A 56,716-nucleotide genomic window follows, 5' to 3' on the forward strand; every position below is an offset into this window, starting at 1 on the left:
GGTGCTCTCCGACCGCATCGTCGTGCGCATCACCTCGAAGCCGGGCGAGACCTTCGTCGACCGGATGATCGCGCTCGTCGAGGGCGCCGCCCGGCAGAAGACACCGAACGAGATCGCGCTGAACATCCTGCTCGCAAGCCTGTCGATCGTCTTCGTCGTCGTCGTGCTCACGCTCAACCCGATCGCCTCGTACGCGGCGCTGCCCGCCTCGATCCCGGTGCTCGTCGCCCTGCTCGTCTGCCTCATCCCGACGACGATCGGCGCGCTGCTCTCGGCGATCGGCATCGCGGGGATGGACCGGCTCGTGCAGCGCAACGTGCTCGCCATGTCGGGCCGAGCGGTCGAGGCCGCCGGCGACGTCACCACGCTGCTGCTCGACAAGACCGGCACCATCACCTACGGCAACCGCCGCGCGAGCGCCTTCGTGCCGCTGCCCGGCGTCGAGGAGACCGAGCTCGTCCGCGCGGCGGCGCTCGCCTCGCTCGCCGACCCGACGCCCGAGGGCGCCTCGATCGTCGAGCTCGCGGCGGAGCGCGGCATCGCCTTCCCCGCCTCGGGCGAGGCGCAGCCGGCCGGCGAGGTCGTGCCGTTCACGGCGCAGACGCGGATGTCGGGGCTCGACCTCGCCGACGGGCGGATCGTGCGGAAGGGCGCGGGATCCGCGGTGCTCGCGTGGGTCGAGGCATCCGGGCGCCAGCCCTCCTCCCTGCTCGCCGAGCTCGAGGAGCGGGTGGAGGCGATCTCGGCCTCGGGCGGCACCCCGCTCGTCGTCGCGGAGCGCGCGCCGGACGGCGCGACCCGCGTGCTCGGCGTCGTGCATCTGAAGGACGTCGTGAAGGACGGCCTCGCCGAGCGCTTCGCGGAGCTGCGCTCCATGGGCATCCGCACCGTCATGATCACGGGCGACAACCCGCTCACCGCGGCCGCGATCGCGAAGGAGGCGGGCGTCGACGATTTCCTCGCGGAGGCGACGCCCGAGGACAAGCTCGCCCTCATCCGCCGCGAGCAGGAGGGCGGCAACCTCGTCGCGATGACCGGCGACGGCACGAACGACGCGCCCGCGCTCGCGCAGGCCGACGTCGGCGTCGCGATGAACACGGGCACCTCCGCGGCGAAGGAGGCCGGCAACATGGTCGACCTCGACTCCGACCCGACGAAGCTCATCGACATCGTGCGGATCGGCAAGCAGCTGCTCATCACGCGCGGGGCGCTCACGACCTTCTCGATCGCGAACGACCTGGCGAAGTACTTCGCGATCATCCCGGCGATGTTCGCGGGCGTGTTCCCGGGGCTCGCGGTGCTGAACATCATGCAGCTGCACTCGCCGGCCTCGGCGGTGCTCTCGGCGATCATCTTCAACGCGATCGTGATCGTCTTCCTCATCCCGCTCGCGCTCCGCGGCGTGAAGTACCGGGCGGGCGGGGCGAGCGCCGTGCTCAGCCGCAACCTGCTCGTGTACGGCCTCGGCGGCATCATCGCGCCGTTCATCGGCATCAAGCTGATCGACCTCGTCGTCAGCCTCATCCCCGGGTTCTGACCCCGCCCGGAACGAAAGGACCGTCCCATGAGCACCACCCGCTCCACTCTCCGCACCCACTGGGTCGCGCTCCGCGCGATGCTCGTGCTGACCCTCGTGCTCGGCGTCGGCTACACCGCCGTCGTCACGGGCATCGGCCAGTTCGCCCTGCCGGCGCAGGCGAACGGCTCGCTCGTGCGCGACGCCGACGGCGCGGTCGTCGGCTCGGCCCTCATCGGGCAGTCGTTCGCGGATGCCGAGGGCGCGGCGCTGCCCGAGTGGTTCCAGCCGCGCCCCTCGGCCGCGGGCGACGGCTACGACGGCGGCGCCTCGAGCGGCAGCAACTTCGGCCCCGAGAACGCGGACCTCGTCGCCGCGATCACCGAGCGGCAGGCGGCGATCGCCGAGGCCGACGGTGCGGCGCCGGGCGAGATCCCGGTCGACGCGGTGACGGCGTCGGGATCCGGCCTCGATCCGCACATCAGCCCCGCCTACGCCAGGCTGCAGGTGGGCCGGGTCGCCGAGGCGCGCGGGCTGCCCGAGACCGAGGTCGCCGCGCTCGTCGAACGCTTCGTGCAGGGCCGCGACGCCGGCTACCTCGGCGACCCGACGGTGAACGTGCTGCGGCTGAACCTCGCGCTCGCCGAGCTGTGAGCCGGATCGCGCCCGCGCCTCTCCCGAGTTGCCCGACTTTCATGAAAGTCGGGCAACTCGGGAATGAGCGGATGGGAGGATGACGACATGAAACGGGGTCGGCTGCGGGTACTGCTCGGCGCCGCGCCCGGCGTCGGCAAGACGTACACGATGCTCGAGGAGGGCAAGCGGCTCCTCGGCGAAGGCCGCGACGTCGTCGTCGGCTTCGTCGAGACCCACGGCCGGCGGGCGACCGCCGCCATGACGGCGGGGCTCGAGCTCGTGCCCCGCCGGGTGAGCACCCACCGCGGGATGTCGCTGGAGGAGCTCGACCTCGACGCGCTCCTCGCCCGCCGGCCCGAGGTCGCGCTCGTCGACGAACTCGCCCACACGAACGCCCCCGGCTCCCGGCACGAGAAGCGCTGGCAGGACGTCGAGGAGCTCCTCGACGCCGGCATCGACGTCATCTCGACGGTGAACACGCAGCACATCGAGTCGCTCGGCGACGTCGTGCTGCAGATCACCGGGGTGCCGCAGCGGGAGACGATCCCCGACCGCGTGCTGCGGGCGGCCGATCAGATCGAGGTCGTCGACCTGGCGCCGCAGGCGCTCCGCGACCGGCTCTCGGGCGGGCTCGTCTACCCGGCCGAGCGGATCGACGCCGCCCTCTCGAACTACTTCCGGCTCGGCAACCTCACCGCCCTCCGCGAGCTCGCCCTGCTCTGGCTCGCCGACGAGGTGGACTCGGCGCTCAAGGCGTACCGCGCGGAGCACGGCATCAGCCACAAGTGGGAGGCGCGCGAGCGCGTGGTCGTGGCGCTCACGGGCGGCCCGGAGGGCGAGACGCTGCTCCGCCGCGGGGCACGGATCGCGTCGCGCTCCTCCGGCGGCGAGCTGATCGCCGTGCACGTGACCAGGCCGGACGGCATGCGGGCGAGGCATCCGGGCGCCCTCGACGCCCAGCGCACGCTGGTCGAACAGCTCGGCGGCACCTTCCACCAGGTCGTCGGCGAGGACGTGCCCCGCGCGCTCGTCGAGTTCGCCCGCTCGGTCGACGCGACGCAGCTCGTCATCGGGGTGAGCCGCCGCTCGCGGCTGGCCGCCGCGTTCTCGGGGCCGGGCATCGGCGCGACCGTGATCCGCGAGTCCGGCGACATCGACGTGCACATCGTGACGCACGCGGCGGCCGGCGCGGCCCTCTCGCTGCCGCGGATCGGCGGGGCGCTCAGCCGCAAGCGGCTCCTCATCGGCTTCGCGGTCGCGCTCGTCGCGGGACCGCTGCTCAGCTGGGTGCTGTTGCAGTTCCACACGGAGACCTCGATCACGAGCGACGTGCTCGCGTACCAGCTGCTCGTGATCGTCGTCGCGCTCATCGGCGGCATCTGGCCGGGGCTCTTCGCTGCGGTGCTCTCGGGGATCACGCTGAACTTCCTCTTCGTGGCGCCGGTGCACACGCTGACGATCGCCGATCCACGGCAGTTCCTCGCGCTCGTGTTCTACGTCGCGAACGCCCTGCTCGTGAGCTACGTCGTCGACCAGGCGGCACGCCGCACCCGCGAGGCGAAGCGGGCGGCGGCCGAGTCGCAGCTGCTCGCGACGATGGCCGGCAGCGTGCTGCGCGGCGAGGACGCGCTGCAGGCGATGGTCACCCGCACGCGCGAGGCGTTCGGGCTCGCGGGGGTCCGCCTGCTCCTCGACGGGGAGCCGCGGGTCGCCGACGGCGAGCCGACCCGAGACGACCGGGTCTCGCTCGTGCCGATCGGCGAGCGCGGCACGCTCGAACTGCACGGACCGGACCTGGATGCCTCGGAGCGCCGCCTGCTGCAGGTGATCGCGACCCAGCTGGACGCCGCGATCGAGCACGGCGCGCTCGCCTCGGCGGCGGAGGAGGCCTCGGAACTGGCCGAGACCGACAAGGTGCGCTCGGCGCTGCTCGCCGCGGTGGGCCACGATCTGCGCCGGCCGCTGACCTCGGCGTCGGCGGCGATCAGCGCGCTGCGCTCCCCCGAGCTGCGACTGCCCGCGGGCGAGCGCGCGGAGCTGCTCGACACGGCGGCGGAGAGCCTCGACTCCCTCGCCGAGCTGGTGACGAACCTGCTCGACGTGAGCCGGGTGCAGGCGGGGGCGCTCGCGGTGCGGCTCGCGCCGGTCGAGACGGCGGACGTGGTGTTCCCCGCGCTCGACGAGCTCGGCCTCGGCCCGGGCGAGGTCGAGCTGGATCTCGCCGATGGCGTGCCGCCGCTGCTCGCCGACCCCGGGCTGCTGCAGCGGGTGGTGGTGAACCTGCTCGCGAACGCGGTGCGGCATTCGCCGTCCGGGGAGCGGGTGCGGATCGCGGCGTCGGGGTTCCGCGGGCGGGTGCAGCTGCGCGTCGTGGACCGCGGCCCCGGCATCCCGGTGGAGCGCCGCGACGGCGTGTTCACGCCGTTCCAACGGCTGGGCGACACCGACAATGAGACGGGCCTCGGCCTGGGCCTCGCCCTCTCGAAGGGCTTCGTCGAGGGGATGGACGGCACCCTCGAAGTGGAGGACACCCCGGGCGGCGGGCTCACGATGGTGGTGACGCTGCCGGCGGCGGATGCCGGGGCTGCGGCGGATGCTGCGCCGACGACGTCGGCGGACGAGGAAGGGCCGGTGCGATGAGGATCCTCCTCGCGGACGACGACGAGCAGCTGCAGCGCGCGCTCCGCATCACGCTCGCGGCGCGCGGCTACGAGGTGCTGCACGCCCGCGACGGCGCGGAGGCGATCGAGCAGGCGGCCTCGGGCCATCCGGACCTCATCCTGCTCGACCTCGGCATGCCGCGCGTCGACGGCCTCGACGTGATCCGCGCGGTGCGGGCCTGGTCGAGCGTGCCGATCCTCGTGCTGTCGGGGCGCACGGACTCGGGCGAGAAGGTCGAGGCGCTCGACGCGGGCGCCGACGACTACGTGACGAAGCCGTTCGCGATGGACGAGCTGCTCGCGCGGATCCGCGCCCGTTCCCGCCGCCCGGCGGGCGAGGACGACGCCGGCGCGGTGCACCGCATCGGCGAGCTCGAGGTGGACCTCGCGGCGAAGACGATCCGCTGCGCGGACGGGGCGGGCGGCTCGGCCGGCTCGGTGCGGCTGACCCCGACGGAGTGGCATCTGCTGGAGCTCTTCCTGAAGCATCCGGGCAAGCTGCTGACCCGCGAGATGCTGCTGTCCGAGGTCTGGGGACCGTACCACGCGAACGACGCCGGATACCTGCGGCTCTACGTCGCCCAGCTGCGCCGCAAGCTCGAACCGGTGCCGGCGGAACCCCGCCACTTTCTGAACGAGCCCGGCATGGGCTACCGCTTCGAGCCGTAGCGCCGGCGACGGCCCGCGCGCGGCCTACGCTTGACGGGTGGACTGCGGCTACTTCGACGCCGGGCGCTGCACCTCGTGCGCCCTCATGGGGCAGCCGTACCCGGAGCAGCTCGCCGCGAAGCAGGCGCACGCCGAGCAGCTGCTCGCGCCGTTCGGCGTCGGCGCGTGGCATCCGCCCGTCGCCTCCGGCGAGCGCGACTACCGCAACAAGGCGAAGATGGTCGTCGGCGGCACGGTCGACGCGCCCACGATCGGCATCCTTGACGCCGACGGGCACGGCGTCGACCTGCAGGCCTGCGGCATCTGCTCGCCCGGCCATCGGGCGGCGTTCCCGGTGCTGGCGAGGTTCATCACGCTCGCGCGCATCGCACCCTACGACCTCGCCGCCCGGCGCGGCGAGCTGAAGCACCTCATCGTCACCGAGTCGCCCGACGGGGAGCTCATGGTGCGCTTCGTGCTGCGCTCGACCGAGCCGGTCGCCCGCATCCGCAAGCACCTGCCCGCGCTCCTCGCCGAACTGCCGCAGGCCCGCGTCGTGACCGTCAACCTGCTGCCCGAGCACAAAGCAGTGCTCGAGGGCGACGCCGAACTCGTGCTCACCGATCAGGAGACGCTGCCGATGCGGCTCAACGACGTCACGATGCACCTGCGGCCGCAGAGCTTCTTCCAGACGAACACGGCGATCGCGGCGGCGCTCTACGCGGAGGCGCGGGACTGGATCCGTGAGCTCGCCCCCGACTCGGCCTGGGACCTCTACTCGGGCGTCGGCGGCTTCGCGCTGCACCTCGCCGGCGGCGGCCCCGGCGGCGACGGCTCAGGGGGTACCGGCCCCGAGATCACCGGCATCGAGACGAGCGTCGAGGCCGTCGCCTCGGCGGAGCTCAGCCGCACGGATGCCGCGCTCCACCGGCTGCGCTTCGCCGCCGGCGACGCCACCGAGTTCGCGCTCGCGGCGTCGTCCGCGCCCGACCTCGTGGTGGTGAACCCGCCGCGGCGCGGCATCGGCGCCGAGCTCGCCGGCTGGCTCGAGCAGAGCGCGGGCATCTCGCACGTGCTCTACTCGAGCTGCAACGCGGCATCGCTCGCGAAGGACCTGCGGGCGATGCCGTCGTACCGGCCCGTGCGGGCGCGGGTGTTCGACATGTTCCCGCAGACGAGTCACTTCGAGGTGATGGTGCTGCTCGAGCGGCGCTGAGGCCGGCTCAGATCACCTCCCAGCCCTCGTCGCGGACCGCCGCCGGCGTGCCGGCGCGGTAGCGCAGCACGCGCTCGTCGAAGTCGAGCGACAGCGTCGCCTTCGTCTCGCAGCTGAACTCGGGGTGCTCCTCGTCGCGGTAGAAGATGCACACCGGGCCGCCGTCGGGGAGCCCCTCGACGAGCTGCGCGGCGCGCTCGACCGGATCGAGCGCGCGGAACGCCGTCGCCCGCTCGTCGAGCATCGCGAGCCGCGCGTGCGTGTCGCTCATATCGGGGTTGCGTTCCCCGCGCGCGAGCCCGGCGTCGAGGAAGTGGTTCGTGTGCCGCATCGTCTCGCCGGGCGCCCCCTCGATCACGGCCACGCCGACCGGCGTCACCTCGAGGAACGCGGCCCGCGGCCGCTCGCCGTCGTAGCTCACCACCGTGAGGGTGGTGGAGGCGCCGAAGCGGGTGCCGCGGACGAGCTCGATCGCCTCGTCGAGCGACGCGGCCTCGTCGTGGATGCGCCGGGCGACGAGGTGCAACGGGATGCCGGGCACCGAACCATCCGCCCGGTGGTTCAGCATGTTCATGTGGCTGCCGACGCCCGCGTCGTTGATGCCGATCTTGCCGAGGATGCCGAGCTCGGTGAAACCGTGCACCCGCCGCCCGGCGTCGGTGACGTACGACCAGGCGAGCGACTCCGTCGCGAGGTGCGTGTACCAGTCCCAGATCTGCAGCGTGCGGGGTGCCTGCCCGTCGGCCGGCAGGAACACCCCGGTCGAGCACTCCCCCTGCCCGCTCGGCTCGGCGAGCGCGATGATCTCGGTGCGGCCGCTCATGAGCGCGGCCTCCCAGGCCTCCAGGCCGGCGCCGGCGGCGAGGCCGGCGAGCTCGCTCGCGAGGCTCGGCGACCAGTCGGCGACGTCGTCGAGGATGCGGCGGGCGGCGTCGCGGCCCGCGCCCTCGTCGATCCCCTTCGCGCGGAACAGCCGCCAGTAGCCGTCGAGCGATTCGGCGATCTGGGCGGCGAAGCGCTCGCCGATCTCGGCCCCGCGGATCGCGGGGTCGCGGGTCTCGGATTCGTGTCGTCGGATGATCATGCGGCGGCGCTCAGCACGGCGTCCCAGGCGAGCTCCGACGCGACCGCGCCGAGTGCGCTCGGCGCGAGCTGGTGCACGCCGAGCTCGGCGCTCGTCTCGGTGGGGAAGTCGAGCTCGTCGGTGGTGACGGCGAACAGCACGTCGCCGTCCTGGCTGGTGTGGAAGGGCTGGATGGCCCGGTGCATCGAGCTGTGCACCTGCTTCGCGAACTGGTCGAGCTGGCGGTCGTCGAGCCGCACGTTCGTGAACACCGCGGTGATCGTCGTGTTGCCGAGCTCGGTCGCCGGCATCGCCGCGCCCGCGAACGCCGCGGCGTAGTCCTCGGCGGGGTGGCGCCGTTCGCCCGTCTCCGGGTCGTAGTTGCCGCGCACCACGCGCTGCTCGCGGTCGACGATCGCCCCGACGGCGTTCACCACGGTGACGACGAGGAGCTTGATGCCCGAGATCTCGCGGTAGGCCGCGCCCTGCCCGGCGAACTCCGCGCGGGACCAGTCGATCTTGCCCACGGTGGCGGCGACGCCCGCGCCCACGCGGCCGACGGGCACCGTGCCGGCGACGGCGTTCGCCAACGCCGCCTTGCCGAGGGCGGCGTCGGGGATGACGGCGTTGTTGCGCGCCGAGAAGTCGTAGATGATCGCGCCGTTCACGAGCGAGAGCCGCGGGAAGGACACGTCGTTCCCGCGCTCGGCGAGCAGCGCCTCGGCGACGCCCGTCGCCGCGCCGAAGCCGTAGACCGAGCCGCCGGCGAAGCAGATCGCCTCGACCACCTGGTAGCCGCCGCTCATGCCCTTCGAGCCGCCGCGGAAGTCGGTCGCGACGCGGGCGTGGTCGGGCAGCCGCATGACGGTCACCCCGGTGGGCCCTTCGGCGTACTCCGCCGTGCCGACCGTGAGGTCGGCGAAGCCGTGGTCCACCAGTTCGCGCGGGGTCCCGGGCACGGGGCTCGGTGCGAGCTGCGGGTTGCCGTCGAGTCCGCGGAAGCGCGGCAGTTCGGCCGGCCGGCGGGGTGGGTACGTCATTGTGTTCCTCTCGAGAAATCCCTACGATGACTCGTGCCGGAACGATCCGGCACGGTCCGACGGTAGTGCCCCTCGCCGAGCGCGGTCAAGAGCGATGCTCAGATTCTCGACCCGACGCGACTCGGCGCTTCGGAGTGCGCTCCCGGGCGGTCCGGAGAGGAGCAACGACGTCCAGATGACCCCCGAACTCGTCTTCCACGGCGGCCGCGTCTTCACGGGAGCCGGCCCCGACGCATCCCCTGCGAGCGCCCCGCCCGCGACCGCCGTCGCCGTGCGTGAGGGACGCATCGTCGCGGTCGGCGACGACGGCCTGCTCGCGCTCGCCGGCCCCGGCACCCGCACCGTCGACCTCGCCGGACGCCTCCTGGTGCCCGGCTTCCAGGACGCGCACGCGCACCCCGTCTTCGGCGCCCTCGAGCTCTCCAGCTGCCACCTCGGCGGACTCACGACCGTCGACGAGTACCTCGCCGCGGTCGCGGCGTACGCGGCGAGCCATCCCCACGATGCGACGCTGCAGGGCGCCGGCTGGGTGCAGACCGCCTTCCCCGACGGCCCGCCGACCGCCGCGCTGCTCGACCGCGTCGTGCCCGACCGCCCGCTCCTGCTCTGGGGCAACGACGGCCACCGCGCCTGGGTGAACTCGGCCGCGCTCGCGGCCGCCGGCATCGATGCGAGCACGCCCGACCCGGCCGACGGACGGATCGAGCGGGATGCCTCGGGCCGGCCGACCGGCTTCCTCCTCGAGGGCGCCGTGGCCCCCGTGCTCGCGATCCTGCCCGACGCCACCCCCGAGCAGCTCGACGCCGCCGTGCTGCGCGCCCAGCAGCACCTGCACGCCCTCGGCATCACGGCCTGGCAGGACGCCATCCTCTCCCGCGCCGAGGACGGCGAGGACCCCGCCGAGGCGTACCTCCGCGCCGACCGCGCCGGGCGGCTCACCGCCAGGGTGGCGGGGGCGCTCTGGTGGGACCGCGCCCGCGGGCTCGAGCAGATCCCCGAACTCGTCGAGCGCCGCGAGCGCTTCCGCGGCCGCCGCTTCAGCACGCCGGCGGTGAAGATCATGCAGGACGGCATCATCGAGTCCGGCACGGCGGCGCTGCTCGCCCCGTATCGTGCCGTGCACGCCGAGTCCGGGCTGTCCTTCGTCGACCCCGGACTGCTCCGCGAGATCGCGGTCCGCCTCGAGGCCGAGGGCTTCCAGCTGCACTTCCACGGCATCGGCGACCGCGCCGTGCGCGAGAGCCTCGACGCGGTCGCCGCGGCGCGGGCGGCCCGGCGCGGCCCGGATCCCCGCCACCACCTCGCCCACGTGCAGCTCGTCGACCCGGCCGACGTGGCCCGCTTCGCCGAGCTCGGCGTCACCGCGAACATCCAGCCCTATTGGGCCTGCAACGACCCGCTCATGGTCGAGCACACCGTGCCGGTGCTCGGCGAGGAGCGCGCCGGGCAGCAGTACCCCTTCGGCTCGCTGCACGCGGCCGGGGCGCGGCTCGCGGCGGGCAGCGACTGGCCGGTCTCCACGCCGGATCCGATCGCCGGCATCCACGTCGCCGTGAACCGCGCGCTGCCGTCGGGGCATCCCGGCTCCGGCGCGGAGCCGTTCCTGCCGGGCCAGGCCCTCGACGTCGTGACCGCCCTCGAGGCGTACACGGCCGGCTCCGCCTACGTGAACGGCTTCGACGACACCGGCCGCATCGCGCCCGGCTTCGCCGCCGACCTCGCCGTGCTCGACCGGGACCTGCTCGCGATCCCCGCGGAGTCGATCGGCGCGGCGCGCGTCGACCAGACCTTCGTCGACGGCGTGCCGGTGTTCGAACGCTGACGCCTCAGCCCGCCGCGCGTCGCTCGCAGAGCCGCCGCACCGCCTCGGTTGGCACCTCCGCGGCGAGCGCGGCGTAGCGTTCGGCGGCCTCCTCGCGGCGACCGGTGCGCCGGGCGAGGTCGGCGAGCGCGAGCCGGGCGTCGAGCGCGGCGTAGGGCGCAGAGCCCGCGGCGAGCACCCGCAGCTCCCGCTCGACGGCGCGGAGCGCCGCGGTGCGCTCCCCCGAGGGCGGGCTGAACAGCGCCAGCTGCTGCTCGGCGACGAGGCGGGCGACCGTCACTGAGGGCGCACCCCACACCCGTTCGAGTGCGCGATAGAACGCGACCACCCGCGTCCAATCGGTCTCGGCGAAGCTCGGCGCCGCGGTGTGCAGCCCGGCGATGGCGGCCTCGAGCACGAAGCGCGCGTCGCCCCGGTCGGCGGCGGCCGCGGCGTCCGAGAGGCCGGCCTCGATGAGCCGAGCGTCCCAGCGCCCCCGGTCGGCCTCGTCGAGCGGCACCGCCGCGCCCTCGGCATCCACCCGTCCCGGGCGACGCGCCAGGCCGAGCCGAACGACCGCGCGCAGCCCGCGCACCTCGGCGTCGTCCGGGAACTCGGCGACGAGCGCGTCGGCGATCGAAAGCGCCTGCCGGCCGAGGTCGTCGAGCGGCGTGCCCGGGTCGAGCACGTCGCGGTGGGCGACGGTGAACATGCCGGCGACGCTCGCGAGCACGACGGGCAGGCGGGCGCGGCGCTCCGGTCCCTCCGGCACGCGGAAGCTCCCCCGGGCCTCGGCGAGGGCCCGCTTCGCGCGGGTCAGCCGGGCCGCGGCGGCCGAGGGCTGCACGCCGAGGTGCGCCGCGATGCGCGGCACGTCGAGCCCGCAGACGACGCGGAGGGCGAGCACGAGCCTCGCCTGCTCGGTGAGCGCGGGGTCGCAGGCGACGAAGAGCAGGGCGAGCCGGTCGTCGAGCGCGTCGCCGGGCAGGGCGCCGGTGGATGCCTCAGGCTCCGCCCACTCCGCCGCGCGCGGGCGGGCCGAGAGCTCGGCGGCCTCGCGCTCGGCGTGCCGCTGTTCGGTGGCGAGCCGCCGGCGGTCGTCGAGGAAGGCCCGCTTGCCGACGGCCGTGCACCAGGCGGCGAGCGAGCCGATGGACCGTCCGCCGCCGGCTTCGGCGACGGCCCGCGCCATCGCCTCGGCGGCGTACTCCTGGGCGTCGTCGAGGCTGCCGGTGTACGCGGCGAGCGCCCGGACGACGCGCGGCCAGGCGTCGGCGAAGTCCTCGCCGAGGCCGGCGGCGGAGGCGGTCACGAGGTGGGGAAGACCTTGCGCCACTCGATGTGGCCGCCGGTCGGCACGAGCGCGGCGATGCGCCGAGCGAGCGCCTCGTCGTCGGTCTCGACGAGGTAGAAGCCGGAGACGACCTCGCTCGTGTCCGGGTACGGCCCGTCGGAGTACACCGCGTCGGCCTCGAGGCGGTCGCCGGACCCGGGCGTCACGCGGCCGCCGTACTTCGCGTTCTGCAGGGCGGAGCCGCCGACGAGCCGGGCGCCGAGTCGGGCGACGGCCTCCTGGAACGCCTTGTGCGCGGGGAAGTTCGCCTCCGGGTCGCCGCCCGGTACGCCCGTGCCCGAGAGATAGGCGTCGGAGTCCCAGTCGGGCTCGTGGATGAGGTAGACGTACGTGTCGGTCATGGTGTCTCCCAGCTGTCAGCCCGCTCGCGGGCCGTGACGACGATCGTCACACCATGGTGACGAACTCGGGGCCCGGAAATCGACACCCGGAACGAAACTCGCCCTGTTCAGGCCTTTCCGCAGTTTCGTCGGCTATACTGGTGGGTCATGCAAAGGAGGTGACATGCGAAGGATCGGAACCATCCCCGCGACCATCATCGTCGCGACCTGGGTGTTCATCATCGGATTCACGTTCGGCTACCTCGGCCGTCTCGACTCGGGCACGGCGCCCGCGACGGACGGTGCCGCGCTCGCCGGACTCCTCTCCGGCGCTGCCGCCGTCGCCATCGCCGGCGCGATGCTCATCGCGTTCCGGCTCGTGCGCACCGCCGCTCGCGCGGCCCGGTCGCGCGACGCGAAGCACGCGGGCTAGCCCCGAGACCCGGGATCGTCCCGGGAGACCCGGACGCGGGGTCGGCCATCGCTGGCTGGCCCCGCGTTCCACGTTTCCGCGGGGCGCTGCGCGGCATCCGCGACCCACTCAGGCGCTCGCGAGCCCCGCGGTGAGCCGTTCGAGCTCGGCGATGCGCGACGCCCGGTCGCGCGGCACGCCCGGGACGCCGGGCCGCTGCTGCTCTGGCCGAGGGCCGGTCGGCGGCCGATAGCCGACGCCGCGCTCGTCGAGCCAGGCGAGGTACGCGGGCAGCCGGGTGGCGAAGTCCGCCGGATCGAGCGGATAGCCCGTCCAGGCGACCTCGGCGAACGCCCCGAGCCGCGGGAACACCGCGTAATCGAGCCGCTCCGGCCCGTCGAGGTGCTCAGCCCAGACGTTCGCCTGCACGCCGATCACCCGTTCGGCGAACCAGGCGGGTTCGGCGTCCGGCACCGGGTCGAAGCCCGCCACGTCCTCCAGGGCGAGCACGGTGCCGACCGGGATCGGTTCGGCCGGGTCGTCCGATTGACGGTAGTCGAAGTAGGTCCAGAGGTCGGGGCAGAGCACGACGTCGTGGCCGAGGCGCGCGCCGAGCCGGGCGCCGACCGGGCCGCGCCACGACGCGACGATCGCATCGGGTGCCGGGTCGCGGCCCTCGAGCATCTCGTCCCAGCCGACGGCGCGGCGACCGCGGGCGCGGAGCCCGTCGGCGACACGGCCGAGGAACCAGGCCTGCAGTTCCTCCTCGTCGGCGATGCCCCGCTCGGCCATGAGCTGCTGCGTGCGCGGGTCGGCGCGCCAGCGGTCCTTGCGCACCTCGTCGCCGCCGATGCCGACGATCTCGTCGTCGAAGACCTCGCAGAGCTCGTCGAAGACGGCGCCGATGAAGGCGAGGGTCTCGTCCTCGACGTTCAGCACCTCGTCGCTGATGCCGAAGCGCGTCCACGGCTCGCGCACGCGCCGCGCCACCTCCTCGGCGCCGCCGACGCCGAACTCGGGGTACGCGGCGAGGATCGCGCTCGCGTGCCCGGGGACGTCGAGCTCCGGCACGACGCGGATGTCCCGCTCCGCCGCGTAGGCGACGAGCTCGCGCAGCTCGGACTGCCGGTACCAGCCCTCGTGCGGCACCCCGTCGAGCGTCGATGCCGGGCCGTGGCCGAGCTGCGTCTCGGAGCGGCGCCCGCCGAGCTCGGTGAGCCGCGGGTACGCCCGCACCTCGAAGCGCCAGCCCTGGTCGTCTGAGAGGTGCAGTTGCAGCACCGTGATCCGGTGCGCGGCGAGGAGGTCGACGAAGCGGAAGAGCTCCGGCAGCGGCCGGAACCTCCGGGCGACGTCGAGCATGACGCCGCGCCAGGCGAAGCGCGGCTCGCCCGTGAAACGCAGCCCGGTGGCGGGCGGCACGACGGCGCTCATGCGCCGGCGGCGAGCTCGCGCGCGCGGGCGAGCGCGGCGTCGGTCGCGCGGGCGAAGATCTCCTCGAGCCCGGCGGACTCGAGCACGGCGACGGCCCGTTCGGTGGTGCCCTTCGGGCTCGTCACGCGGCGGCGGAGCTCGGCGGGCTCCTCCCCCGACGCGGCGAGCAGTTCGCTCGCGCCGCGGAAGGTGCCCTGCACCATCGTCGCCGCCTGCTCGGCCGTGAAGCCCTTCGCGACGGCGGCGGCGGTGAGCTGCTCGATGAGGTAGAACACGTACGCCGGGCCCGAGCCCGAGATCGTGGAGAGCGCGTCGAGCTGCGCCTCGGGCACGACGAGCACCTCGCCGACGGTCTCGAACAGGCGCACGACGAGGGCGAGCTCCGCGTCGCTCGAGCGCGTTCCCGCGGAGACGCCGGTCACGGCGCGGCCGACGACGGCGGGCGTGTTCGGCATGGTGCGGACGACGGCGACGTGCTCGGGCAGGATCGACTCGAACGTCGCGACGGTGACCCCGGCAGCCACGGAGACGACGACGGTGCCCGGCTCGAGCGCATCGGCGATCTCGCGCAGCAGCTCCGGCACCATCGCGGGCTTCACGGCGACGACGACGAGGCCGGCCCCGGCGACCGCGTGGCGGTTCGCCTCGGCATCCTGCTCCGTCGCGAAGGCGGTGACGCCGGGCAGCTCGGCGAGCTCGGCGGCCTTCGCGGCGCTCCGGTTGGTGGCGCGGATGCCGTCGACGGCGACGCCTGGCTGCAGGAGGCCGTGCAGCACGGCGCGCGCCATGGATCCGGCGCCGAGGAACGCGATGACGGGAAGGGATGGCGCGTCGGCAGTCATGCGCCCATCCTAGGAGCGGCCCGGCGAGCCGCATCGCTTGACGATGCGCGCACGGCGGTTGACCGATCGTGCGCAGTGACGCTGGAATGCATGACTGGCATCCCGTAGCCTCGCTAGCGTCGCCCTCAGTCCCATCGCGCACGAGCGCGAGCGAGCGCGACGGCGAAGGAGTCCCACCGTGACCGAAGTCCGATCCCCAGAAACCTCCGGCCCCGGAGCGCCGCAGCGACTGCGGCCGGGCCGGCTCGGCATCTTCGCGGTCGTGTCTCTGGTGGTATCCGCGGCAGCACCGCTGACCGTTGCGGCGAGCTCGGGCCCCACGAACTTCCGGCTCGGCGGCCTGGGCGGCCCGCTCGCCATGCTGATCTGCGCCGCGGTGCTGATCTGCTTCGCGATGGGCTTCACCGCCATGAGCAAGCACGTCACGAACGCCGCCGCGTTCTACGCGTACGTCGGACGCGGGCTCGGCCGACCCGCCGGGCTCGGCATCGCCGCGGTCACGACCTTCGCCTACGTCGTGCTCACCGCGAGCTTCTTCGGCTTCATCGGTATCTTCACGAGCATCGGCGTGCGCACCGTCTTCGGCGTCGAGGTGCACTGGACGATCGGCGCCCTGCTCGGCTGGGTGCTCGTCGCCTTCCTCGGCCGACGCAGCGCCGAGGCGGGTGCGCGCCTGCTCGCCGTGCTCCTCACCGCCGAGGTCGCGATCCTCGTCATCCTCTCCGTCGCGGTGCTCGTCACCGGCGGCCCCGAGCCGATGTCGGCGGAGTCGTACAACCCGGCGCACCTGTTCGTCCCCGGCGCCGCGGCGCTGTTCGTGCTCGGCTTCGGCGCCTTCGTGGGCTTCGAGGGCACGGCGATCTACGCCGAGGAGGCGAAGCGGCCCGAGCGCACCGTGCCGCTCGCCACGTACATCGCCGTCGGCTTCCTCGGGATCTTCTACTCCTTCGCGTTCTGGCTGTACACGGTCGCGTTCGGCACCGAGGGGGTCCTCGAGGCGGCCGCGCAGGACGATTTCCAGGACATGATCTTCGCCGCCTCGGACAGCTACCTCGGGCACTGGGCGGCCGTCGTGCTGTCGGTGCTCGTCGTGACGAGCTTCGTCGCCTGCGTCATGGCGTTCCACAACGCCTCGGCGCGCTACCTGTTCTCGCTGGGCCGCGACGGCGCGCTGCCCGCGGTGCTCGGCCGGGTGCATCCGAAACACGGCTCGCCGGCGAACGCGAGCCTCGCGGTCTCTGGGATCGCGATGGTGCCGATCGTCCTCTGCGCGGTGACGGGGGCCGACCCGTTCCTGGTGTTCGCGATGGTCGTGTACGCGACGGGCGTCGCGGCGATCATCTTCGCGCAGGCGGTGGCGGGGTTCGCCGTCGTCGCCTACTTCGTGCGGGATCGTCGCGGCCACCACCCGTGGCGCGTGATCGTCGCGCCCCTCGTCGGCGCGATCGGCCTCGCGATCGCCTGGGTCGTCGTGGTGCTGAACTTCTCGATCATCAGCGGCCTGGAGGGCGTCCTGGTCAATGTGGCGCTGATCCTGCCGACGCCGCTGTTGTTCCTCGGCGGCGTGCTGCTCGCGAGGCACTGGCGACGCACCAAGCCGGAGCGCTTCGAGCGGCTCGCCCAGAACCTCGGCACGTCGACCACGCACCTCCAGCAGATCGACTGACGCTCGACCCATCGGGCGCAATCGGCAGAGCCCATCACGCTGGCGGCATCGACCACTCCTAGAATCGATCCATGAGCGCATCGGGCGGAACCAAAGCCATCATCGCGGCCTTCCTCGCCAATCTCGGCATCGCGATCACGAAGCTCATCGCGTGGGCGTTCTCGGGCTCGAGCTCGATGCTCGCGGAGGCGGTGCACTCCTTCGCCGACTCGGGCAACCAGCTGCTGCTGATCTTCGGCGGCCGCAAGGCGCGGCGCGCGGCCGACAAGGAGCACCCCTTCGGCTACGGCCGAGAGCGCTACGTCTACGCCTTCGTCGTCGCGATCATCCTGTTCTCGGTCGGCGGCCTGTTCTCGATCTACGAGGGCATCGAGAAGATCCAGCACCCGCACCCGCTCGAGGTGCCGTGGCTGCCGATCCTGGTGCTCGTGATCGCGATCGTGCTCGAGTCGTTCTCGCTGCGCACCGCGATCAAGGAGTCGAACCCGCTGCGCGGCCGGCAGAGCTGGGTGCAGTTCGTGCGCCGGGCGAAGGCGCCGGAGCTGCCGGTGGTGCTGCTGGAGGATGTCGCGGCGCTGCTCGGCCTCGTCTTCGCCCTCTTCGGCGTGGGGCTGACGATCCTCACGGGCAACCCGCTGTTCGACGCGATCGGCACGCTCATGATCGGCACGCTGCTCATCATCGTGGCGATCGTGCTCGGCATCGAGACGAAGAGCCTCCTGGTCGGCGAGGGCGCGAACGACGCCGACGTCGAGAAGATCGAGCGGGCGATCACGGCGGGCCCGGAGATCGAGCGGATCATCCACATGAAGACCCTGTACCTCGGTCCGGACGAGCTGCTCGTCGCGGCGAAGCTCGGCTTCGCCGCCGATCAGCGGCTGCTCGAGGTCGCGGCCGCGACGAACGTCATCGAGCAGCGCATCCGCCAGGCCGTTCCGGCGGCCCGGGTGATCTACATCGAGCCGGACGTCTACGTCGATCCCCACCACACGGCGCCGCCGACGGACGCGATCGTCATCAAGGGCCTGGAGTGAGCCGGCGCCGCTGAGCGGGCCGCATCCGCTGGACGCGCGAGCGCCCCGAGGCAGTGCCTCGGGGCGCTCTCCTGTTCGCGGCGGGCGCGACTCAGAAGTGCGTGCCGCCGTCGATGCGCACCTCGGTGCCGGTGATGAATCGGCCGTCGTCGCTCGCGAGCATCGCGACGACGCTCGCGACGGTCTCGGGGCCGGCGAAGCCCTGACCGAGGGCGGGCTGCAGCTTCATGAACAGCATCATGTCGGCGTCCTCGGGGAGGCCGGGGCCCTGGCTCTGCTTGCTCTGGCCGGAGCCGTCGGTCATGCCGGAGGAGATCGAGCCGGGCTGCACGGCGGTGAAGCGGATGCCCTGCTTCGCGTACTCGGCCGCGAGCGCGTGCGTCATCGACTGCACACCGCCCTTGCTGGCCGCGTAGGCCGCCATGTAGGGGTGCGCGAACACCGCACTGGTCGAGCTGAAGTTGACGACGGCGGCGCCCTCGCCCTGGAGCAGCGCGGGGATCGCCTCGCGGATGACGAGGAAGGTGCCGACGAGGTTCACCCGGACGACCTGCTCGAAGGCGTCGAGGCTCGTCTCGTGCGTGTGCGAGGAGCGCAGGATGCCGGCGGCGTTCACGAGCGCGTCGAGCCCGCCGAGCCACTCCACGGCGGCGGCGACGCCGGCACGGACGGATGCCTCCTCGGCGATGTTCATGGTGACGGTGTGCAGGCGCTCGGCGGCGTCGCCCGCCTTGGCGACGGTGTCGGCGAGCCCGGCGTCGCTGACGTCGGCGGCGACGACGCGGCCGCCCTCGGCGAGCATGCGCAGCACGGTGGCTTGTCCGATGCCGGATCCGCCGCCGGTGACGAGTGCGCGGCGACCTTCGTAGCGGTTCATGGTGTTCGACCTTTCGAGTCCCAGGAGTTTGACTACACGTTACGCCTATTTGGCACAACGTGTCATCATGTCAAACGTCGCCACGGCGCGGAGTATTTCCCGTACGCTGCCAGACGTGGAACGCACCCCGACCCTGACCGAGCGCCGGAAGGCGGCCACCCAGCTCGAGATCGCCAAGGCCGCCGCGGTGCGCTTCGCCGAGCACGGGGCCGACCAGGTCACGGCCGAATCGATCGCGGCCGCCGCCGGGGTGTCGCTGCGCACCTTCTACCGCTACTTCCGCACGAAGGAGGACGCCGTCGGCCCGCTCCTCGCGGTCGGCGCGTTCACCTGGCAGGCGGCGCTCGCGGCATCCGCGCCCGGCGACCCGACCGCGGTCTTCCCCGAGCTCATCGCCCGCGTGCTGACCCCGGTCGACGACGCCGAGCGCGAGGCGCTGCGCTGGACCCACGGCCTGCTCCGCACCGCAGCCGACGACCCCGCGCTGCAGACCGTCTGGCACCGCGTGAACCACGACTCCGAGACGCGCCTGCGCGCGATCATCGCCGAACTCGCCGGCGAGGGAGCCGATCCCTTCGAGGTGCGGCTGCTCGCCGCCGCAGCGACCGACGCGATCCGGCTCGGACTCGAGCAGTGGGCCGCGGGAGACGAGGACCCGGACGGCTCGGCCGGGGTGCCCGCCGCGCTCGCCGGGCGGGCCTTCGCTCAGCTGTCGAGCGGCATCTCGCTCGGCGCCTGACCCGGGCGGCCGTCGGCCGGACGGTGCTCGGCACCGCCGAAGAAGCCGAGCAGCTGCGCCGCCGCGGCCTCCGCCTCCACACCGCCGTACACCTCGACGCGATGGTTCAGCCGGCGGTCGCGGAGCACGTCGTACAGCGAGCCGGCGGCGCCGGCCTTCTCGTCCCACGCACCGAACACGACGGTCGGCACCCGCGCCGCGAGGATCGCCCCAGCGCACATCACGCAGGGCTCCAGCGTGACGATGAGCGTGCAGCCCTCGAGCCGCCACTCGCCGCGCGCCGCGGCCGCGTCGCGGAGCGCGAGCACCTCGGCGTGCGCCGTCGGGTCGCCGCTGAGCTCGCGCTCGTTGCGCCGCTCGGCGATCACCCGCCCGTCGGGGTCGAGCACGAGGGCCCCCACCGGCACATCGCCGGAGTTCAGCGCCTCCTCGGCGACGGCGAGTGCGCGACGCATCCACTCCCGGTGCTCCGCCCGCTCCATCCGCGCCCTCCGCTCGATCGGCTCTCGGCTGCCACGCTACCGCGCCGTAGAATCGGGGCCATGCGAGTCCACGTGGCGGATCACCCGCTCATCACCCACAAGCTGACGGTGCTCCGCGACCGCGAGACCCCCTCGCCGGTGTTCCGCTCCCTCGTCGAAGAGCTCATGACGCTCCTCGCGTACGAGGGCACCCGTGGCGTCCGCGTCACCGAGGTCGAGATCGAGACGCCCGTCGCCGTGACGACCGGTGTGCGCATCGCCGAGCCGAAGCCGCTCATCGTGCCGATCCTGCGTGCCGGCCTCGGCATGCTCGAGGGCATGGTCAAGCTGCTGCCGAGCGCCGAGGTGGGCTTCCTCGGCATGGCGCGCGACGAGGAGACGCTGCAGCCGACGACGTACGCCGAGCGCCTGCCCGACGACCTCAGCAACCGGCAGTGCTTCGTGCTCGACCCGATGCTCGCGACGGGCGGCTCGCTCATCGCGGCGATCGAGTTCCTGCTCGCGCGCGGCGCGACCGACGTGACGGCGATCTGCATCCTCGCCGCCCCCGAGGGCCTGAAGGCCGTCGAGGAGGCGCTGCACGGGCGCGAGGTCACCGTGGTGCTCGGCGCCGTCGACGAGCGCCTCAACGAGCACGGCTTCATCGTTCCGGGCCTCGGCGACGCCGGCGACCGACTCTACGGCACCGTCTGAGTCATCCCTCCCCTGTTTCGACGACGGGCGCCTCGATCGAGGCGCCCGTCGTGCTATATGCGAAGGATCTTCGAGCGACGCCGCGCCGACTCGGGACCTCGGTGCAGAAGATTCTTCTCTAGGTCGCTTTCCCGTTGATTCTTCGATCTCGGGCGGTCGCGGGCGAGAGGGTTGCGCGACGCCCGGATGCCGATGCACCGCGTGCGACGTCACACCCCGTCATCCCGCGGTCACGAATTGACACATGCTCGTGGCTCCGATTGACTCTCCCCATGACCGACACCGCACGCACCCTGACCACCCGCGAGGTGAACAGGACTGCCGACATGATGATGTCGGCGCGTGCAGGCATGTGTTGTCGAATGTGCCGCTGACCCGCGACCTCTTCGCCGAGTCCCGCCGCCGATCCGCATCCAGATCGCCCGGACTCCTCTGAGCCGCCGCCCAGGCGCTCGCCCGGCCCTCTTCGGCCAGTTCGCAGACCCCGACGACGGGGTCGATCGCTGCACCCGCAACGCAAGGAATCCGTCATGTCGCTCGCACTCGCTTCCGCTCCCACCGCTCGCACCGCCCCCAGCATCTCGGCCGCCCCGGTCCGCGCCATCGCCGACGGCGCCCCCATCGCCCGCCTCGCCGCGCCGGCCGCCGAGCTCGCCTCCCCCGCTCCCCGCGTCCGCGCCGTGCCCGAGGGCACCGAGGCCCGCGGCTTCGTGCTCTACGTCGGCATCGACGAGAACAAGGCCACCGAGGACGGCACGACGCTGCACCGCATCGTCGAGGCCCTGCGCCGGCTGACGGCCGAGGTCGCCCCCTCCGCCGAGACCTACGCGGCCGTCGCCCTCGCTCCCGAGGGCGCCGGCGGCCGCGACGTCGACGTCGTGCGCCTCGCCCTCCAGGACCCGGCCGCGCTCGCGAAGCAGCGCGAGGCCCAGGGCGACGTGCGCGACGACAGCGACCGCCACCCGAACGGCGTCATCATCGACATCTCCCGCAAGCGGGTGCTGCTCGACGGCGAGCCCGCCGGCCTCACGTACAAGGAGTTCGAGCTCCTGCAGTACCTCGTGCTCCGCGAGGGCCGCACGATCGACCGGCACGAGCTCATCGACAGCCTCTGGAACGCCGACGACGAGGCCCCGAGCGAGCGCACCATCGACGTGCACGTGCGCCGCCTGCGCTCGAAGCTCGCGCACTACCAGGACATCGTGCGCACCGTGCGCGGCCTCGGCTACCGCTTCGACCGGCACGCCGACGTCTCGATCCGCCAGGCCTCCACGCCGAGCCCCGACGTCTTCTGAGATCGGGTACTGGACGTCCTCCCGCTCGGCGGGAGGACGTTCGCCTTCCCGGAGGATGATTCGCGCCGAGGCATCCTCCCGCAGAGCGGATCTCCTCCGCGCCACCTGTGCGCCGCCGCAGAGATTTCCGGGCGGGTCTGGCGCCCGTTACCTTTCTGTTATATATTCGATCTCGCACCGCTCGTTTGCTGTGGCGGGCGGTGTGGAATGTGATTGCAGGACACTCTTGGTGCAAGGGCGAGGGCCGGTCGTCAGCCTCTACGACCGGCCCTCAACCGTGTCCGGGCCCCCTATTCTGGGTAGCGCGCTTGCGCGCTGACGAAGGGAGCACCACGTGGTCGATCGGCAGCTCACCGTCGCGGCCTGGGAATCGCTGTTCCGCGCCCAGGTGACCGTCATGCGGGCCCTGCAGCGGGACTTCCCGTCCTCGGTCATCTCGATGAACGAGTACGACGTGCTGTTCAACATCTCCCGCGCGCCCGGCCGGCGACTGCGCCTGAAGGAGCTCAACCGCTCGGTGCTGATCACGCAGCCGAGCGTCAGCCGGCTCGTCGACCGGCTCGCCGCCCGCGGCCTGCTGGTGAAGAGCGAGGATCCGGACGACGGCCGCGGCACCATCGTCTCCATCACCGCGGAGGGCTTCGACCTGTTCCGCCGCGTCGCGGTCGAGCACATGCAGTCGATCACCGAGCACATGGGCGCCTCGCTCGACGAGGAGGAGCTGCGCACGCTGATCCGGCTCACCACCCGCTTGCGCCAGGGCGCCGCCGAAGCGGGCGCGCCGGTCATCAAGCCCGACGACGAGGACTGACGCAGCGGCCGACGGGCGAATGCCGGGCGAGCCACGGGAACCCGGGCGAATGTGACGGCCGACCCGCGGCGCGCCGGGAACCCGCCGGTCCACGATCGCCGCGAATGACGGTGGGGCGGGAACCCTACCTCCCGCCCCACCGCGGCCTCCGGGGAGGCCCTCCCCGCCGAGCGACCCGAACTGAGCTCGACGAGCAACCTCCCGAGCGGGGCGCGCGAAGGCGCACCGCGGCCACCACGGATGGCGGGCATGTCGGGTTCGGGTTCCCGACTCGGGTTTGGGTGAATCGTATCCCCGCCGCGTGCCGTGTGCCGCCCCCGGAACGGGTGACATGCGGTGGTGCGATTCAGGGCGCGGACCGCGTTCCGCGGTGGCTCGGACAGGCGCCGCCGGGGCAGTTCGTCGGCGCGTGCCTGCTGAGGCGCGCCTGCAGCGCGCAGCCGACGCAGATGCCGAACGCGGTCTCGAGGAACAGCAGCGAGAGGCAGAGTCCGCAGAGCGCGAGCGTCACCCACAGCGGGGCCTCCAGGAGCCCGGTCGCGAGGCACGCGGTGAGGCCGAGGCCGTAGCCGAGCCACCAGGCGAATCGCTTCTGGCGGGCGCCGACCCACTCCGGCCGCTGACGTCGCACGATGAGCCCGCCGAGCACGAGCGAGGGCGCCCACCGCTCGCCGAGCAGCACGCGGAGCATCATGTCGACGACGAAGACCGCGCCGAACGGCTTCAGGACCTCGGCGGAGCCCTGATGGACGGCCGTGACGTAGAGCACGCGGCCCGGCAGGAGCAGGAGGCCCGCTCCTGCGCGGGCGGCCCGCTCGTTGATCACGGAGCGGTCAGCGGCCGAAGAGCCGGGCCAGGAATCCGCCGCGGCTCGCCTTCGCGGCGTCGATCTGGGCCTGCGTGTGGGTGCCGGCGCACCACTGCCCCGCGGGGACGCTCGCCTTGACCGCGCCGACGTGCTGTCCGCACCCCGCCCAGGTCGTCTTCTGGCAGGTTCGGCAGGTCACAGCTCGGCACATGGGTACTCCGTTCGAAGGGGATCGAGGTCGCCGGCCCGGGACGGTCCCGTTCGACGGGAGCGCCGGGTTCCGACGGGTCCAGGATACCCAGGGGGTATCTGAATCCCCCCTGAACGCCGCGCTGAATGCCGAGCTGGCGAGCCCTACGCGGTCGGCTCGACGGGGTCCACCGCGTCGGCGTACTCCCGATGCCGCTCGAGGTAGGCCCGGATGAACGGGCACTCGGGCACGATCCGCTCGCCGCGCGCGACCGTGTCGTCGAGGGCGAAGCGGGCGAGCCTGCTGCCGATGCCCTTCCCCTCGAACTCGGGCTTCACGATCGTGTGCGTGAAGGTCGTCCGGCCTGCAACGCGCCGGTACATCGCGAAGCCGGCGACCTCCCCGCCGGGCCGGATCTCGTACCGCGACCGCTCGGCGACCTCCGCCAGCTCGATCTCCTCGCTCATGCGCTCCTCCGCTCCCTCGGCCGCGCAGGGCTGCGCGGCGCCGTCACCAGGTGCAACGTCGGGCTCCGGCAGGGATTCCCGACGCCGGACGGGATGGCTCAGACGAGCGCCGCGTGGTCCGGAGGGTCGTCGGCCGAGGCATCCGCGCTGTGCACTCCGAGACGGCGGAGGCGGTCCGAGCCGACCCCGCGCGGGCCGCGCAGCCTGGCTTCGTCGTCGCGGCCGGCGGGCCGGCCGAGCACGGCCGACGCCGCCGGCACGAGGCGACGGCGCGGCACCGCGTGCGCGTGGGCGGCGACCGCGGCCGTCGCGAGCCCGAGCTCGTGGGACTCCGCCGCGGGGTGGGCGTGCGTCGTGGCGACGAGGGCGATGAGCCAGGCGAAGACGAGGGTGAACGCGACGATCTCGAACACCGTCAGGTTGAACAGGCCGAGCACCTGATACGCGAACATGGCCGCGACCTCGATGCCGAGGAAGACGAAGGACAGCACGACGAGGGTGCGCGGCATCCGCCGGGCGAACGCCCGGACGCATCCGGCGAGCCCGGCGAAGCCGGCCGCCGCGGCGCAGGCGAAGACGTTGTGCAGCAGCGTGTCGGTGTCGATCGGCACGAGGCCGACGCCCGCGAGGCTCACGCCGATCACGGCGATGAGGACCCGGGCGGCGCCGAGCCCGCCCCGGCGGGCGGCGAAGCGCGCCTCGCCGAGGGCCCGCGTGAGCGCCGGGCCGAGCACGGCCATGCCGAGCCCCGCGATCACGATGCCGACGTTGAAGCTCGCGGCGGCGAGGTCGTCGCTCGTGCCGAGCGTGCTGAAGTTCAAGGTCCACCACTCGCCCGTCGGCGTGATCGACATGGCGCCGAGGCTGCCGGCGGCGAGCAGCATGGAGACGAGGTTGAAGGTGCGGTACGCCTCGTGGCCGATCGCCTGGTGGTGGAGCCTGGCGGTGCCCGCGCCGAGCACCGTGCCGAGGAGCACGCCGGCGACCTCGTGCCCGCCCGGCATCCACGCGAACGCCGGCGCCGCGAAGTGCACCGCGAGCAGGGCGATGCCGGCCCAGACCATGCCGTTCGCGATGGCCCTGGCCCGGTCGTCGAAGCCCGGGAGCCCGAAGCGCATGACGGCGGCGAGCCGCTCCTCCGAGGCGGAGACGACGAGGAGCAGCATCGCGACGGCGACCGCCCCGAGCGCCGCGAGCGGCATGACCGCGGCGTCGGCGGCGCCCCAGCCCCCGAGGGCGTGCGACTGGGCGTCGAAGCCGAGCCCGCGTCCCTCGACGCTGAGCAGTCGGGCGAAGACGATGCCGAAGGCGAGCGCGATGCCCACCACGAAGATGCGTCGGAGGGCGCGGGACGAACGCAGGGCGATGGCGGCCAGCGGATCGGATGCCGCTTCCGCGACCCGCACGGTCTCCGTGCGCACCTCGGGGAGCGAGGCGCTCGAACGCTCGCCGTTCAGCCGGACGTGATCTTCACGACCGGCGCAATCCGGGGCCGCCATGCGACGCCGCAGGGAGTGTACCCGGAGTGTTGGTGCCGGGGTGGCCCCGACAAACGCACCCCTCATATCCGGACTCTCGTTCACGGGAATCAGACAAAACGAGCCTATCGGCGCCCCCACGCCCGAATCGTCGAGAATCCACCCAAAACGGGGGGCAAAGTCCGAGATTCCGGGGCAGAACGGCCACCGAGCGGCGAGAATCCCGCCCCTTCGCCTCGACGAACGGACGGGGACCGGAGCGGCGGGTGGGACTCGAAACGACGAGCCCCACGGCCGGCGCGCGCACCGGAAGAACTGCCCGCGAAGTCTACCGCATCGTGATGATTCCTCGCGGACGCGGGCGCGGGTCGGCTCGTTCGCGTGATCGCGCTCCCGCCCGGCGGCTGGACGGATCAACGGCGGAGCATTGCGCGGAGGTTTTCTCGGGTTTAGTCTGCGGACTCGGGGGGGGTCCATCATGACGCGTGCGCAGGTTCCAGACACGAACGGCCTCGGCATCCGGAGGGGAAGCGGGCGGCACTCGCGCTGGCTCGCCGCGATCGTCGCGATCGCGGCGTTGCTCGTCGGGGGCGGCGGCGCGTTGACCGCGGCGAACTCGGCGAGCGGCGCGCCGGGCAGCCCCGGCATCCCCCAAGCCGCTCCCACCGCGGTCTTCGCGGAGGACTTCCAGAACCAGGTCGCGACGAACGGCATCCGCCTGCCGCAGTACACCGGGGGCGCCGCCGCCAACACCTCGACGTACGTCGCGAGCCCCGCCTGGCTTCCCGCCGGCGACCAGTGCAACGGCTGGATCCTGCGCTCCTCGACGCCGCGCAACGCGGTCGTCACGGGTGTCGACTCCGGCTGCGACGCCACCGCATGGGCGCGGCTGCAGGGCATGGCGACGGCGATCGGGCTCTTCCGGGGCGAGACGCTGCCGGTCGCGCAGCAGAACCAGATCCTCTCCGCCTACACCAACGGCGGGTCGAACCCCGGTCCGGGGGTGCAGTTCCAGACCGCGAAACCGATCACCACGAGCATCACGGCCGGGCATTTCTACCAGATCAGCGCCATCTACGGCGCCGTGAACTGCGTCTCCGAGGGACCGGGCCTCGGCCGCCAGGACCCGAGCCTCACCTTCAACCTCATCCAGAACCAGACCGGCTCCGGTCCGGCTCCGGGTACCGGGACGGGGACCATCACGACGCTCGCGAGCGGGCTGAACCCGTGCACGGATCCCGCCGCGCGCATCATCACGACCGCCGGGCAGAACTACCACGTCGCGAAGCTGAACTCGCAGGGCTTCCGCGCGCCGGCCGGGGTGTCGACGATCGGCATCCAGCTGTACAACGCCGCCGGCGGCTTCCGCGGCAACGACTCCGGCTTCGACGACCCGCAGATCGTCGACGCGACCCCGCAGCTCGACAAGGTGTTCTCGCCCACGACCGCCGTCGCCGGCAGCACGACGACGCTCACATTCACGATCACGAACACCGACGAGCTCGCCGCGAAGAACGGCTGGTCGTTCACCGACACGCTGCCCGCCGGACTCGCCTTCGCCGGCGAGCCCGGGACCGACTGCCCGGCCGGTGTCGCGACGCTCGACGGAAACGCCATCACGGGGTCGGGCAACCTCGACGCCGGCACCGCCTCGTGCACCTTCACGGTGCTCGTGACCAGCGCCGTCGCCGGAACGTACACGAACGGCCCGGACAACATCGGACCGCTCGACGGGCTGCTCGAGCCGGGCGACTCCACCGTCGCGTTCACCGTCCCCGAGACGCCCGCGATCTCGCTCGTGAAGTCCTCCGACCTCGCCGACCCGTCGGAGTTCGTCGTCGACCGCACCGTCACGTACACCTTCCAGGTGACGAACTCCGGCAATGTCCCGCTGACCGACGTCTCCGTGGCCGAGACCGCGTTCGACGGCAGCGGCACGCCGTCCGCGATCTCCTGCCCGCAGTCGACCCTGGCCGTCGGCGCAGGGATGAGCTGCACCGCCACCTACGTGCTGACGCAGGCGGACATCGATCAGGGCAGCGTCACGAACACCGCGCGCGCGACCGGCACGCCGCCGAGCGGGCCGCCCGTCACCGCCGACTCGACCGCCGTGGTCTCGGGCGACGAGACGCCCTCGATCGCCATCGTAAAGGCCGCGGACGCCTCGGGGGTTCAGCAGCCCACCGCGGTCGGCGACCCGATCGCGTACACGGTCACCGTCACGAACACGGGCAATGTCACCCTCGTCGACGTCGAGGTGGTCGACACGCTCCTCGGCGACGGGCTGAGCTACACCTGGCCGGGCGACGACGGCGTGCTCGCGCCCGGGCAGTTCGTGACCGTGACCGGGAGCCACGCGGTCACGCAGGCCGACATCGAGGCAGGGGTGGTCACGAACACGGCGACGGCATCCGGGCAGTCCGAGACCGGAACGCCCGTCGACGCCGGGCCCGCGACCACGACGACGCCGCTCACACAGTCACCGGGCCTCCTGCTCGGCAAGGAGGCGACGCCCGACTTCAGCTCACCGCCGAGCGTCGGCGATCTCATCGCCTACGACTTCACAATCGAGAACACCGGCAACCTGCGGCTCGAGAACGTCTCGGTCACCGACCGGCTGAGCGGGATCACGGCGATCTCGTACACCTGGCCCGGCGACCCCGGCGTGCTCGAGCCCGGCGACATCGCGACGGGCACCGCGAGCTACGCGATCACCCAGGCCGACATCGACGCCGGCGGGGTGATCAACCGGGCCGTCGCGAACGGCACGACCGCGAGCGGGGCGAACACGCCGTCCAACGAAGTCGAGACGGAGACCCCGATCGATCGCAGCGACGCGATCGCCCTGACGAAGACGGCGGATGCCTCGGGCCTCAGCTCCCCCGCGGAGCCGGGCGATCCGATCGTCTACCACTTCGTGGTCACGAACACCGGCAACACGACCCTCACCGGGGTGAGCATCGCCGAGCAGCTGCCCGGGGTGAGCGCACTGCGCTACACCTGGCCGGGCGTCGACGGCGTGCTCCGGCCCGGGCAGTTCGCGGTCGCGAGCGCGAGCTACCCCATCCTGCAGGCCGACATCGACGCCGGCGAGGTCACGAACGAGGCGACGGCGAGCGGGACCGGCCCCGACGAGTCGGAAGTCGAGTCGCCGCCCGCGACGACCACGACCCCGCTCGACGAGGCCGCGCGGATCACCCTGGTGAAGTCGGCGAGCCCGAGCGATGCGGCGAGCTTCGTCGTCGGGCAGGTCATCACGTACTCCTTCGTGGTGACCAACATCGGCAACCTGACCGTCACCGACCTCGCGATCACGGAGGACGCGTTCTCGGGCAGCGGCCCGGAGAACCCGATCACCTGCCCGAGCGCCCCGTTGCCGCCCGGCCAGCAGGCGACGTGCACGACGACGTACACGCTGACCCAGGCCGACGTCGACGCCGGCCAGCTCGCGAATACGGCACATGCAACGGGTGAGGCCGGCGGCGAACCCGTCGAGTCGAACCCCTCCTCGACGGTGATCCCGGCGCTGCAGAGCCCGGCCCTCTCCCTCGTGAAGTCGGCCGACGTCGAGCGCGTGACGGCGGCGGGCCAGGTGATCTCGTACACGTTCCGGGTGACCAACATCGGCAACGTCACCCTGCGGACGATCGAGGTCGTCGAGACCGACTTCTCCGGGGCCGGCACGGCGCCCCTCGTCACCTGCCCGAGCGGAGCGGCCGAGCTGCTGCCCGGCGCGTTCGTCGACTGCGAGGCGAGCTATACGACGGTCGCCGCCGACCTCACCGGGGCCGCGATCGAGAACACGGCCATCGCAACGGGCACGGCACCCGACGAGTCGCCGGTCGAGTCGCCGCCCTCGTCCGCGTCCGTCGAGACCGTGACGCCCACGCCCACGCCGGTGCCGCCGAAGCCGGGACCGCCGCTCGCGGGCACCGGCTGGGAGCCGCCCGTCGGGGCGATCATGATCGCGCTGCTGCTGACGGCGGCGGGCGCCGCGGCGCTGCTCCTCGCTCGGCGCCAGCCCACCGGCCGGCACCGCTGACGACTCGGGGGATGGGGCCGGGCGGCGGGGACCCCCGGCCCCGACTCCCCCGTCAGACCGTGGCGGGCTCGGCGTGCAGCGCCTGCACCATGGGGGCGAGCTCCGGGCGCTCGCCGGCCTCGGCGAGCACGCGCTCGAGCGCGGCGTCGTGGACGGGTCGCGCGGTCTCGTAGAGCGCCCGACCGGCCGCGGTCAACTCGCTGTAGATGCCACGGCGGTCGTCGGCGCAGAGCACGCGGGTCAGGAGCCCGCGGTCTTCGAGCCGCGTGACGAGCCGCGTGGTGGCGCTGGGGCTCAGCGCCGCGGCGCGGGCGAGCTGCTGCATGCGCATGTGCCAGCCGTCCTGGCGGTCGAGGGCGTCGAGCACCGTGTACTCCACGACCGAGAGCCCGGCCGACTCCCCCAGCGCGCGTTCGAGCTCGAGCTCGATCATCGCGTGCAGCGCGACGAGGGTGCGCCAGCCCGTGGCCCGGATCTCGACGGCGTCGTCGGCGATGCCCATGTGCGGCCTCCTCCTCGGTCGTTGCTTGCGCAATCTATTTGCGTGTGCAACTATTAACCCCGCTGCCGAAATATGCAGCGTCTGCAACTACCTCACTGTATCAGGAGAATCGTCCATGCCACTCGGCCTGCTCGCGCTCGCCATCGGTGCCTTCGGCATCGGCCTCACCGAGTTCGTCATCATGGGCCTGCTGCCCGAGGTGGCCGGCGACTTCGGCGTCACCGAAGCGGCGGCGGGATGGCTCATCTCGGGCTACGCCCTCGGCGTCGTCGTCGGCGCGCTCGCCCTCACCGCCGCGACCGTGCGGCTCCCGCGCAAGGCGGTGCTGCTCGGACTCGTCGTGCTCTTCATCGCCGGCAACGCGCTCACCGCCCTCGCCCCCGACTACTCGGTCGCGATGATCGGCCGGATCGTCGCCGCCCTCTGCCACGGCGCGTTCTTCGGCATCGGCTCGGTCGTCGCCGCGAGCCTCGTCGCCCCCGAGCGCAAGGCCGCCGCCATCGCGATCATGTTCACCGGCCTCACGGCGTCGAACGTGCTCGGCGTGCCGTTCGGCACCTTCCTCGGCCAGCAGTACGGCTGGCGCGCGACGTTCTGGGTGATCGCCGCCATCGGCGTGGTGGCGCTCGTCGGGCTCGCCCTGCTCGTGCCGCCGCTCGGGCATCTCGAGCAGCCGAAGCTGCGCAGCGAGCTGGCCGCGTTCCGCTCCGGGCAGGTCTGGCTCTCGCTGCTCGTCACGATGCTCGCGTTCGGCGGCATGTTCGGCGCGTTCACGTACATCGCGTACACCCTCACCGAGGTGAGCGGCTTCGCGGCCGGTGCGGTGCCGTGGCTCCTGGTGCTCTTCGGCGCCGGACTCTTCGTCGGCAACTGGATCGGCGGGAAGGCCGCCGACCGCTCCATCGACGGCACGCTGCTCGTGTTCGTCTCGGCGCTCGTGGTCGTGCTCATCGGCTTCGCCCTCGTCGCGGCGAACGGTCCCGCCACCGTCGTGGCGCTGTTCCTGATGGGCGGTCTCGGCTTCGGCACCGTGCCCGGCCTGCAGTCGCGCATCATGGGCTACGCCTCGAGCGCCCCGACGCTCGCGTCCGGCGCGAACATCGCCGCGTTCAACGCCGGCAACGCCCTCGGCGCCTGGGCGGGCGGTCTCGGCATCGCCGCCGGGCTCGGCTACACCTCGCCGATCTGGATCGGCGCGGCGCTCAGCGCGCTCGCCCTCCTCGTGCTCGTCGGCGCGGCGCTCGCGGCGCGCTCCCGCTCGCGCTCAGCCGCACCAGTCGGAGAAGCCCCCGTTCTGCACGAGCACCGGGTCGCCTGAGGCGAGGTCGACGACCGTCGTCAGCCGGTCGACGGGCGAGGGGGCGTTCGGGTAGCCGTCGTACGGGGCATCCGCTGCGACGGTCTCGATCGCGACGAGCCGGCCGTTCGGGGAGAGGCAGGAACCGGCGAGGCGGCTGCCGGGCCCGCTCGCCCAGCGCACCTCCGTGCCCGCGCCGTCGACGAGGGCGAGCAGCGACTCGGTGCCGCCGTCGCCCGCGAGCAGCACGTCCATCAGGTACGCGCCGTCGGCGTCGAGCTGCTGCACCCGCCCCGGGTAGGCCTGCTCGGGTAGTCCGGCCGGCGGCAGCTCGTTCGCCGTCGCCTCGCCGGTGGTGAGGTCGATGAGGGCGCCGCCGTCGGGGTCGGCGACGACGAGCACGGCGGTGCCGGGCAGGATGCCGCGCAGCTCCGCGTGCGCCCCGAGCGCCATCGGCGGCGAGAGGCCGAGGGCGTCGACGACGAAGAGCCCGCCGTCGAGATCCTGCAGCACGAGCGAGGTCGTGCCGGGCACGAAGCGCCAGTCCGCGACCGCGAAGGGCTCGCCGTCGGGGCGCAGCACCGGCTCGAGCGCGGCCTGCGCACCCGAGACGTCGAGGGTGAACAGGGCGTGCCGGTAGCGGGGCTCGCCGCCGCCGAGGTTCGTCCGCCCGTCGAAGCCCAGGGCGACGAGCGGATGCGTCGTGGAAGCCGCGATGCGGCGGACGACCCCCGGCTCGGGCAGCCCGACGAGCTGGGTCGTCTCGCCGACGCCGGCGACACGCAGGGTGTTCGTGCCGTCCTCCTCGATCGCCGCGGCGACGACGACCTCCCCGGCCGCCGCGAAGGACTGCAGCCGGGGCGCTTCGAGCACGTCGCTCGGCGCCGGCTCGGACGCAGTCGCCCGACGCACGACGTCCGGGCGCCCCTCCGGGCTCCGGCGGACGAGGGTGAACACGGGCTCGTCGGCGCTCGTGAACCGGTACGCGACGTCGGCGGCCGCCGGCTGCGCGGCACCGACGACGTCGTCGATCGCGACGTGGAACTCCGTCCCGGCCGGCAGCGGGCGGGCGAAGGTCACCACGAGGCGGTCGCCGTCGTGCTCGAGCGAGGCGGGCTCGTGCGGGCTGATCCGCAGCTCGCCCACCCGCGCGACGGGCTGATTCAGCTGCAGCACCAGGCGGGACTCGGCCAGGCGGGTGACGCGCTGCACATCGACCGCGGCGTCGACGAGCTTCGGGCCCTGCAGGAACCCGGCAGCACCGAGCGAGACCGCGGCGAGCGCGAGCACGCCGAGGGTCGCGGCGAGTCCGCGCCGGAAGCGGCGGGCACTGGAATCGGTCGCGGCGTCGTTCGCGGCGTCAGTAGACATACGGCTGCTCCGGCTGTTCGACGGGCTCGAGCTCCTCGGGCAGCAGCACGAGGCCGGTGCCGCTCGCGGGGTCCGGTCCGAAGGCCCCGCTCACCCGCACCCAGTCGTCGACCGCAAAGCGCTCGCGCCAGTCGGGCAGGTGCACCGGCACGCCGATCGGCTGCGCGTCGACCGCGCAGCAGGTGATCGTGAACCTCGCGAGGTAGAAGGCGTCGTCGGGGTCGCCTGGGGCGGGCGTGACGAAGCCGACGAGTTCGGGTCGCTGGCCGGCGAAGGCGGCGGGGTCGTCGTTCTGCCGGACGAGCAGCGCCCAGTCCTTGAGCGTGAACGTCGCCGGGTCGGCGCCGCGGAGGCTCGGGGCCTCGCCCGCGAGGTCCGCCGTCGTGCGGTCGATGTCGCGCTGCACGGCGGTGCGCGAGGTGAGCGCCGCCGGGGGCACCACGAGCAGCGTCACGACGGCCGTGGCGACGAGGAGCACCGTGCCCCACGCGGCGAGCGGGGCGAGCCGGCGGCGCTGCGGTGGCGTCTCCGGCCCCGTCTCGTGGTCGGCATCCGCCTCGTCCGCGTCCTCTGCCTCCCCGGCGCGCGGTGCGAGCGCCAGCGCGACGATCGCGGCCGCCCCGCCGAGCACCGCCATCACCGCGGTGAAGCCGAAGTAGCGCGGGTGGATGTAGAGTCCGAGGCCGCCGCCGAGCGCGAGCCAGACCGTCGCGACCACCCCGACGAGGGTGAGGGCGACGCCCTTCCACCGGGCCACGAGCCTAGGCAAGCAGGTTCACCCCCAGGCCCAGCGCGGCCGAGGCGAGCGCGACGATGGCGGTCAGCTGCACGAGCGTGCGCGCCGTGAAGGTGGTGCGCATGAGCGCGAGCATCTTCACGTCGATCATCGGTCCGAACACGAGGAACGCGACGATCGCGCCGGGCATGAACGTCGAGCCGAAGGAGAGCACGAAGAAGGCGTCGACGTTCGAGCAGATCGCGACGACGAAGGCGAGCAGCATGAGGGCGAAGACGCTGAGCACCGGGTTCTGGCCGAGCGCGACGAGCAGCTCGCGGGAGACGACGACCTGGATCAGCCCGGCGACCGCGGAGCCGACGAAGAGGGCGGGCAGCATCGCGGAGGTCTCGTCGGCGAACATCCGGGCGGCGCGCCGCGGCTTCGACCCGGCTGCGGCGTGGTCGTGCGCGCAGGCGGCCTGGAACGCGGGCGTGAGCAACGACATCGGGCGGGGATGCCGGCTGAACACCCAGCCGACGAGGTTCGCGATGACGAAGCCACCGAGGATGCGGGACACGAGGATGCCGTCGTCCCAGCCGAACGCCTGGTACGTCGTGATGATCGTGACGGGGTTCAGGATCGGCGCGGCGAGGAGGAACGTCATCGCCTCCGCGACGGTCAGGCCGCGGAGCACGAGTCCGCGCGCGAGCGGCACGTTGCCGCACTCGCAGACGGGCAGCAGCACGCCGAGCAGCGAGACCACCGCCCGTCGCAGCAGGGGGCTGCGGGGCAGGCGGCGGGTGAGGAGATCGGCCGGGAGCCAGAGCTGCACGGCGATCGAAAGCAGGATGCCGAGGAAGACGAACGGCAGGCTCTCGATGACGACGCTCGCCGAGAGCGTGATGAAGTCCTGCACGCCGTCGTCGAGCCCGGCGGAGAGCTCGGGCGGCGCGAGCCAGCGCACGGCGAGGAGGCCCGCGAGGCCGGCGATGCCGAGGGCAAGCGGCAGCGGAGCGATCCGGCCCCCGGTGCGTCGCCCGGGCGCGAGGGGCGCCGGGCGCAGCGGGGCGAGGGGACTCGGGGGCATCCCGTCGAGGGTAACCGAGAATCGGAATCGTTCTCAATAGCTCGAGCCGGTGCGCGCCGCTCGCGCGACCCGGCGGCGCCCGCGGCTCAGAGGCCGGCGAGCGCCTCGTCGATCACGGCGACGGCGTAGCGGAGCATCCGGTCGTCCGTGCGCAGCGTCGGCAGGAAGCGGATGACGTTGTCGTAGCTGCCGGCCGTGAGCAGCAGCACCCCCTGCTGCGCCGCGTGCGCCGCGACCCGCTGCGCGGCCCCGGCGAGCGGGGTCTTCGTGCCGGGCTCGACGAGCTCGAAGGCGAGCATCGCGCCGTGCCCGCGCACCTCGCCGACGACCGCGTGCCGCCGGGCCAGCTCCGCGAGCAGGCCTCCGAGCGTGGCGCCGATGCGCTCGGCCTCGGCGAGCAGCCCGTCGCGCTCGATCTGCTCGAACACAGCGAGCGCCGCGGCGACGGCGACGGGGTTGCCGCCGAAGGTGCCGCCGAGGCCGCCGGGCAGCGCGGAATCCATGATCTCGGCGCGGCCGGTGACGCCCGCGAGCGGCAGCCCGCCCGCGATGCCCTTGGCCGTGAGCACGAGGTCGGGCACGAGCCCGAAGTGCTCGCTCGCGAACCAGCGGCCGGTGCGGGCGAGGCCCGACTGGATCTCGTCGGCCACGAACACGACGCCGTTGGCGCTCGCCCAGCGCTGCAGCGCGGGCAAGTAGCCCTCGGCCGGCACGATGAAGCCGCCCTCGCCCTGGATCGGCTCGGCGATGACGGCGGCGAGCTCGCCCACGCCGATGCGCCGCTCCAGGTAGGCGATCGTGCGGGCCGCCGCCTCGGCGCCGTCGAGGCCGTCCCGGTACGGGTACGAGTTCGGCACCCGGTGCACGTCGCCCGCGAACGGGCCGAAGCCGGTGCCGTAGGGGGCGGCCTTGTGGTTCATCGCCATCGTCAGCATGGTGCGGCCGTGGAACGCGTGGTCGAGCACGGCGACCGCGCGCCGCCCCGTGTGCTTGCGGGCGATCTTCACGGCGTTCTCGACCGCCTCGGCGCCCGAATTCACGAACAGGGTCTTCTTCGCGTGATCACCGGGGGTGCGCTCGGCGAGCTTCGCGGCCAGCTCGGCGTAGCCGCGGTACGGGGTGACCGTGTAGAGCGTGTGCGTGAGCTTCGCGAGCTGGGCGCTCGCGGCCGCGACGACGGCCGGGTCGGCGTGGCCGACGGTCGTGACGCCGATGCCCGAGCCGAGATCGACGAAGCGGTTGCCGTCGACATCGGTGAGGATCGCGCCGGAGCCGGACTCGATGTACACGGGCAGGGCCCACGACACGCCCTGCGGCACGTGCTCGAGGCGCTCGGCGTGCAGCCGGCGGCTCTCGGGGCCGGGCACCTCGGTGCGCAGCAGTTCGGCGCGGGTGAGCTCGGGGGCGTGGGCGGACTCGTGAGCGGCGGCGGGAGCGGTGAGCGTCATGATCGGTCCTCTCGGTTCAGTTGGGGCGGCGCGCGGCGAGGCCGAGCCTCGTCGCGGCATCCGCGAGGTCTTCAGCGAACGCCGGAGCGGATGCCTCGGCGAGCACCGCGGTGGTCACGCGCACGGCGTTTCGGTGGCGTCGGTCCTCGCTCGCGAACGGCTCGCCGGACCGGAGCTGCCAGCCGCGCTCCCCCATGGCGGCGACGAGGCGCTCGCTCGGGCGGTCGAACTCGATCCAGACGTTGAGCCCGTCGGGGCGGCCGGCGACGGGGATGCCGCGCTCCGCGAGCGCCGCGACGAGGGCGGCCGCCCGCGCGGCGTACACGTCGCGCGCCCGTGCGAGCTCCGCTTCGGCGCGCTCCCCGGAGAGCAGTTCGAGGGTGAGCCGCTGGAGCAGGTGGCTCACCCAGTTGGTGCCCGAGTTCAACCGGGTCTCGAGCCGGGCGGCGGTGTCGGGGTCGGCCGCGACGAAGGCGAGCCGGAGGTCGGGCCCGAGGAACTTCGACACCGAGCGCACGAGCGCCCAGCGGTTCGTCGTGGCCGGCGTCGCCCGACGGTAGGGCTCGGCGGAGATCGCGGAGAAGTGGTCGTCCTCGATAACGAGGACGTGCGGGTGGCGTTCGAGCACGGCGCGCAGCTCGGCGGCGCGGCGGGCGCTGAGGCTCGCGCCGGTCGGGTTGTGCGCCCGTGGCGTCAGGATGACGGCGCGCGCCCCCTCGTCGATGGCGGCGGCGAGCGCCTCGGGGGTCATGCCGTGCTCGTCGACGGCGACCGGATGCGTGCGGTAACCGTTCAGCCGCAGCGTGCCGATGCTCGACAGGAAGCAGGGGTCCTCGACCGCGACGCCGTCGCCGCGGCTGAGGTGCGCCGTGAGCAGCCGTTCGACGGCGTCGACGGCGCCGTGGGCGAGCACGATGCGGAACTCGCGCTCGAGCTCGGCGCCGAGGCTGCGCCTGGCCCAGTCGCCGAGCTCGGCGTCAACGCCGGGCGTGCCGTAGAGGGTGGGGACGTAGCCGAGGCGGGCGAGCACGGACTGCGCGTCGGGGAGCAGCGCGGGGTCGGGGTTGCCGGAGGCGAGGTTCAGCACCCGGGCGGGCGAGGCGGCCCCCTCGCGGGCGAGCACCGGGACTCCCGCGATCGCGGTGCCCGCGCGCCCGCGGGCTTCGGCCGCCCCGGTGGAGACGAGCAGCCGGTACGCGGCGGCGACGGTGTTGCGGTTCACGCCGAGCTCCTGGGCGAGCTCGCGGATCGGCGGCAGCGTCTCGCCCGCGGTGAGCTCGCCGGCCGCGACGAGGTCGCGCACCCGTCCGACGATGTCGGCGGCGGTCGACCCGGTGATGCGGCGGTCGTTTGCGATGCTCATGCGTCGATACTAGCTTTTGTCCTAGGACATTTCGAGAGGTGGCTGGAACATGGCCGAGGAATCGTGGCCGTCCCCGACGACGACGGCCGAGTTCGCCGAGCGGATCGACGCGGTGCACCGACGCATCCGCGCCGCCGAGCTCGCAGCCGGCCGCACGCCCGGCTCGGTGCGACTGCTGCCCGTGAGCAAGACCGTGCCCGCCGAGCGGGTGCGGCTCGCGATCGCCGCGGGCGCGAGCCTCCTCGGCGAGAACAAGGTCCAGGAGGCGCGGCAGAAGGCGCAGGAGCTCGCCGGGCTGCCGGTCGGCTGGGCCGTCATCGGGCACCTGCAGACCAACAAGGCGAAGTACGTGGCGGAGTTCGCGAGCGAGTTCCAGGCACTCGACAGCGTGCGCGTCGCGGAGGCGCTCGACCGCCGGCTGCAGGCGGCGGGGCGCTCCCTCGACGTGTTCGTGCAGGTGAACACCTCCGCGGAGCCGCAGAAGTCCGGCCTCGCGCCCGACGAGCTCGGAGCGTTCCTGCAGCAGCTGCCCGCGTTCGGATCGCTGCGCGTGCGCGGCCTGATGACGCTCGCGGTGTTCAGCGCCGACGCCGAGCGGGTGCGCGGCTGCTTCCGGCTGCTCCGCGAGACGCGTGACCGGCTGCGCGACGACGCCCCGGACGGCGTCTCGCTCGACGAGCTCTCGATGGGCATGTCGGGCGACTACGAGCTCGCGATCGCCGAGGGGGCGACCACGGTGCGCGTCGGCCAGGCGATCTTCGGCGAACGGCCGCTGCCCGACTCGTACTACTGGCCGGAGGGCTGAGCGCTCCTGGGCGGTGGCCGCGCTACTGGCCGGAAGGGTCCGCGCCGGCCGCGCCCGCCCCGCTGCCCGCGGCCGCGGCATCCGGATGCGGCATCCGATCGAGCCACTCGGTGACGACCGCCGCGCCCGCGGAGGCGAGCTCGGCCCCGAGGCGCGCCGCGTCCGCGCGGATGCCCCGGACGTCGGCGCCGACCGCGCGCAGTTCGTGCGTGTGGCCGATGAGCCACTCGTCGATGCGGGCGGGATCCGCCTCGAGGTGGAACTGGAGGGCGAGCGCGCTGCCGCCGAGCGCGAACGCCTGGTTCGGGAAGCCCGGGGTCGCGGCAAGCGACGGGACCCCGGCCGGGAGGTCGAAGGCGTCGCCGTGCCAGTGCAGCACGGGGACCCCCGCGAGGTGCCCGAGCGGCGAGGCGAACCCGGCCGCGCTCAGCTGGAGCGGCGCGTAGCCGATCTCGTGCGCGCCCGTCGCGCGCACTTCGGCCCCGGCCGCGACGGCGAGCAGCTGCGCGCCGAGGCAGATCCCGAGCGTCGGCGCACCGCGCCCGAGCCGCTCGGCGATGGCGGCGATCTCCGCGCGGAGCACCGGGTGCTCGTCGGCCTCGTACACGCCGATCGGACCGCCGAGGACGACGACGAGGTCGGCGTCGGCGACCGCACGGGCGTCGAACTCCCCCGAGCCGACGTCGGCGTACTCGACGGCGTAGCCGCGCTCACGGAGCACCGGCTCGAGGAGGCCGAGGTCTTCGAAGCGGACGTGCCGGATCGCGAGGGCGGTCGGGGGTCGCTCATCGCCGGGTCCGGCGTCGTCGTGTGCGCGCACGGCGCCAGCCTAGGGGAATATGTCCTAGGACAAAAGCGGATGGGATGGGAACTCGCGGCTTCTGGATGGCGCGACGCCGAACCGGGCCCCGACGCGCAAGGAATGGGAGCGCAGGCAGACGAGGGACGTGACGCAGGAGACATGACGCAGCACACAGCGAAGACCCGGGTTCGATGGTGGATGGCGATCGCCGGAGTCTGCGCGGTGCTCGCCGTCGGCGCGGGCGTGATGACCGCGGGCGTGGGCATGCCGCGCCTCCCGCCGAGCATCCGCGTCGACGCTCCGGACGTGCTCCGCGTCAGCGACGCGTCCGGGGCCACGGCGGAGCTCCGCCTGATCAACGGCGTGTCGCCGACCGTGGACCCCCGGGTGTCCGACCTCGACCGGATCGACGAGGAGTCCTACACCGCGGCGGAGGTCCCCGTGGATGCCGACATCGGCTTCCTCATGCCGGGCGAGGAGCCGCCGGCATCGCGACAGGTGCGCGGCCAGGGCGTCGACGAATCCGGGGAGCTCGGCGACATGTACGACCCCCTCGCCTCGTACGTGCTCATCGACGACGGCGAGGGGACGGTGCTCCCCGAGGAGACCGACCTGGACGGCGACCGCACGGCGGCGAAGGGCTCCGCCGGCCTCGTCGTCGAGGTCGACGACCCCGCGGTCTCGCGGCTCTTCCCCGGGTACAACCGGACCGTCCGCGAGGAGTCGGGCGCCGAGGCGGAAGCGCCCGCCTGGGACGTGCAGTTCGACCTCGCCGCCGCGCACGAGCAGGGCCGCACGAACCTGCCGCTGCCGCTCGGGTGGTACGCCTCGCCGTTCGCGAAGGGGCTCGACGCCGCCGCGCCGTGGCTGCTCGGCGGCTTCATCCTGGCGACGCTCCTCGCTCTGGCGCTGGCCAGGTGGGAATCGGTGAGCGGCCGGCGCAGCGCCGAGGCGGGCGCCGCGGAGACCGACTAAGCGGGGCCGCGGGACGACCGTGGTCGCGTGCGCGTGGATAACTCAGGGAAACGGAGAGACTTCCAGCACGAAGCGTTGACGCCCCGAGGGCGTCAACGGCGAAGCGCCGGTCCTGCGCCCGACTACGCTCTGGCGGGCCCCGTCGACTCGCGCACCACGAGCTCGGGCTGGAAGAGGTACTCGGTCCTGGACGCTCGGATGCCGTTCATCTCCCCGACGAACGCATCAGCGATGGCCACCCCCATCGCGGTGACCGGCTGTCGGACCGTCGTGAGCGGCGGCCAGGCGTGTCGCGCAATCACCGAGTCATCGAAGCCGACGACGGACAAATCGCGAGGAATCTCGAGGCCTTGCCTGCGGGCCTCCGCCAGTACCCCGACCGCGATGAGGTCGTTCGCGCAGACCACTGCCGTGCAGCCGGCCGCGATCAACGCTCGCCCAGCGCTGATTCCGCCATCGTCGGTGTAGAGCGACGGCTCGATGACGCCGCGCGCTCCATCACCAGCGTGCTTCTTCATCGCACTGTGGAATCCTTCGGACTTCCGCTGCGCGGCCACGTAGGACTCTTGTCCGACCGCGAGTCCGATCCTCCTGTGCCCCATGGCAGTGAGATGCCGCACGGCGAGCTCCATCGCACTGTGCTCATCAATAGAGAAGAACGGCGCATCGACCCCGGTGCGGTAGCCGTTCACGAACGCCAACGGCAAGCCGAGCCCCAACAGCTGAATGTACCGCTCCATCGGGAATCCTGAGTCGGAGTGTCGGCCGGAGAAGAAGACGATCCCCGCCGCACCGGCCTCGATGAACATGTCGATGTACTCGTCCTCGTCGAGTCCGCCTTCGCTCTGGGAGCCGATCAGCGGGGTGAAGCCTCGACGTGCGAAGTTGGGCCCGAGGGCTTGGGCGAATGCGGGAAAGACCGGGTTGATCAGCTCGGGGAGGAGCAGACCCACCGGACGACCGGTGCGTCGTCGCAGACGCGCCGGCCGTTCGTAACCCAGTAGGTCCAGAGCGGTCAGAACTGCCTGACGCTTGTGTTGAGCGACTCCCGGCTTGTCATTGAGAACGCGGCTGACCGTGGCTTCGCTGACCCCCGCGTGCGCTGCAATATCCGCGAGAGTCGCACCCATGCGGGTAAGGCTAGCATCGGCGAACTCCACCCCGGCTACTTCACGGATCCAGCGGTGAGACCACTCACGATGTACTTCTGGAGCACGAAGAAGAGGACGACCACGGGCAGCGCCGCGAGCACTGCACCGGCCGCGAAGACGGGCCAGTTCGCAGAGGTCTCCTGAGCGATGAACTGGTAGAGGCCGACGGCGAGGGTCTTCTTCTCCGGCGCGGTCAGGAGCACGCTCGCGATGACGAACTCGTTGATCGTCGCGATGAACGAGAGCAGGCCGACCACGGCCAGAACGGGAGCCGAGAGCCGGAGGATGATCGTGAAGAAGATCCGGCTGTGCCCGGCACCGTCGAGCTTCGCCGCTTCGTCGATTGACACGGGGACGGTGTTGAAGAACCCGTACATGAGATACGTATTCACGCCGAGGGCGCCGCCCAGGTAGACCATGATCAGCCCGATATGGGTGTTCAGCCCGAGCGCCGGGAAGATGTCGCCGATGCCCTTCATCAGCAGGAAGATCGCGACCACCGCGAGCAGTTGCGGGAACATCTGCACGAGGAGGATCGTGATCAGCCCGAGCCGGCGTCCGGAGAACCGCATTCGCGAGAAGGCGTAGGCGGCGAGCCCGCCGAGGAGGACCGTGCCGGCTGCCGTCACCAACCCGATGAGCAGGGTGTTCATGAACCATGCTGCGAACGGTTGAGCCGGGTTGCTGAAGAGATTGATGTAGTTCTCCAGGCTGAACTTCGTGAAGAGACCGGTCGAGCCGGCCAGGCTTCCGTTCGGGTTCAGAGATGCGGAGACGATGTACAGGATCGGGAACACCGCGATGACCGAGGTCAGGATGACCACGATGTACTTCGCGGCGAGCGCCCGGGCGGTCCTGCGGCGCTGGGAGGGCCCCTTCGGAACACGCCCGCTCCTCTCCCCGCGGGGGTTCACTTCAGGCGTATGCGACGTGGCCGGGTACGTGTCGATGGACATCAGTTGAGCTCCTCGAGCGTTTTGGTGCGGCGGAAGCTGATCACCGAGATGACCGCGACCAGAACGAAGATGATGATCGAGAACGCGCTCGCGAGGCCGAAATCGCGTCCCCCGGTCTCGCCGAATGCGACCTTGTAGACCAGGGTGATGAGAATGTCGGTCGCGCCGACGTTCATGTCGGTGGTGATGTCCTGCGGGCCGCCTCTCGTGAGCATGTAGATCAGATTGAAGTTGTTGAAGTTGAACGCGAAGGACGCGATCAGCAGCGGCGCCATCGAGACCATGAGCAAGGGGAGCTTGATGCGCCGGAATACCGCCCATGGGCCGGCCCCGTCGACTTTGGCGGCTTCGACAAGCTCTTCCGGGATGGACTGGAGCGCCCCGGTGGCGACCAAGAACATATACGGATAGCCGAGCCAGAGGCTCACCATGAGAATGCTGAACTTCGCCAGGATCGGATCGGTCAACCAGGGGATCTGCGCCCCGCCGAAGAGCACTTGGTTGATGAAGCCGAACTGCGGGTTGAGCATCCCGCTCCAGATGAGCGCGGAGAGGAAGACGGGGAATGCATACGGCAGGATGACGAGGACACGGAACGTCCTGCGGAATCGCAGCCGCCAATCGTTCAGGATGAGCGCGAGGAACACACCGACTGCGAAGGTCGCTGCGACGGTGAATCCAGCGAAGACGAAGGTCCAAAGGACCACTGCGATCAGTGGTCCTCGAATGGACTCTTCGGTGAACGCTCGAACGAAGTTCTCGAAGCCCACATCGATCTTCCAGCCGGGCATGAGCTGGTTTCCGTCGGCCGCGACGAAGGCGCCGTCCCCGGTGTCCTCGTAGATCTTGCCGGTGGCGGTATCGATGAACGCGTCGGCGGTTTCGTCGTACTGCATCTTCGCCGAGTAGACGAACGCTTGGGATCCGTCAGGAGTCCGCAGAGCCCCGTCGTTCGGGTCGTCGGTGAGTGGCACGCTCATCGCAGCCAGTTGCTCTTGCTCAGCGAGCACACCGGCGAAGTCCAGCGTGGTGTAGCCCTCGACGGCGACGGCACGGCCGCCTTCGAAATCAGCTTCCGCTGGTTGAAGCGGCCGATCCTCTCCACCGATGAGCGCCTCACCGTCGGGGTCGGTCACCAGGAAGGAGAGTTGCCCGAACTGTTCGACGACGACCATCGGATAAGCGGGTGAATCGGGGACCCGAGTGAGCGATTTGTTGATGAGCGCCTCGACGGCGGCTTCCTTCGAGCCGATGTGCCCGTCACCGTAGTTCGTGAAGGCGACGTACCCGCTGTAGATGATGGCGTACATCTGGAAGACCAACAGGAACACAGTTCCCGGGATCAGGTACTTGGCGGGGAGGCTCCCCCTTCGGATGTAGATCCAGTTGATCAGGGCTGCGGCCACCAGCGCGACAGCCGCGAGCACCCAGTCCTCGTTCAACGCGAGGATGAATGCCGCGTAGATGACCACCGCGTCGAGCACGCCGAGGCTGATGATCTTGATCAGCACCACCCAGGTGGACGGTGCGCCGGCAACGGCGCGAGTGGTGGGGCGTTGACGTTTCCGGCTTCTGTCGGTGCTGGAAGGCGATTGCAGTTCGGTGGTGGTCACACGTGCTCCTGAATGCGGTTGGACGGCTGGAAGGGCCGAGGCGGTTGGGGCTCCGCCTCGGCCCGGTCTGTTATCCGCCGACGACTTCGCGGAGCCGTTCGGTCATCGCCTGCCATGCTTCCGTCGGGTCTCCGGCCGTTCCGTTCAGCAGCGCAGACTGAGTGGCGCCGAGGTTGTCCCAGACCGCCCCCATCTCAGGGATCGAGGGCATCGGCACGCCCGTCCGGCCGACCTCGCCGAACGCGCCCACATCGGGGTTCTCGGCGGAGGCGATCTCGAACGCGGAGTTCAGCGCCGGCGGGCGGCCGCCGGCTTCGTAGAGCGCGAGCTGCGCCTCTTCGCTGCCAAGGTAGTTCACGACGAACTCGTTGGCCGCGATGGCATTCTTACTCTGCGAGCTGACGAAGAAGCCCTGCACGCCCACGAAGGGAGTCGGCGCGTCCGGGCCCGCCTGCGGGATGGCCTCGATGGCGTAGTCGATGCCGCCTTCCTGGAACGCCGGGAGGTTCCACGGACCGGAGAGCATGAATGGCGACTTGCCAGCGGCGAACTCGTCACGTGCGATGTCACCGGTGATGCTGGTGTTGATGATTCCGGCCGCGCCCCACTCGACGAGCTTGGCCGCGAACGCGTTCCCACCCTCGCTACCCACCAACAGCTCGGAGGTGTCGTACCCGTTGTCCGCGTCGAAGGCGAAGAGCGGGGCACCGTAGGAGGTCTGGAGGGGGTACAGGTGGTACGGGTCCGAGTCCACCGGGTCTGAGGGCACGAGCACCGGATACTGGGCGGCGCCGCTCGCGACGACGGCTTGCCCGGCAGCGATCAGCTCGTCCCAGGTGGCCGGGGTGGACGAGGCGAGCGCCGTGTTCCGCAGAAGCGCGATGTTCTCCAGGGAGACTGGCAGCCCGTAGGTGACCTCGTCGTAGGTCATGGCACCGATGGCGACGTCGGAGAAGTCCCCAGCGGTGTCGCCGAGCTCGAGCGGAGCCACGACCCCGTTCTGGACGAGCTGGCCAAGCCAGTCGTTGCCGCCGACCATGACGTCCGGACCTTCCCCTGCCGGCACCTGCTGGATGAAGTCGTTGCGCATCACATCGCCGTACTCCTTCTGCACGAGCTCGACCTTGATGCCCTTGTCGTCCTCGAACTTCGCAGCGATGTCCTGCATCTCTTCGACACGGTTCGCGTCGACCCAGACGGTGAGCGTGGCCGACGTCGATGACTGCCCGCCTCCCCCGCCCGCCGAGCATCCCGTCAAGGCCAGAGCCAGAATCGCGCTGCCCGCGAAGATCGCGGTCGCGGCTGATCGATTCACCTTCATTGGTGCTGCCTTTCTGCGTGATTGTCAGGGCCCGCACTCGCGAGCACCTCCACGGAGAAGGGGAGCAGCGTCGTTGCGGGTGAGAGCAGATTGCCAGACTCTTGCGAAACTTGCAAGCCCTTTCATATCTTGCGGTTGGAGTTCATCCAGCTCGCCCCGAAGTCCACGAGTTCCCTGAGGCTCATCGCCTCGCAGCTTGCCCGCCCCACCGTCGCGGATCGTGTCGCTCCCATCGACCGGAAGGCGTCACCGATCACCTCGAAGTCCTCCGACTCGGCCAGCGTTTCCTCCCAGGCGACCCAGCGCCGTTCGCCGCCCACGAGCATGGGCGCGCCGTTGGGAACCCTGGGGAGCCGTGCCCGCGAGCGCCACTCCGCGAGATGGAGCGCGGTCGCCTTGTCGAATCCGACGCCGAGGAGCAGGACGACAGCGTCGAGATCGTAGAGTCGCGCAAGAGGCGACGCGTCGTCGAACGGTGAATCGAGATTCTGCTCGGCGGTGACGCCCGCCGCCTCCGGCCCGAGCGCCGCGAACGAGCGGTGAGGATGCCTGCTTCGCCGGGCGCCAGGCAGGGTTCGGAACAGCTCCGCAACTGCGCCCATCGACCGCGTCGGAGTTCGCACCACGTCGAAGACCGGGAGATTTTCCCGAGTGCGGGCGTACCCCTCAAACGCCATCGCACCAGGTGCCAAGTACTCAGGATCGCAAAGCTGCCAGCTCTGCGATGGCATCACGAGCGTGCCGGTTGGGCCGATCGCTGCTTGAAGGGCATCGATGACCGCTTGCTCGCCGCCGATGACATCCCCGAACGCGGACAGCGACGCGTGGACGAGCAGCACCGAGCCGTCACCGATACCGAGCGAGCGAACCGTCGCCTCGATATCCCGTTCGCTGACGGATCGGCCGGCGTTCTGCGTGGTGGCTGAATCGTGTTTCATGAACTGCATGATCTCTCGTGGATGGCGATTCACGCAACGCCACCGCTCGCACTCAATTGCCCGAGAGAAGGCCGTATCTCGCCGCGTACAAGACCGCTCCGACGCGGTCACGAACACCCAGCTTTCGCAAGACAGCCCCGACGTGCGTCTTCACGGTGGACTCGGACAGCCAAAGCCGTGCTCCGATTTCAGCGTTCGTGAGCCCCTCCAAGAGACACTTCAGGACCTCTTGCTCACGTCGGGTCAGCAGATTGCATTCCTCGGCGGTCTCGGGCGCTTGAGCCAGGCGACGATACCGCCGTACGAGTTCACTGGTCACCCAGTGGGGAAGGGCCACTCCCCCGCCCGATGCATCCCGGACCGCGGAGTGCAGCTCGCCTGCGCTCGCATCCTTCATCAGATAGCCGGCCGCGCCGGCTTCGAGCGCGTCGAACGCTGCCTCGTCGCAGTCGAAACTCGCCACCGCGATCACGCTCGGCGAGGGCTCCCTCTCGACGATGCCTCGGATCGCGGCGATGCCCTCGAGGTATGACCCGTCCAGATCGACGAGGACGACGTCGGGGCGATGGCGTCGCGAGAGTTCGATTGCCTGTGATCGGTTCTGAGCGAGCGCTACGACCTCGAAGCCCGGCTGGCTTTCGAGCATGAGCGCGAAGCCGAGCCGCATCAGTTCCTGACCGTCGGAGATGAGTACCCGGATGCTCATCCCGCCACCGCACGGTGTGGGTATGCCGCGCAGACCCAGTCCGCATCCATTTGCCTACCTCCCGCAGTCGGCGCTGCGTTCGCTTTCGAGCTTGCAGCAGCGCCGCTGCCGCAGGCGAACTCCTACAGAAGTACCGATTCCCAGCCCACCCCTTGGCGAGTCCGATGAGATGAGCCACGATGTGCGAGTGAAACTCATTGCAGAAAGTGATAGTAGCGTCAATCTGTCGCGTCCTTCGAAGCCAGCCTTGGGGTCTGGAGCGGCGTGGATTTGGGTGGCGCTGTCATCGCTCGCCATTGTGGGATATGCCGTCACTCCGTACGTCACCGTCTCCCTTGCAGATCTTGCCGCCGATCACGTGGGTCTCGCGGAGGACTATCTCAACCAACCCCTCCCAGTGGCCGTCGCGTTCTACGCGCACGTGATATCGGGCGGGATCGTCCTCCTGCTCTCGCCGGTGCAATTCATCGGCGCGCTTCGGGCACGCACTCCTCGACTGCACCGGTGGATCGGCAGGCTCATCCTCCTCAGCGTCGCTGTGGCTGGGGTCTCCGCGCTCGTGATCGCACCGTTCAGCCCGGCGGGGCTATCCGGTCTGTTTGGGTTCGGAATGATGGCAGCACTCTGGCTCGGAACGGCTGCGGCAGCGTACCGAGCGATCCGCCGACGGGATGTTCCGAGCCACCGAGCCTGGATGATTCGGAACTTCGCGCTGACGTATTCCGCCGTCACGCTTCGCGTCTGGATGGGTCTCCTGATCTTCGCCCAAGTACCGTTCGGCGGGTTCGAGTTCGACAGCGCGTTCAGCAACGCCTACTCGGTCGTCCCGTTCCTCGGCTGGATTCCGAACCTGGTCGTCGCGGAGCTGATCATTCGTCGACGGGGGTTGCCGGCGCTTCGGCTTGTCTCGGATACGACACGCATCCGGGCGGTGCAGCCCTGATGCTCGGGAGCATTCAAGAAGTCGTCACGAATTGCGAGGATCCGAGCAAGCTCGCCGAGTTCTGGGGCAGCCTGCTCGACGCAACGTGGGCAGTCGACGGGTCGGAGTGGGCCATCGTGGCAGAGGCGCCGGTCTTCCTCGCATTTCGGCGTGCTCCGAATGAGCGACGGTACCCGCGAAGCAACTTGCACCTCGATGTCGTCGTCGACGACCTCGAAGGCATGGTGCAACGTGCCGTCGAACTCGGCGGATCGGTTCTCCGGGAGCCTGTTTCAGAGGGGGACGGCGGCTTCGCTGTGCTCGCGGACCCTGAGGGCAATCGCTTCTGTCTTGTCGTCGACTGTGGGAACCGCTGGAGTGATCGGCAGCGCAGCGTTCTCTCCCGTGGGGCCAGGCCGTCCGGATCGCTGTCAGCTCGGAGCGTTTCCGCTGCTCCTGAGCAGTGATTGGACGCGTTCAGCCGTCATGGTCGGGAACTCCTTCCACCCGTGTTCCAACACAACGCGCGCGAGCAGCGCGATATCTCGTGCCGATTGCTCGATCGGCTGAGCGAGTGCGTGGTCGAGCTGCGTAGCTATGTGCGGGTACGCGGCGTCGAAACGTCGGGAAGGGTCCAGCGGATCCGAGCGCGCTGCGCCCGCCGGGAGGACGCGTGCACGTATCGCCCGGAGCAGATGGTCGACCGCCCAGCCTCGCACGAAACGCCCGGCGGCGATGCGTTCGCCCCGACAGGCTCGACCGTATCCGATGAGGAGTTTGATGTAGGCAAGGGCGACTTCGTTCGCCGGGTCAATAGCAGGGAGCGCAGCGAGACGGTCCTGCCCCGCGTCGACGAAGTCCCGCATCCGCGGATCTCCGAACATCAGCTTCGCCTCATCCAGTGGTGCGGCTGCGAGCTCCTTGGTCGTTCCAACGGCGAACTCGAGGACATGGCCGTCGTCGTAGAGCACCGAGAAGCCGAGCTCACCTTCGCGGGCGACGCACAGCACACGTTGCGGATCGGGGAGCCAATCGAGGTTCGCACGGGCCGACTCGACGTGCTCCTCTTCCACGAGCGCGAGGAAGTCGTGGTCGGACCATCGGTCTCGACGGTGTCCCGCAGCGGCCGACCCGAGGAAGACGAGTCCGTGTGCACCAGGTACGCCTGCGAAGCCGCCCGAGAGGCGGTCGCTGAACGCGTCGAACTCAGCGAGGTCACGCATTGGCGTTGACCCGCTCGGGAGCGGACGCGCGTGCCGTGACCAGCGAGCGAACCGCCCAGACCCCGAAGGCCGGCCCGTCCGCCTCCCAGAGCAGCCGCGCACCTTCCCGTCGAAATGCGATGCTCCCGAACGTCAGCGTAGGAGCATCCTCGAGCGCTTCAGCGACGTTGAGCGGCAGCGCGAGTTCGCTGGGCGATCGGAATGCCATCACGAGTTCGGCGCCCTCATCGCTTTCCCGCAGGAAGGCCAGGCACTCGCTGTCGGCAGAGAGCCAGCGCAGGCCGCCGGTCTGCAGGGCGACCGACTCTCGCCGAAGGCGACCGAGCTCGCTGTATGCAGCGAGCAGTCGGGGGTGCTCTTCCCACGGCAGGGGCGTCCGCGATCCCTCCCCATTGCGTCCACGGAGTCCGAACTCGTCACCCGCGAAGACGACCGGGGTACCCGGCAGCGTGTACGAGAGTCCAGCAGCGACCAGTTGGCGCTCGTCGTCAGCCTCTTCCGCAAACCGAGCAGTGTCGTGGGTGTCGATGGCGTTCATCGCGAGGAGCTTCACCGACCAGGGATATGGCGCGGTGAATCGTCGGTAGCTCTCGACGACATCCGCGGCAGAGTATGCGGGAGCGGATTCGTAGGGGATGCCGAAGTCGCGCCGATTGATCGCCGGGCGTCGAAGCCAGTTCCAGACTGGACGAGTGAAGGACGGGTAGCTCATGGGCGCATGCCACCCTTCGCCGTCGAAGTCGACTGTGGCGTCGTTGGTCGACTCTGCGAAGAGCACTCGACCAGGGGCGACTTGGTCCATCGTCGCTCGCACCGTCCGCTGAATCGTCCGATTGAAGTCATCTGTTCCGAGTCGGCCGCTCATGTTGGCTACATCGACTCTCCAACCGTCGAGGTTGAATGGCGGGAGGAGCCACTTCGCAACCACGCAATCGCCCCCCTCGATGAACCGCCGGCGCAGTTCTCGCGAGTCCCAGTTGAGCTTGGGAAGGCTGGGCAGGTCGTACCAACCGACATAGTCGGTGTGGTCGGTGTCGTTCCAGTAATAGAAACCCGATTCGACGGCGCTGGGTTTGCCGAACGCAGCTCGGAACCACTCGTGCCCGTCGCCGGTGTGGTTCGTCGTGAGGTCGCCGATCACCCGCATCCCGCGCGCGTGCGCCGCTTCGACCAGGCGGACGAGCGCTTCGTCGCCACCGAGCAGCGGGTCGACCCGGTCGAAACTGGAAGCGTCGTACCGATGGTTCGATTGCGCTGGAAAGAACGGCGTCAAGTAGAGGAGGGTCACCCCGAGTCGCTCCAGGTGGTCCAGCCGCTCCGTGATGCCGTCGAGATCTCCGCCGAAGAACTGGCGCGAGGTCGAGGGACCCTCCGCGACCGGCGCGTCCTGCCACTCCGCTGGCTCGGCCCAGTCCGGAATGTCACGGGACGCGCCTGAACTCCTCGCGAAGCGGTCCGGGAAGATCTGGTACATCACCTGCTGGTGTGCCCACGACGGCGGCGGCGGAAACGAGGTCGTTCGGAAGTCGCTGCTGTCTCGCGGCTCAAGCGACTCCAGACCGTCCGCGGACAACCAGCGCGTGCTCCCGTCCTCGAGGTTGATGAGGAATCTGTACTTGGTGATCGGGTTCGGGAGCGCGAAGTTGCCTTCCCACCATTCGGCCGCGGTGTCCCAGTCGGGGGAAGCCGCACCGGGCAGGAGCGGGAAGAAGCACGGTTCCGCGTCACAGACCACACGAACGAACACTGAGCGCGGAGCACCGAATCCATGAGGAACTCGCACGCGAACGAACTGTGTCGCGCCCACACCCCGCCCAAGGGTCGACATATAGAGAGACGAACCATCGTGATGCGGTCGGTCGTAGTAGCAATTCATGAGATGACGCTGGCTCCCCTGCATAGACGAGTGATGTTGCGGCGACCTTAGCAAACCCATTTCATGGTTTGAAAGATTTTGCAATCGGTGTGTCCTGTGGGATCCTGCGTGATGTTCGTCGACTGCACCAAGGGAGCTGCCAATGGCCATCCGCCGCAAGAATCACTTCGAGCTCGCTCGTGACGCTCGAGACGAGTGGTGGCGGACGGCCGTGATCTACCAGATCTACCCCCGCAGTTTCGCGGACGCGAACGGCGACGGCATGGGCGATCTGGCGGGCATCACCGCCCGGCTCGGCGCGCTCGCCGAGCTCGGCGTCGACGCCATCTGGCTCTCGCCGTTCTACACCTCCCCGCAGCACGACGCCGGCTACGACGTCGCCGACTACCGCGACGTCGACCCGCTGTTCGGCACCCTCGCCGACTTCGACACGATGCTCGCCGAGGCGCACGCCCGAGGCATCCGCGTCATCGTCGACCTCGTGCCGAACCACTCCTCGAACGAGCACGCCTGGTTCCAAGCCGCCCTGGCCGCCGGCCCCGGCAGCACCGAACGCGCCCGGTACCTGTTCCGCGACGGCCGCGGCGAGGCCGGCGAGCTGCCGCCGAACAACTGGGACTCCGTCTTCGGCGGCCCGGCGTGGACCCGGGTGACCGAGGCCGACGGGCAGCCGGGCCAGTGGTACCTGCACCTCTTCGACTCCTCGCAGCCCGACTTCGACTGGACGAACGACGAGGTCCGCGAGGAGTTCCGCGACATCCTCCGGTTCTGGCTCGACCGCGGCGTCGACGGCTTCCGCGTCGACCTCGCCCACGGCCTCATCAAGGCCGAGGGCCTGCCCGACTGGACCCCGCCCGCCGAGGGCGGCAGCATGGGCGGCGCCGGCGGCCTCGCCGACGACGCGCCCGACGCCGAACGCCCCGTGCCGAGCGCCGAGCCGGGCGTCGCGCTCGAGCCCGGCATCTCCTCCGAGCCCGGCGACGCCCCGCCGTTCTGGGCACAAGACGGCGTGCACGAGATCTACCGCGACTGGCGCGCCCTGCTCGACGACTACCCGGGCGAGCGCATCCTCGCCGCTGAGGCCTGGGTCGACCCCCTCGCCCGCGTCGCCCAGTGGGTCCGCCCCGACGAGATGCACCAGTCCTTCAACTTCGCCTACCTCGAAACACCCTGGCGGGCCGCCGCCCTGCGCCGTGTCGTCGACGAGTCCCTCGCCGCGTTCGGCGCCGTCGGCGCCCCCTCCACCTGGGTGCTCTCGAACCACGACGTCGTGCGCCACCCCACCCGCCTCGCCCTCACCGTCGGCAATCTCCAGGGCCACGGCGTCGGCCCCCGCACCCCGGGCATCGGCGACCCCGCCACCGGGCTCCGCCGCGCCCGCGCCGCGACCGCGCTCATGCTCGCCCTCCCCGGCTCCGCGTACCTCTACCAGGGCGAGGAGCTCGGACTCCCCGAGGCCATCGACCTCCCCGACGACGCCCGGCAGGACCCGACCTGGTTCCGCACGAACGGCGAACGCTACGGCCGCGACGGCTGCCGCGTCCCCATCCCCTGGGAGGCCGGCTCGCCCTCCTTCGGCTTCGGCCCGACGGATGCCTCCTGGCTGCCCCAGCCCGCCGAGTGGGCCGACTACGCCCGCGACCGCCAGCAGGGCGTCCCCGGCTCGACCCTCTCGATGTACCGGGCCGCCCTCCGGCTGCGCCGCGAGCACGCCCTCGCGAGCGGCACCCTCGAGTGGATCGAGACGCCCGACGCCCCCGACGTCGTCGCCTTCACGAACGGCGCACTGCTCGTCGTCGCGAACACCGGCGACACCACCATCTCGCTCGCGGAGGTGCTGCCCGACGAGCTCCGCACCGCAGCGGCAGCCCCCCAGCCGCTCCTCGCCACGGGCGACGTCGCCCGTGGCATCCTCCCCGCAGACACCACCGTCTGGCTCGCCCGCTGAACACGCACCGATCCCTCGACGTGTCATCCGTCAGCGCCGCGTCGGATGACAAGTCGAGCGAAACAAACTCACAAATGGCCATGTAGATCGAAACGCTGTCAACGAACTCGATACAGATGACAACGAGATCGGTGTTTCACACAGAGCCCGGAAACGCAGAACGGCCCCCGAAGACGCAGAGCCCGGAAACGCAGAACGGCCCCAGCCGAAGCTGGGGCCGTTCTTATTCCGTGCGCCCGGAGGGACTCGAACCCCCAACCTTCTGATCCGTAGTCAGATGCTCTATCCATTGAGCTACGGGCGCATCAGATGCTGCCCACCGCACTCACTGCGATCAGGCAACCACGCCACTCTATCCCACGCCGCTCGCGATTGCGAATCGAGCGCCGTGCCGGACGAGGCATCCGCGGTCCGGCCCGAACCCGGGCCGACGCAGCCCGCGCCGCGCCGCCGCGCCCCTCGTCACCATCTTCGAGTTGCCCGACTTCCATGAAAGTCGGGCAACTCGAGGAGACGGGCCCGGGAGCCGGGCTCAGGGAGCGAACGCCCGAACGCCGGCTACCCCTTGACCGCGCCGCCGAGCCCCGCGCCGCTCAGGAAGAGCCGCTGAAACACGAGGAACAGCACGATCGGGATGAGCGTCGAGATCGCGAGCGCCGCGAGGAACACGTCGAGCTCCGTCTGCGACTGCACCGCGGGCAGGCGCACCGACAGCGGCTGCACGGCGGGGTCCGGCAGCACGAGCAGCGGCCAGAGGAAGTCCTTCCACGCGGCGATCACGGCGAACACCGAGACGACGCCGAGGATCGGCTTCGACATCGGCAAGACGATCGACCAGAACACCCGGAACGGCCCCGCGCCGTCGGTGCGCGCCGCCTCGAACACCTCGCGCGGCAGCCCGTCGAAGAAGCGCTTCACGAGCAGGATGTTGAACGCGTTCGCCGCGGCGGGCAGCCACACCGCCCAGTACGTGTTCAGCAGCGAGGTGTCGATGAGCGGCGGATGCAGCACCGTGAGGTAGAGCGGCACGAGCAGCACCACCGCGGGCACGAACAGGGTCGCGAGCACGAGCCCGTTCAGGATCGGCGCGTACTTCGGCCGCAGCACCGAGAGCGCGTAGCCCGCGGTCGTCGCGATGAGCAGCTGGAAGAACCAGGAGCCCGCCGCGACCCAGATCGTGTTCAGGAAGTACTGGTCGATGTGGATGTCGTTCCATGCCGTCTCGAGGTTCGCCCAGTCGATCCCGTTCGGCCAGAGTTCGAAGGGATGGCTGAGCGTGTCCTGCGTCGGCGTGACGGCCGCCTTCGCGAGCCAGAGCAGCGGCCCGAGGCCGGCGACGACGAGTCCGACGAAGAGCACCACGTGCACGCCGGCCATCGAGACGCGCACGCCCCGCTTGCGCCGATCGTGCCCGCTCAGGATGCCGCGGTCGGCGTCGCCGGCGGTGCGGTCCCGGCGGCGCGTGCCGAGGCCCGCGAGCTTCTGCCGCAGGGCCACGGAGGGCTGGGCGGAGGAGGGGGCGGGGGCGGTCAATTCGTGCTCCAGCGGTCGGTGAGCTTGAAGTAGAGCCAGCTGAGCAGCCCGAGGAAGACGGCGAGCATCAGGCTCAGCGCCGTGGCCTCGCCGTAGGCGCCGCCGAGGCTGTTCTGGAAGGCGTAGCGGTAGATGAGCAGCAGCACGGTGAGGGTCGCGTTGTTCGGCCCGCCGCCGGTGAACAGGTACGGCTCGAGGAACACCTGCGCCGTGCCGATCACCTGCAGGATCAGCATGATGAAGAGGATGCCGCGCAGCTGCGGCAGGGTCACGTGCCAGATCTTGCGCCAGATGCCGGCGCCGTCGACCTCGGCCGCGTCGTAGAGCTCCGGCGGCACCGCGATGAGCGCGGCGAGGTAGATGATGATCGAGCCGCCGGCCGCCGCCCAGGTCGCCTCGATCACGAGCGAGGGCATGGCGGTCGCCTGGGATTGCAGCCAGGGCTGCGGCGGGATGCCGACCCAGCCGAGGATCGTGTTGAACACGCCGTCGGGGCTCGCGTTGTAGAAGACCTTCCACAGCAGCACCGCGACGACGGGCGGAACGACGACCGGCAGGTACGCGAGCGCGCTGTAGAGGCCCTTGGCGCGGCGCACCTCGCTCATCAGCACGGCCATGATGATCGGCAGCGGGAAGCCGAACACGAGCGCGAGGCCCGCGAAGTAGAGCGTGTTGACGACCGCGGTGCCGAGGTTCGGGTCGGCGAGCACCCGGGCGAAGTTGTCGAGGCCGACCCAGACCGGGTCGCTGATGAGGTTCGTCTTCTGGAAGCTCATGATCACCGAGCGGGCGATCGGCCACCAGCTGAAGACCCCGAACACGATGAGCATGGGTGCGAGGAAGGCGAGGTTCCACAGGCCTCCCCCGCGCAGCCACGTGAGCGGGGTGCGACGGCGGCGGCGCGATGGGGTGCGCGCCGCCGCCTCGGGCGACGGATGCCCCGCGCCGGCCTCGGCCGGGGCATCCGTCTGATCGATCGCGGTGGTGCTCACTGGTCGAGCAGCGCCTGCGCGTCGATGTCGAGCTGCGTGAGCAGCGCGTCGATGTCGGCGTTCCGGTCGGTGAGGACCGCCTGCACGACGTTGTCCATCAGGGCGTAGATCGGCTGGGTCTGGCCCTTGAACTCGCCGACCGGGCTCTGGTCGAAGATGCCCTCGGTGAAGCCGGTCATCTGCTCGAGCGGCACGTTGATGTAGTCCTTGATCCACTCGCGCGACTCGAGGTACGTCTCCTGGTCGAGCACCGGCAGCACCGGAGTGCCGACGGCCTGGTCGCTCGCGGCCAGCGCCTTCGCGTCGGCGACCGCGGCGTCCTGGTTCAGGAGCTTCTGCATGTAGTACCAGTCGATCCAGGTGACGGCGGCCTTCTTGGTGTCGTCGTCGACCGTGGGCGCCACGACCGCGATGTCACCGCCGCCGAGCACGCCGCCGCCGTCCTCGAGCGGGATGACGGTGAGGCCGTACTTGCCCGAGTCCATGCCGTAGTCGCGCACGAGCGCCGTGTAGACGTCCGAGCCGCTCGTGTACATGCCGATGTTGCCGGCCGCGAACTCCTGGTTGATGCTGCCCCAGTCGAGGTCGAAGTTCGCGCCCATCGAGTTGTCTTCCCAGCGCAGGTCGTGCAGGTACTGCAGCGTCGCCTTCGTGGCCGGGTTGTTGATCGTCGAGGTGAAGGTGCCGTCGTCGTTCGCGGTCTGCAGCTGGGCGCCGCGCGAGTCGGCCTGCGCCGACAGCTGCCAGCCGCCGGTGCCGTTGCTCGTCATCGTCGCGTAGCCGGCCTTGCCGGTCTTCTCGGCGATGGTCTTCGCCGCGGCCCGCACCTCGTCCCAGGTAGTCGGCGGCTGGTCGGGGTCGAGGCCCGCCTGCTCGAACAGGTCCCGGTTGTACTGGAGGCCGTTGGCGTAGGCCTGGCGGGGGAAGCCGTAGATCTTGCCGTCGCTGCCGGTGACCTCCTCGAGGAGGATCGGGTTGAACTTGTCGGTGTAGCCGAGCTCGTCGATCTCCTTCGTGAGGTCCATCAGCTGGCCGTTCTCGAGCAGCGTCTTGGAGTCGGTGAAGGGCACAGTGAACACGTCGGGCAGGCTGCCGCCGGCCAGCTGGGCGGCGAAGGTCGGAGCGGTCCACTCGTACTCGACGCCGACGATGTCGATGTCGGGGTGCTCCTTCTCGAACTGCTTCTCCTGCTCGGCGAAGGCGTCGTAGGCCGCCTGGTCGGCGCCGGGCGGGAAGGTGGCGACGCGGAGCTCGAGCTTGCCGTCGCCGTCGCTGCCCCCGGAGGAGCAGGCGGCGAGGGCGCCGACCATGGCGAGCGCGGCGATGCCGGCCGCAACGGTGCGTGTTGACTTCATTGTCGGTCCTTTCGGTGCTGTGATGCGGTGGGGTGCGGATGGTGCGTGGTGCGGATGGTGCGCTCGGTGATGCAGGCGGATGGTGCGGGTCAGGGCGCCGCCGTCACGGCCCGCGGCGCGGTGCGCAGCCAGGCGGTGGCGTCGGCGGCGAGCCGCCCCTCGTCGAGCGGGGCGCTCGCGAGGACGATCGACTCGTGCGGCGGCAGCTCGATCGGAGCCGTGCCGAGGTTCGTGATGCTGAGGAATCCGTCGCCGCGGCGGAAGGCGATCGCTTCGAGACCTGCGTCGAC

At 71.3% G+C, this 56,716-nt stretch carries 51 protein-coding genes and 1 tRNA gene (2 of these 52 running past the window's edge); 20 read left to right on the forward strand and 32 right to left on the reverse strand.

The window, feature by feature from the left end:
- The 5 genes from kdpB to rlmC form a co-directional block, all read left to right on the forward strand.
- Positions 1-1,537 carry the 3' portion of a potassium-transporting ATPase subunit KdpB gene (kdpB, locus tag QSJ60_RS18285; protein WP_285465092.1) on the forward strand. 569 nt of this gene lie to the left of the window's left edge, so the window shows 1,537 of its 2,106 coding nt (coding positions 570-2,106); its start codon lies off the left edge, out of view; it ends in the stop codon at positions 1,535-1,537.
- 27 nt (positions 1,538-1,564) lie between these two features.
- Positions 1,565-2,170: a potassium-transporting ATPase subunit KdpC gene (gene kdpC, locus QSJ60_RS18290; RefSeq protein WP_285465094.1), complete on the forward strand. Its 606-nt coding sequence runs from the start codon at positions 1,565-1,567 to the stop codon at positions 2,168-2,170.
- A gap of 87 nt (positions 2,171-2,257) precedes the next feature.
- Entirely contained in the window at positions 2,258-4,792 is a 2,535-nt protein-coding gene (locus QSJ60_RS18295; RefSeq protein ID WP_230767822.1) for an ATP-binding protein, read from the forward strand.
- A complete protein-coding gene (locus QSJ60_RS18300) occupies positions 4,789-5,481 on the forward strand; it encodes a response regulator transcription factor (protein ID WP_285465096.1) in 693 nt (230 codons plus the stop codon). The genes QSJ60_RS18295 and QSJ60_RS18300 overlap by 4 nt, the downstream gene beginning before the upstream one ends.
- A gap of 37 nt (positions 5,482-5,518) precedes the next feature.
- Complete coding sequence (gene rlmC, locus QSJ60_RS18305; RefSeq protein WP_285465099.1) at positions 5,519-6,676, forward strand: 23S rRNA (uracil(747)-C(5))-methyltransferase RlmC; 1,158 nt, start codon at positions 5,519-5,521, stop codon at positions 6,674-6,676.
- Positions 6,677-6,683: 7 nt separating this feature from the next.
- On the opposite strand, the gene QSJ60_RS18310 is transcribed toward rlmC, so the two are convergent.
- Both QSJ60_RS18310 and QSJ60_RS18315 read right to left on the reverse strand, forming a co-directional pair.
- Positions 6,684-7,760 (reverse strand): C45 family autoproteolytic acyltransferase/hydrolase, encoded by a 1,077-nt coding sequence (locus QSJ60_RS18310; protein ID WP_285465100.1) that lies wholly within the window; start codon positions 7,758-7,760, stop codon positions 6,684-6,686.
- Positions 7,757-8,779, reverse strand: coding sequence for a P1 family peptidase (locus QSJ60_RS18315; RefSeq protein ID WP_285465101.1), 1,023 nt, complete (start codon positions 8,777-8,779; stop codon positions 7,757-7,759). The genes QSJ60_RS18310 and QSJ60_RS18315 overlap by 4 nt, the downstream gene beginning before the upstream one ends.
- A gap of 175 nt (positions 8,780-8,954) precedes the next feature.
- Between QSJ60_RS18315 and QSJ60_RS18320 the strand changes: the two genes are divergently transcribed.
- Positions 8,955-10,601 (forward strand): amidohydrolase, encoded by a 1,647-nt coding sequence (locus QSJ60_RS18320; protein ID WP_285465102.1) that lies wholly within the window; start codon positions 8,955-8,957, stop codon positions 10,599-10,601.
- Between the two features lie 4 nt (positions 10,602-10,605).
- Here the strand turns inward: QSJ60_RS18320 and QSJ60_RS18325 are convergent, their stop codons facing one another.
- Together QSJ60_RS18325 and QSJ60_RS18330 are read right to left on the reverse strand one after the other, a co-directional pair.
- Positions 10,606-11,892: a DUF6596 domain-containing protein gene (locus QSJ60_RS18325; protein WP_285465104.1), complete on the reverse strand. Its 1,287-nt coding sequence runs from the start codon at positions 11,890-11,892 to the stop codon at positions 10,606-10,608.
- Positions 11,889-12,275 carry a YciI family protein gene (locus QSJ60_RS18330; protein ID WP_230767836.1) on the reverse strand — a complete coding sequence of 129 codons (387 nt, stop codon included), beginning with the start codon at positions 12,273-12,275 and terminating at the stop codon, positions 11,889-11,891. The genes QSJ60_RS18325 and QSJ60_RS18330 overlap by 4 nt, the downstream gene beginning before the upstream one ends.
- A gap of 163 nt (positions 12,276-12,438) precedes the next feature.
- Here QSJ60_RS18330 and QSJ60_RS18335 point away from each other — a divergent pair, with 163 nt between their 5' ends.
- Entirely contained in the window at positions 12,439-12,687 is a 249-nt protein-coding gene (locus QSJ60_RS18335; RefSeq protein WP_189085473.1) for a hypothetical protein, read from the forward strand.
- Between the two features lie 108 nt (positions 12,688-12,795).
- Here the strand turns inward: QSJ60_RS18335 and QSJ60_RS18340 are convergent, their stop codons facing one another.
- Entirely contained in the window at positions 12,796-14,100 is a 1,305-nt protein-coding gene (locus tag QSJ60_RS18340; protein WP_285465106.1) for a beta-N-acetylhexosaminidase, read from the reverse strand.
- Entirely contained in the window at positions 14,097-14,942 is an 846-nt protein-coding gene (gene proC, locus QSJ60_RS18345; RefSeq protein ID WP_230767844.1) for a pyrroline-5-carboxylate reductase, read from the reverse strand. Before proC ends, QSJ60_RS18340 begins: the two co-directional genes overlap by 4 nt.
- A 178-nt stretch (positions 14,943-15,120) precedes the next feature.
- On the opposite strand from proC, the gene QSJ60_RS18350 reads away from it, so the two are divergent.
- Both QSJ60_RS18350 and QSJ60_RS18355 read left to right on the forward strand, forming a co-directional pair.
- Positions 15,121-16,608, forward strand: coding sequence for an APC family permease (locus tag QSJ60_RS18350; RefSeq protein WP_285465107.1), 1,488 nt, complete (start codon positions 15,121-15,123; stop codon positions 16,606-16,608).
- A 71-nt stretch (positions 16,609-16,679) separates the two neighbouring features.
- The gene (locus QSJ60_RS18355; RefSeq protein ID WP_230767846.1) at positions 16,680-17,642 is read left to right on the forward strand and encodes a cation diffusion facilitator family transporter; all 963 of its coding nucleotides are present in this window, start codon (positions 16,680-16,682) and stop codon (positions 17,640-17,642) included.
- Between the two features lie 91 nt (positions 17,643-17,733).
- Here the strand turns inward: QSJ60_RS18355 and QSJ60_RS18360 are convergent, their stop codons facing one another.
- Positions 17,734-18,519, reverse strand: coding sequence for an SDR family NAD(P)-dependent oxidoreductase (locus QSJ60_RS18360; RefSeq protein WP_285465110.1), 786 nt, complete (start codon positions 18,517-18,519; stop codon positions 17,734-17,736).
- Between the two features lie 115 nt (positions 18,520-18,634).
- On the opposite strand from QSJ60_RS18360, the gene QSJ60_RS18365 reads away from it, so the two are divergent.
- Positions 18,635-19,258, forward strand: a complete 624-nt coding sequence (locus QSJ60_RS18365) for a TetR family transcriptional regulator (protein ID WP_285465111.1) — start codon at positions 18,635-18,637, stop codon at positions 19,256-19,258.
- Here QSJ60_RS18365 and tadA read toward each other — a convergent pair.
- Positions 19,225-19,740, reverse strand: a complete 516-nt coding sequence (gene tadA / locus QSJ60_RS18370) for a tRNA adenosine(34) deaminase TadA (protein WP_285465113.1) — start codon at positions 19,738-19,740, stop codon at positions 19,225-19,227. The genes QSJ60_RS18365 and tadA overlap by 34 nt on opposite strands.
- A gap of 60 nt (positions 19,741-19,800) precedes the next feature.
- Between tadA and upp the strand changes: the two genes are divergently transcribed.
- The 3 genes from upp to QSJ60_RS18385 all read left to right on the forward strand — a co-directional run bounded on the left by upp (position 19,801) and on the right by QSJ60_RS18385 (position 22,539).
- Positions 19,801-20,433, forward strand: coding sequence for a uracil phosphoribosyltransferase (upp, locus tag QSJ60_RS18375; protein WP_230767850.1), 633 nt, complete (start codon positions 19,801-19,803; stop codon positions 20,431-20,433).
- 530 nt (positions 20,434-20,963) lie between these two features.
- The gene (locus QSJ60_RS18380) at positions 20,964-21,728 is read left to right on the forward strand and encodes a winged helix-turn-helix domain-containing protein (protein ID WP_189085459.1); all 765 of its coding nucleotides are present in this window, start codon (positions 20,964-20,966) and stop codon (positions 21,726-21,728) included.
- 334 nt (positions 21,729-22,062) lie between these two features.
- Complete coding sequence (locus QSJ60_RS18385) at positions 22,063-22,539, forward strand: MarR family winged helix-turn-helix transcriptional regulator (protein WP_229781698.1); 477 nt, start codon at positions 22,063-22,065, stop codon at positions 22,537-22,539.
- Positions 22,540-22,885: 346 nt separating this feature from the next.
- On the opposite strand, the gene QSJ60_RS18390 is transcribed toward QSJ60_RS18385, so the two are convergent.
- The 4 genes from QSJ60_RS18390 to QSJ60_RS18405 form a co-directional block, all read right to left on the reverse strand.
- Positions 22,886-23,365 (reverse strand): DUF4395 domain-containing protein, encoded by a 480-nt coding sequence (locus QSJ60_RS18390; protein WP_285465114.1) that lies wholly within the window; start codon positions 23,363-23,365, stop codon positions 22,886-22,888.
- 7 nt (positions 23,366-23,372) lie between these two features.
- Positions 23,373-23,558, reverse strand: coding sequence for a DUF8730 family Cys-rich protein (locus tag QSJ60_RS18395; RefSeq protein ID WP_189085457.1), 186 nt, complete (start codon positions 23,556-23,558; stop codon positions 23,373-23,375).
- Positions 23,559-23,701: 143 nt separating this feature from the next.
- On the reverse strand, positions 23,702-24,004 hold the full coding sequence (locus QSJ60_RS18400) for a GNAT family N-acetyltransferase (RefSeq protein WP_285465115.1): 303 nt from the start codon (positions 24,002-24,004) through the stop codon (positions 23,702-23,704).
- A gap of 98 nt (positions 24,005-24,102) precedes the next feature.
- Positions 24,103-25,503: a hypothetical protein gene (locus tag QSJ60_RS18405; protein WP_285465116.1), complete on the reverse strand. Its 1,401-nt coding sequence runs from the start codon at positions 25,501-25,503 to the stop codon at positions 24,103-24,105.
- A 457-nt stretch (positions 25,504-25,960) separates the two neighbouring features.
- On the opposite strand from QSJ60_RS18405, the gene QSJ60_RS18410 reads away from it, so the two are divergent.
- Positions 25,961-29,524, forward strand: a complete 3,564-nt coding sequence (locus QSJ60_RS18410; protein ID WP_285465118.1) for a CLIPPER-2 domain-containing protein — start codon at positions 25,961-25,963, stop codon at positions 29,522-29,524.
- A gap of 52 nt (positions 29,525-29,576) precedes the next feature.
- Here the strand turns inward: QSJ60_RS18410 and QSJ60_RS18415 are convergent, their stop codons facing one another.
- The gene (locus tag QSJ60_RS18415; RefSeq protein ID WP_189085449.1) at positions 29,577-30,026 is read right to left on the reverse strand and encodes a MarR family winged helix-turn-helix transcriptional regulator; all 450 of its coding nucleotides are present in this window, start codon (positions 30,024-30,026) and stop codon (positions 29,577-29,579) included.
- Positions 30,027-30,141: 115 nt separating this feature from the next.
- Between QSJ60_RS18415 and QSJ60_RS18420 the strand changes: the two genes are divergently transcribed.
- Positions 30,142-31,344, forward strand: a complete 1,203-nt coding sequence (locus QSJ60_RS18420; RefSeq protein ID WP_230767873.1) for an MFS transporter — start codon at positions 30,142-30,144, stop codon at positions 31,342-31,344.
- On the opposite strand, the gene QSJ60_RS18425 is transcribed toward QSJ60_RS18420, so the two are convergent.
- The 5 genes from QSJ60_RS18425 to QSJ60_RS18445 form a co-directional block, all read right to left on the reverse strand.
- Positions 31,291-32,694, reverse strand: coding sequence for a hypothetical protein (locus QSJ60_RS18425; protein WP_285465121.1), 1,404 nt, complete (start codon positions 32,692-32,694; stop codon positions 31,291-31,293). The genes QSJ60_RS18420 and QSJ60_RS18425 overlap by 54 nt on opposite strands.
- Positions 32,684-33,451 carry a TIGR03943 family putative permease subunit gene (locus tag QSJ60_RS18430; protein WP_285465123.1) on the reverse strand — a complete coding sequence of 256 codons (768 nt, stop codon included), beginning with the start codon at positions 33,449-33,451 and terminating at the stop codon, positions 32,684-32,686. The genes QSJ60_RS18425 and QSJ60_RS18430 overlap by 11 nt, the downstream gene beginning before the upstream one ends.
- 4 nt (positions 33,452-33,455) lie before the next feature.
- Positions 33,456-34,499: a permease gene (locus QSJ60_RS18435; RefSeq protein WP_285465125.1), complete on the reverse strand. Its 1,044-nt coding sequence runs from the start codon at positions 34,497-34,499 to the stop codon at positions 33,456-33,458.
- Between the two features lie 86 nt (positions 34,500-34,585).
- Positions 34,586-35,947 carry a 4-aminobutyrate--2-oxoglutarate transaminase gene (gabT, locus tag QSJ60_RS18440; protein WP_285465126.1) on the reverse strand — a complete coding sequence of 454 codons (1,362 nt, stop codon included), beginning with the start codon at positions 35,945-35,947 and terminating at the stop codon, positions 34,586-34,588.
- 16 nt (positions 35,948-35,963) lie between these two features.
- A complete protein-coding gene (locus QSJ60_RS18445) occupies positions 35,964-37,310 on the reverse strand; it encodes an aminotransferase class I/II-fold pyridoxal phosphate-dependent enzyme (protein WP_285465128.1) in 1,347 nt (448 codons plus the stop codon).
- Between the two features lie 49 nt (positions 37,311-37,359).
- On the opposite strand from QSJ60_RS18445, the gene QSJ60_RS18450 reads away from it, so the two are divergent.
- Positions 37,360-38,115, forward strand: a complete 756-nt coding sequence (locus tag QSJ60_RS18450) for a YggS family pyridoxal phosphate-dependent enzyme (protein ID WP_285465130.1) — start codon at positions 37,360-37,362, stop codon at positions 38,113-38,115.
- A gap of 22 nt (positions 38,116-38,137) precedes the next feature.
- On the opposite strand, the gene QSJ60_RS18455 is transcribed toward QSJ60_RS18450, so the two are convergent.
- Positions 38,138-38,935 (reverse strand): glutamine amidotransferase, encoded by a 798-nt coding sequence (locus QSJ60_RS18455; protein WP_285465131.1) that lies wholly within the window; start codon positions 38,933-38,935, stop codon positions 38,138-38,140.
- A gap of 141 nt (positions 38,936-39,076) precedes the next feature.
- Between QSJ60_RS18455 and QSJ60_RS18460 the strand changes: the two genes are divergently transcribed.
- A complete protein-coding gene (locus QSJ60_RS18460; RefSeq protein WP_285465132.1) occupies positions 39,077-39,892 on the forward strand; it encodes a hypothetical protein in 816 nt (271 codons plus the stop codon).
- Between the two features lie 122 nt (positions 39,893-40,014).
- Here QSJ60_RS18460 and QSJ60_RS18465 read toward each other — a convergent pair whose 3' ends face one another.
- From QSJ60_RS18465 to QSJ60_RS18490, 6 genes are all read right to left on the reverse strand, one after another.
- Positions 40,015-41,022, reverse strand: a complete 1,008-nt coding sequence (locus QSJ60_RS18465; protein WP_285465133.1) for a LacI family DNA-binding transcriptional regulator — start codon at positions 41,020-41,022, stop codon at positions 40,015-40,017.
- A 35-nt stretch (positions 41,023-41,057) separates the two neighbouring features.
- Positions 41,058-41,999 (reverse strand): sugar ABC transporter permease, encoded by a 942-nt coding sequence (locus tag QSJ60_RS18470; protein ID WP_230767897.1) that lies wholly within the window; start codon positions 41,997-41,999, stop codon positions 41,058-41,060.
- Entirely contained in the window at positions 41,999-43,612 is a 1,614-nt protein-coding gene (locus QSJ60_RS18475) for an ABC transporter permease subunit (protein WP_230767899.1), read from the reverse strand. The genes QSJ60_RS18470 and QSJ60_RS18475 overlap by 1 nt, the downstream gene beginning before the upstream one ends.
- 70 nt (positions 43,613-43,682) lie before the next feature.
- Entirely contained in the window at positions 43,683-44,933 is a 1,251-nt protein-coding gene (locus QSJ60_RS18480) for a sugar ABC transporter substrate-binding protein (protein WP_285465136.1), read from the reverse strand.
- A gap of 122 nt (positions 44,934-45,055) precedes the next feature.
- Positions 45,056-45,871: an AAC(3) family N-acetyltransferase gene (locus tag QSJ60_RS18485; RefSeq protein ID WP_285465138.1), complete on the reverse strand. Its 816-nt coding sequence runs from the start codon at positions 45,869-45,871 to the stop codon at positions 45,056-45,058.
- A 52-nt stretch (positions 45,872-45,923) separates the two neighbouring features.
- A complete protein-coding gene (locus QSJ60_RS18490) occupies positions 45,924-46,577 on the reverse strand; it encodes a response regulator transcription factor (RefSeq protein WP_230767906.1) in 654 nt (217 codons plus the stop codon).
- Between the two features lie 187 nt (positions 46,578-46,764).
- Between QSJ60_RS18490 and QSJ60_RS18495 the strand changes: the two genes are divergently transcribed.
- Complete coding sequence (locus tag QSJ60_RS18495) at positions 46,765-47,520, forward strand: DUF2306 domain-containing protein (RefSeq protein WP_230767908.1); 756 nt, start codon at positions 46,765-46,767, stop codon at positions 47,518-47,520.
- Complete coding sequence (locus QSJ60_RS18500; protein WP_230767911.1) at positions 47,520-47,966, forward strand: VOC family protein; 447 nt, start codon at positions 47,520-47,522, stop codon at positions 47,964-47,966. Before QSJ60_RS18495 ends, QSJ60_RS18500 begins: the two co-directional genes overlap by 1 nt.
- On the opposite strand, the gene QSJ60_RS18505 is transcribed toward QSJ60_RS18500, so the two are convergent.
- Positions 47,931-48,722 (reverse strand): hypothetical protein, encoded by a 792-nt coding sequence (locus tag QSJ60_RS18505; protein WP_230767913.1) that lies wholly within the window; start codon positions 48,720-48,722, stop codon positions 47,931-47,933. The two genes, QSJ60_RS18500 and QSJ60_RS18505, sit on opposite strands and share 36 nt — an antisense overlap.
- The gene (locus QSJ60_RS18510) at positions 48,715-50,598 is read right to left on the reverse strand and encodes a glycoside hydrolase family 13 protein (protein WP_285465142.1); all 1,884 of its coding nucleotides are present in this window, start codon (positions 50,596-50,598) and stop codon (positions 48,715-48,717) included. The genes QSJ60_RS18505 and QSJ60_RS18510 overlap by 8 nt, the downstream gene beginning before the upstream one ends.
- Before the next feature lie 142 nt (positions 50,599-50,740).
- Between QSJ60_RS18510 and QSJ60_RS18515 the strand changes: the two genes are divergently transcribed.
- Positions 50,741-52,546, forward strand: coding sequence for a glycoside hydrolase family 13 protein (locus QSJ60_RS18515; protein WP_285465144.1), 1,806 nt, complete (start codon positions 50,741-50,743; stop codon positions 52,544-52,546).
- A gap of 231 nt (positions 52,547-52,777) precedes the next feature.
- Here the strand turns inward: QSJ60_RS18515 and QSJ60_RS18520 are convergent.
- The 5 genes from QSJ60_RS18520 to QSJ60_RS18540 form a co-directional block, all read right to left on the reverse strand.
- A tRNA-Arg gene (locus QSJ60_RS18520) sits at positions 52,778-52,850 on the reverse strand.
- Positions 52,851-53,104: 254 nt separating this feature from the next.
- Complete coding sequence (locus QSJ60_RS18525; protein ID WP_502871397.1) at positions 53,105-54,079, reverse strand: carbohydrate ABC transporter permease; 975 nt, start codon at positions 54,077-54,079, stop codon at positions 53,105-53,107.
- A complete protein-coding gene (locus tag QSJ60_RS18530; RefSeq protein ID WP_285465145.1) occupies positions 54,076-55,071 on the reverse strand; it encodes a carbohydrate ABC transporter permease in 996 nt (331 codons plus the stop codon). Before QSJ60_RS18530 ends, QSJ60_RS18525 begins: the two co-directional genes overlap by 4 nt.
- Entirely contained in the window at positions 55,068-56,426 is a 1,359-nt protein-coding gene (locus tag QSJ60_RS18535; RefSeq protein ID WP_285465148.1) for an ABC transporter substrate-binding protein, read from the reverse strand. The genes QSJ60_RS18530 and QSJ60_RS18535 overlap by 4 nt, the downstream gene beginning before the upstream one ends.
- 89 nt (positions 56,427-56,515) lie before the next feature.
- A protein-coding gene (locus QSJ60_RS18540) for a glycoside hydrolase family 13 protein (protein ID WP_285465376.1) crosses the window boundary here: on the reverse strand, positions 56,516-56,716 show its 3' end. 1,485 nt of this gene lie beyond the right edge of the window; the window shows 201 of its 1,686 coding nt (coding positions 1,486-1,686); its start codon lies beyond the right edge, outside the window; its stop codon occupies positions 56,516-56,518.

Source organism: Agromyces sp. NBRC 114283, from assembly GCF_030268405.1.
GTDB classification, from domain to species: domain Bacteria; phylum Actinomycetota; class Actinomycetes; order Actinomycetales; family Microbacteriaceae; genus Agromyces; species Agromyces mediolanus.

Coding starts and splice junctions, on each gene's coding strand:
- kdpC (WP_285465094.1), top strand. CDS start 1,565: ATGAGCACCACCCGCTCCACTCTCCGCACCCACTGGGTCGCGCTCCGC.
- QSJ60_RS18295 (WP_230767822.1), top strand. CDS start 2,258: ATGAAACGGGGTCGGCTGCGGGTACTGCTCGGCGCCGCGCCCGGCGTC.
- QSJ60_RS18300 (WP_285465096.1), top strand. CDS start 4,789: ATGAGGATCCTCCTCGCGGACGACGACGAGCAGCTGCAGCGCGCGCTC.
- QSJ60_RS18310 (WP_285465100.1), bottom strand. CDS start 7,760: ATGATCATCCGACGACACGAATCCGAGACCCGCGACCCCGCGATCCGC.
- QSJ60_RS18315 (WP_285465101.1), bottom strand. CDS start 8,779: ATGACGTACCCACCCCGCCGGCCGGCCGAACTGCCGCGCTTCCGCGGA.
- QSJ60_RS18320 (WP_285465102.1), top strand. CDS start 8,955: ATGACCCCCGAACTCGTCTTCCACGGCGGCCGCGTCTTCACGGGAGCC.
- QSJ60_RS18330 (WP_230767836.1), bottom strand. CDS start 12,275: ATGACCGACACGTACGTCTACCTCATCCACGAGCCCGACTGGGACTCC.
- QSJ60_RS18335 (WP_189085473.1), top strand. CDS start 12,439: ATGCGAAGGATCGGAACCATCCCCGCGACCATCATCGTCGCGACCTGG.
- QSJ60_RS18340 (WP_285465106.1), bottom strand. CDS start 14,100: ATGAGCGCCGTCGTGCCGCCCGCCACCGGGCTGCGTTTCACGGGCGAG.
- proC (WP_230767844.1), bottom strand. CDS start 14,942: ATGACTGCCGACGCGCCATCCCTTCCCGTCATCGCGTTCCTCGGCGCC.
- QSJ60_RS18355 (WP_230767846.1), top strand. CDS start 16,680: ATGAGCGCATCGGGCGGAACCAAAGCCATCATCGCGGCCTTCCTCGCC.
- QSJ60_RS18360 (WP_285465110.1), bottom strand. CDS start 18,519: ATGAACCGCTACGAAGGTCGCCGCGCACTCGTCACCGGCGGCGGATCC.
- tadA (WP_285465113.1), bottom strand. CDS start 19,740: ATGGAGCGGGCGGAGCACCGGGAGTGGATGCGTCGCGCACTCGCCGTC.
- upp (WP_230767850.1), top strand. CDS start 19,801: ATGCGAGTCCACGTGGCGGATCACCCGCTCATCACCCACAAGCTGACG.
- QSJ60_RS18380 (WP_189085459.1), top strand. CDS start 20,964: ATGTCGCTCGCACTCGCTTCCGCTCCCACCGCTCGCACCGCCCCCAGC.
- QSJ60_RS18395 (WP_189085457.1), bottom strand. CDS start 23,558: ATGTGCCGAGCTGTGACCTGCCGAACCTGCCAGAAGACGACCTGGGCG.
- QSJ60_RS18400 (WP_285465115.1), bottom strand. CDS start 24,004: ATGAGCGAGGAGATCGAGCTGGCGGAGGTCGCCGAGCGGTCGCGGTAC.
- QSJ60_RS18405 (WP_285465116.1), bottom strand. CDS start 25,503: ATGGCGGCCCCGGATTGCGCCGGTCGTGAAGATCACGTCCGGCTGAAC.
- QSJ60_RS18410 (WP_285465118.1), top strand. CDS start 25,961: ATGACGCGTGCGCAGGTTCCAGACACGAACGGCCTCGGCATCCGGAGG.
- QSJ60_RS18415 (WP_189085449.1), bottom strand. CDS start 30,026: ATGGGCATCGCCGACGACGCCGTCGAGATCCGGGCCACGGGCTGGCGC.
- QSJ60_RS18420 (WP_230767873.1), top strand. CDS start 30,142: ATGCCACTCGGCCTGCTCGCGCTCGCCATCGGTGCCTTCGGCATCGGC.
- QSJ60_RS18425 (WP_285465121.1), bottom strand. CDS start 32,694: ATGTCTACTGACGCCGCGAACGACGCCGCGACCGATTCCAGTGCCCGC.
- QSJ60_RS18435 (WP_285465125.1), bottom strand. CDS start 34,499: ATGCCCCCGAGTCCCCTCGCCCCGCTGCGCCCGGCGCCCCTCGCGCCC.
- gabT (WP_285465126.1), bottom strand. CDS start 35,947: ATGACGCTCACCGCTCCCGCCGCCGCTCACGAGTCCGCCCACGCCCCC.
- QSJ60_RS18445 (WP_285465128.1), bottom strand. CDS start 37,310: ATGAGCATCGCAAACGACCGCCGCATCACCGGGTCGACCGCCGCCGAC.
- QSJ60_RS18450 (WP_285465130.1), top strand. CDS start 37,360: ATGGCCGAGGAATCGTGGCCGTCCCCGACGACGACGGCCGAGTTCGCC.
- QSJ60_RS18460 (WP_285465132.1), top strand. CDS start 39,077: ATGACGCAGCACACAGCGAAGACCCGGGTTCGATGGTGGATGGCGATC.
- QSJ60_RS18465 (WP_285465133.1), bottom strand. CDS start 41,022: ATGGGTGCGACTCTCGCGGATATTGCAGCGCACGCGGGGGTCAGCGAA.
- QSJ60_RS18470 (WP_230767897.1), bottom strand. CDS start 41,999: ATGTCCATCGACACGTACCCGGCCACGTCGCATACGCCTGAAGTGAAC.
- QSJ60_RS18480 (WP_285465136.1), bottom strand. CDS start 44,933: ATGAAGGTGAATCGATCAGCCGCGACCGCGATCTTCGCGGGCAGCGCG.
- QSJ60_RS18485 (WP_285465138.1), bottom strand. CDS start 45,871: ATGAAACACGATTCAGCCACCACGCAGAACGCCGGCCGATCCGTCAGC.
- QSJ60_RS18490 (WP_230767906.1), bottom strand. CDS start 46,577: ATGAGCATCCGGGTACTCATCTCCGACGGTCAGGAACTGATGCGGCTC.
- QSJ60_RS18500 (WP_230767911.1), top strand. CDS start 47,520: ATGCTCGGGAGCATTCAAGAAGTCGTCACGAATTGCGAGGATCCGAGC.
- QSJ60_RS18505 (WP_230767913.1), bottom strand. CDS start 48,722: ATGCGTGACCTCGCTGAGTTCGACGCGTTCAGCGACCGCCTCTCGGGC.
- QSJ60_RS18510 (WP_285465142.1), bottom strand. CDS start 50,598: ATGAATTGCTACTACGACCGACCGCATCACGATGGTTCGTCTCTCTAT.
- QSJ60_RS18515 (WP_285465144.1), top strand. CDS start 50,741: ATGGCCATCCGCCGCAAGAATCACTTCGAGCTCGCTCGTGACGCTCGA.
- QSJ60_RS18535 (WP_285465148.1), bottom strand. CDS start 56,426: ATGAAGTCAACACGCACCGTTGCGGCCGGCATCGCCGCGCTCGCCATG.